A 57671-nucleotide genomic window follows, 5' to 3' on the forward strand; every position below is an offset into this window, starting at 1 on the left:
TGCGTAGCCAACTGCCGAATCGTGATCTGATCCTTGCCGTTGCTTCCGAACTCGGGAATGTACTTCGCGACAGGATCGTTCAGGCGAACTTGCCCAAGCTCAACCATCCGCATCACCGACATCGCGGTAACCACACACTTCGTCAGTGACGCAACATCGAATACGGTGTCCAGCGTCATCGCTTCTCTGCGAGGCTCCAGCGATCGCATCCCGAATGCCCGGCGATACACCACCCGCCCGCCGTGCCCGACGACCAGCACCGCGCCCGGAATCTGCCCGTGTGCAATGGCCGAAAGCACAACCGACTCAACGGCTGCGAAGCGATCGGATGCAGTGTTCAACCGCGAGAGATGCGCCGCCGGCTTCGGACGTGCGCCCGCAACAGCGTTGGACTTTCTCTTTTCCTGCGCAGGCGCAATGCCGCACAGTATCGTGAGGAACAGAAATATCGCGAAGACTCTTTTGCCAGGTTTCACGTTTTTTAGGAGTGCCAAAAGTTTTGCCGAATCTACCACGCCGGGAGCGGGGTGCGTGAGAGTTTATGATAGGTGGCGTTAACGCACCGCTCCGCGATGACTGAGCCAGCCAAACCCGCTGCCGCAATGCAGTCGCTCCTGCCAGCTTTTCAGGAACAGGATGCCCGGTTTGCGAGCGCCTTTGACCTGGTGACCGAAGCGATTGCGAACCACGCTTTCCCAAGTGCCGTGCTTGCCGTGACGCACCGCGGCCAGCTCATCATCTGGCGCGCGTTCGGACGCTTCACCTACGATGCCGGCTCGCCGCACGTGAGCCCCACGACTGTTTACGACCTCGCCTCGCTCACGAAAGTCGTCGCGACAACATCGATGGCAATGCTCCTGTTTGAGCGCGGCCTGCTCGACATCGAGGCACCCGTTGTCGCCATCGCACCCGAGTTCGCCGCCGGCAGTTCTGATCCGCGCCGGAAGAGCATTACCGTGCGCATGCTTCTCGCGCACTCGTCTGGCTTGCCGGCATACGAGCAACTGTACAATCGCGCATCCACGCGGGACACGCTCATAGCGTCCGCCATGACGATGCCGCTCAAAGCCGATCCCATGACGCACGCCGAATACAGCGACATAGGATTCATCATCCTGGGCGAACTCTTGTCACGGGTTGCGAACGAGTCAATCGACCGCTTCTGTTCGCGTGAAGTTTTCGCTCCACTCGAAATATCATCGGCCGCCTTCTGCCCGCCCGCAGAGTGGCGGCGGCACATCCCCCCAACGGTGGATGATCGAGACTTTCGAATGCGCGTCGTCCAGGGCGAGGTTCATGACGAGAACGCCAGCGTAATGGGCGGCGTCAGTGGACACGCGGGCCTTTTCGCATCCGCATACGACGTCGCCCTCTTCGCACATTGCATGCTCGCTGGCGGCGCGCCTGTCGTGCGCCCAGCAACGGTCAACATGTTTACCCGGCGAGAGTCGCTGCCACCGGGCACATCCCACGCCCTCGGATGGGACACTCCTTCGCAACCGTCGCAATCCGGACGCCACTTCTCGCCACGTTCATACGGGCACCTTGGCTATACCGGAACCTCTCTCTGGTGCGACGCCGAGCGCCAGCTTTCGGTGACGTTGTTGACGAATCGCGTTTGGCCCGATCGCAGTTCTCAGGCAATCAAGCAGGTTCGGCCTTCGGTCCATGATGCCATCGTCGAAGCGCTCTCGCAGGAGTCTTGAGCCCAGCCCCCGTCAACACTCGTCAATCATTTGTGTCTCGACAGCAATGGCGAGAGTAGAAATGGTTGCATGGCGTTTCCGTTACACTGTACTGCGCTGGCTCCGAACGCTAACGCCTGGAACTTATATTGATGGACGTTCTCAAACAACTTTTCGAGCAGCACTTCCGCTCACCCGCCGAGCGCGTTCAACCGCTGCAGGGACAGCTTGGCGGCTCCGGGCGCAAAATAGTCCGTCTTGCTGGCGAAAAAGTCAGCGCGATAGGCGTTCTTCATGACGTACGAGAAGAGAACGTCGCGTTCCTTGAGTTCTCGCGGCACTTCCGTCGTCACGGGCTGCCAGTGCCGGAAATCTACGCTGAGGATCTGAGCCAGAGCGCGTATCTCGAAGAAGACCTCGGCGACATGACGCTCTTCGAGTTTCTCTCGGGCAATCGCGTCGGCGACGACATCGCTCCCGAGGTCGTCACAGCGTATCGAAAGGTTGTCGCCCTGCTTCCGCGTTTCCAGGTAGAAGCCGGACGCGATCTGAATTACAAAGTCGCTTACCCGCGCGCCAGCTTCGATCGCCAGTCGATCGCATGGGACCTGAACTACTTCAAGTACTACTTCCTTCGCCTCGCCGGAATCGCGTTCAGCGAGCAGGCGATTGAAGACGACTTCAGCCGCCTCAAGAAATTCCTCTTGAGCGCGCCACGCGACTACTTCCTCTACCGCGATTTCCAGTCGCGCAACATCATGCTTCGCGACGGCCAGCCATTCTTCGTCGACTACCAGGGCGGACGCCGAGGCGCGCTGCAATACGACATCGCTTCCCTGCTCTACGACGCCAAGGCAGACCTGCCGCCCTCGTTCCGCCAGCAACTGCTCGATGATTATCTCGAGTCACTCGCAGGGTTCATCGAGCTCGACCGCGCGGCCTTCATGCAGCACTACTACGCGTTTGTCTATGTGCGCATCATGCAGGCGCTGGGCGCTTATGGATTCCGCGGCTTCTACGAACGCAAGCCGCACTTCCTGCAAAGTGTGCCTTATGCGCTCAAGAACCTGCGCTGGCTCCTGCACAATGTCGAGCTGCCAATCAAGCTGCCGACGTTGATGGACGCCTTCAAGAACATGCTTGCTTCGGAGACGCTACAGGGGCTCTCGCCGGAGGCCTCCCCTAACAAACTCACCGTGCTCATCTCCAGCTTCTCATTCCACCGTGGCTGGCCGAAGGACGAGAGTGGGAATGGCGGAGGATTCGTCTTCGACGCCCGCGCAATCCCGAATCCCGGACGCGAAGAGCGATTCAAGGCGCTCACCGGGAAAGACGCGCCGGTCATCGACTACCTCAACCAGCAGCAAACAGCGCATCAGTTCCTCGCCAGCGTCATGTCGCTGGTGGACGCGAGCGTCACGGAATATCAGCGTCGCGGGTTCAAGAACCTGATGGTTTCGTTCGGTTGCACCGGAGGCCAGCATCGCTCCGTGTACTTTGCCGAGCAATTGGCAAAGCGCCTTCGCGAGAAAAATGGCTTGGAAGTAGTCGTGCATCATCGTGAGCTGGAGGCGATGGGCAAATGAAAGCGATGATCCTCGCCGCCGGCCTGGGCACGCGCCTGCGTCCTCTCACGAACAACCGCCCCAAGGCGCTGGTGGAAGTCGCCGGACGCACGCTGCTGGAGATTACGCTTTCGCGCCTGCGCTCGTTCGGCGTGCGCGACGTCATCATCAATGTCCACCACTTCGCAGATCTCGTCATCGACTACTTAAAGGCGCACGACAACTTCGGCATGAACATCGCGATTTCGTGCGAAGACGTTCTGCTCGACACCGGAGGCGGGCTTAAGAAAGCAGCGCACTTTTTTCTCTGCAACTTCCTTGAAGACGCAAGTGGCGAGCCCTTCATTCTGCACAACGTCGATGTCATCAGCACTATCGACCTCCGGCGCATGTTGCAGTTCCACACCGAACGTCAGGCCCTGGCGACACTCGCCGTGCAGGACCGCGTGACCTCGCGCTACCTGCTCTTCGACAAAGAACTCCATCTCTGCGGCCGACGCGCTGGACGCGATGGCGCTCCGGAGATCGTTCGAGAGCCAACATCAGATGGGCACCCAACGCTGAGCACCGCGCAAAGTGGGAGCGCGCCTCTCATGCAACGGCTGCACGCCCTGGCGTTCTCCGGCATACACGTCATCTCGCCGCGCCTGCTCCGTATGCTGACGGAAGAGGGCGTATTTCCTATCATTCCCACGTATCTGCGCCTCGCCGCCGCAGGTGAGAAGATCCTCGCCTTCCGCGCCGACGAATACTACTGGCGCGACCTCGGCAAGCCCGAACAACTCGAGCAGGCGGCGGAGGACGTTAAACAGAACAGGCTCGCCCTCTTCTAAGGCAGACTTCCCGCAGAATTCAGTCACTCACTCCTGCTTCTCAGTATGGTTTGCACTTAGAATGGGATTTACTTCGGCTGCAAGGAATCATAGATGGACAAGTTCGTAATTCGCGGTGGAAATCCTCTGCTCGGCACAGTTCGCATCAGCGGCGCGAAGAATGCCGCGCTGCCCGCCATGGCCGCCGCCCTGTTGACCGACGAACCGGTCATTCTGGAGAACATCCCGCAAGTCCGCGACATAGAAACCGAACGCAGGCTGCTCGCCGCCATGGGCGCTGAGGTCGAGCTTGGCTACGGACGCGCGCACCACCGCACCACGATCTGCTGCCGAGGCCTCAGCCGAAATCCCGAAGCCAGCTATGAACTGGTCAAAACCATGCGCGCATCTACACTCGTGCTCGGCCCGCTGGTGGCTCGTATGGGTTTCGCGCGCGTGTCGATGCCGGGTGGCTGCGCCATTGGAGCGCGCCCAATCGATCTGCACATCAAGGGATTGGAGCGACTCGGCGCGACGATCAAACAGGAACACGGATACGTTGAAGCCCGCTGTGAACGCCTGAAGGGCAACAAGATCGTCTTCGACAAAATCACCGTAACAGGCACCGAAGACCTGCTGATGGCCGCCGTCCTCGCCGAGGGCGAGACGGTGATGGAGAATTGCGCGCGCGAGCCGGAAGTCGCAGATCTTGCAGCGTTGCTCACCAAGATGGGCGCCAGGATCGAAGGCGCTGGCACCTCGACCATTCGCATACAAGGGGTCGAAAAGCTAGGCGGCGCCCGTCATCGCATCATTCCCGACCGCATAGAAGCCGCAACATTCATCATCGCCGGCGCACTTACCGGCGGAGACCTTCTGGTTAGCGGCTGCGATCCTGCGCACCAAACGGCGCTGCTGCAAAAGCTGGAAGAAGCAGGCGTAAAGTTCACAACCGGCACAGACACCGTCCGCGTGATGGGCGATGGCGCACTCAAAGGCGCGGACATTACGACCGAGGAATATCCAGGCTTCCCGACCGACGTTCAGGCGCAGTACATGGTGCTGGCGACACAGGCCGAAGGCACGTCGATCATCACCGAGAACATTTTCGAGAACCGCTTCATGCACGCCCAGGAACTGACTCGCATGGGTGGGAACATCAAGATCGAAGGACGTCGCGCGGTTGTCCGCGGCAAGACGCAGTTGAGCGGCGCAGCCGTGCTCGCCAGCGACCTTCGTGCTTCCGCCTCACTGGTCATAGCAGCGCTGGTGGCCGAGGGCGAGACGATCATCGACCGCGTTTACCACATCGACCGCGGCTATGAACGTCTCGAAGAAAAGCTGAAGGGCGTAGGAGCCCAAATGCGCCGCATCGGTGAAATGCTTCCGAAACGCGCAGGTGTCTAGGTAAATCCGAGAGCAGCGAAACTCGGGATTACAGGAAGATCGAGAATGCCTTCCGCCCTCATTGCCGGCGCTACTGGACTGGTTGGCTCGACGCTGCTCCATCAACTTCTGGCGACACCGGCTTACCACAGGGTCACTGCCCTGGTCCGGCGTCCGCTGAGTCTCAACCATCCCCGCCTCGACTCGCGCGTCGTGGACTTCGACGCTCTCTCCGACATCCCGCCCTGCGATGATGTTTTCTGCGTCCTGGGCACGACCATCAAGACAGCCGGTTCGCAGGCGGCCTTCCGTCGCGTGGATCTCGAATACCCCTTTGCGTTGGCCCTCGCCGCCCGCGCACAAGGCGCGCAGTTCCTGCTGGTTTCCTCCGTGGGCGCGGACGCGAACTCAAGAAACTTCTACCTGCGCACAAAGGGCGAACTCGAAAACGCACTGCGCGGACTCGGCTTCCCGGCCCTGCACATCTTCCGCCCAAGCCTGCTGCTGGGCCATCGTGCCGAGAACCGTCCCGGCGAACGCGTGGCGATGGCTATCGCTCCCGTCATCGCGCCTGCCCTGGTCGGCAGCCTGCGCCGCTATCGCCCAATTGCCGCGACCGCCGTCGCACGCGCAATGGTCGTCGCCGCGCAGAAGGCCGAGCCTGGCGTTCACATCTACCACTTCGACGAAATGCAGACGTCCGCTTTGTGATTCGCCAGAGCCCCGAGCCTGCGACCTTATCCCCCGTCAGACATCTAATCGTTAAGACTGACAATGTTGACTTCCATCTGGCTCCTGCTAAAGTGGAAGTAGTTCTTTGACAACGGCTGCTAAAGCCGTTGTAGCCGGCCCCGACTTTTTCTGAAAGTTTAGGGCAGCGCCAAATGGGGGCGTCACGGCTTCGACGGAAATGTTCGCGGCCAAGAGGCATACCGGGGTGCACGCACCCGTGATCGTGTGCAAAAACACAATTGCCAACACTGAACTGGCATACGCAGCTTAATTAGTTAAGTTGCCGTCCTCCGCGGCTTTGTCCGTGGGCTGCGGAAGGGCGTCGCACAGCGGACTGGCTTTGGATCCTACGTCTGGGGATTCGAGGCGAGATCAACAGGCTAGCCACTCGCGTTTCTTGTCCGTTCCTAGCGCGAAGGGCGAACGTTGTGGGGTAATGGCCCACGGCTTGAACGTGACTAAGTATGTAGTCTCTTGACCAGTGGCGTTTTCGGACAGGGGTTCAACTCCCCTCGCCTCCACCAATATCGTTTTCAGGTCTTCACTTATCTGGGTTCCGCAGCATCCCTACCAAGTAACCGATTGCTAACAAGGCTCCACCCACCATTGCCGTAATTCTCCAAATTCCACCATCACTCCACTGGCTATAGAGCGCCACCAGTAATGCAAGACTCAGGAGCACACCGGGCGCTTTTTGCTTGTGGAAGTGGGTGTATGTCTTCTTTTCACTCTTCATGTCACTGTTCATGGCACAAACCCTCACCCACATTCTGTACGGTGAAGCTACGGTATATGCTTTCTAACGACGATGCAGGTTTATTGCTGCTTCCAAACAGCCAGATAGCCACGTTTTACCAGCTGCGAACCTTCCTCGGGGTCAAGCACGGTGACCGTGGCCCTTCCCTTCTTCCAATCGCTGAGATAGTTCGCCTCAACATAGTAAGTCTTGTTCGGTTCCACGTTGAGCGTAAGGAATCCGGGGATTAGATTTGAATGCCCGATCGCTCCGTACGCACACAACTTGTATTGCCCGGGGTCAAGGAAAAGATAGAAAAAGTTCGGCTCGTCCTTCCGAGTGGCACCGACCCACTTGCCATCAATCGCCACGCCGATATTGAACAACATCGTGCGTTCCCTGACCACGATAACCATTCCCTTGTCGGGTGGAACCGATGGCAGTGGAAGGCTTCTCTCTGTCTTAACCTCGAACTTGGTGGCAGCCCCGCAAGGGTACGGCAGCTTCTCTTGCGCAAACATCAACATGGGGAACAGAACGAGTATTGCCGATAGTAAACGTTTCATATTTTGCCTCACCAATGGTATGCGAGACGGATTGTACTCGGTACCAACACAAAGCCCGGCGAAACATCAATCTCCACAACTCACCGTAGCGTAGAATTCCGGCCCGCAGGAGGTCACAATGTCAGATAAATGGAAAGATGTCGGGCCTGGTGGAAACATCCTTGAACGAGTGGTCGACAGTGCAACGGGTGGCTTATTGGGTGATAAGCGCACGGTGCAAAATACAGAGAATGGAGAATACCGGGAAGTCTGCAGGGGACATGGTCAAGGGACGGGAGAGGCCGTCGAGAAGGGCAATTCAACGACAAGAAAGGCTAGCCCTGCATTCGCCGAAGTTCATAACGCTTCCCTCTATCGCCTCATCGCTATATCGGGATGCTCCGGAATACAGCATCCCGATTCCTGTTCGCTGGTGCTCACCGTCTGGCCGTCGCAGAAGCCGCATCATGCACTGATACTCAGAAGAGAGCTCGTGCTTCAGATGCCGTCCGCAATGTCGGCTTACGTTATACTGCGGGCGGATCGTAGTTCGTCGAAATGAGTCTGAATCAGGGTTGAAGCTGCACTGAATTCTTTTATGCCTCCAGTCATCATTCCTCAAGTCATTATTCGTTCCTCCGATATCCATGCTGCCGGTTGTTTTGCGCTGGAGAAGATTCCTGCTGGCGTGCGCGTGCTCGAGTACACGGGCGACCGCATGGCCCACAAAGACGCCGACGAGCTTTACAAAGGGCGTCCGTACACGTACCTGTTCGGCGTGGGTGACGGCGAGACCGTCATCGACGGTTATGGCATGGCGATGTACGTGAACCACTCCTGCACGCCGAATTGCGAGACGGAAGAGGACGACGACAATCGCGTGTGGATCATGTCCATACGCGAGATACAGCCGGGCGAAGAGCTGGTTTACGACTACTTCCTGTATGACGGCGATGGCGACGCGCCCTGCACGTGCGGAACCCCGAACTGCCGCGGAACGATGTATTCGCCGAAGGAAATCGCGCGGCGCAAGAGAGCCGCAACGAAGCTAGCAAACGCCACCAAGAAGCAAAACGGCGCGGCGAGCAAGCGTTCCGGGCCCACCACGAGCAAGAGTTCCGGGCAAAAGAAGAAGCGGGTCCGCTAGGACCCGCTGCGATATTTCCACCTGAAGTGAACAATCTCTGAAGAACGGCGTCTCAAGCGAACGTTGTTTGAGGCAAACCACGCCTGAGGCAAACCACATCAGGACCGAGCCGGTTTAGACCTTGGCTGCCTGTCCGAATGCCTTGAGCGCCTGCTCCAGGGTTTCGTGAACGTCGAACACGGTGACGAGTTTCGTGACCTGTAGAAGCTGGCCGACGCGAGGCGTCAGGTTGGCAAGCTTGATGTCGCCCTTAGCGCTGCGCGCGGAGGTGAAAAGGCCTACGAGAGTTCCCAGCCCGCCGCTATCGATGTAACTAACTTCGTGAAGATTAAGAATGATGCGGTTCGCCTTCGAGAGCGTGGCCTTGACTGTGTCGCGCAGCAGGGCGGACTCTTCGCCGAAGACGATGCGGCCATGGCAGTCGATGACCGTAATGCCGTCGATGACGCGGGTATTCAGCTTGAGTTGCATGGTCGTGCCTTTCCATCTCGAACTTTCGTGACGGCACAGCGTATCGCGCTTGTAGCGTCTGCGCAAGTTCCCGTGACGAAAACGCGCTGACCACTGGACACGGGGCTAGGCTTGACTGAGGCGGCTCCTATCCTTTCGCCTGGTGCACAGCCGCGGCACAAGTGAGTCGTCGCGAAGAGCAAAAAGCTGTACGGCAGAGCGGGTCGGCAAAACGGTATAATCGACGCTTCCCATGAGCTACACGGTTCTGGCACGCAAGTATCGTCCGCAGCGGTTTGCCGATGTGATCGGACAAGATCACGTCACGCGCACGCTGAAGAATGCTATCGAGCAGCAACGCATCGCCCACGGCTACATCTTCAGTGGACATCGCGGCATCGGCAAGACGACGATTGCGCGCATCCTGGCAATGGCGCTCAATTGCCGCTCCGCGGAGCATCCAGTCAGCGAGCCTTGCGGCGTGTGCGATAGCTGTCGCGAGATTCGTGAGGGTTCGGTGGGCGCGATGGACGTCATCGAAATCGATGCTGCGACGAACCGTGGCATCGAAGAAGTTCGCGGACTCATCGCTACGGCAACGGCCGAACCGGCGCGCGACCGCTACCGTATTTTCATCCTCGACGAAGCTCACCAGGTGACCGACGCGGCGTTCAATGCGTTGCTCAAGACTCTGGAAGAGCCTCCGCCGTGGGTCATCTTCATGATGGCCACGACGCAGCCAGAAGATATCCCGCAGACCATTCGGTCACGCTGCCAGCACTTCAGCTTTCATGCCGTGCGCTTTGACGACATTGTGGGACAGCTGCGCTCGATTGCACAGCAGGAGAATCTGCAGGTCGATGACGACGCGCTCGCAATGCTGGCCGAAGCCGGCGACGGATCGATGCGCGACGCGCTCAGCATCATGGATCAGGCGATCGCCTGCTGCGGCACTTCCCTGTCGGCAGAGGTCGTGCGCGGACTGATTGGAACGGTTTCGTCCGATACCTTGGAACATGTGATGCAAGCGGTGCACGAAAACTCCGCTGAGCAGGCGCTGCGCATCGTGGACAAGCTGATCGTAGAAGGCCACAGCGTTGTGCACTTCGCGAAGCAAATGGTGCGCTTCCTGCGCAACGCAATCATGGCGAAGGTAGCAGGCGGCGACTCGCCCTTGCTGCAAATCTCTTCCGACGAGCGTGCGCGCGTGGTGCGCATTGCTGAGCTTTTCACGGAAGAAGACCTGACGCGTTTTCTACAAATCATTTTGCGCACGCACGGCGACGTGAGCTACAAGCAGGAACAGCGATTCCATTTGGAACTAGGCATTCTGAAGTTGGTACATGCGCAACGATTGCTGCCGCTGGAACAGTTGTTGAGCGATGCGGCACTGCCGCGTCCAGCAGCAACGGCGCGAAGCACCGGGGCTTCTCCTCAGCGAGCGGCAGGTTCGGCAGCGCCGGGCCGACCTGCGCAGCCAGCAACTCCGCCGCGCACTCCGTTCGAGCAAGAGCGCGGAGGATCGCCGTTCGGCTCAGAGACGCGTCCCTCTCGCCCGTCTCCATTCGACGCTGACAGGGCGCGCAAGGATAGTGGCCCCAAAGGCAGCATGAGTGCCGAATCGTCCGGACCGTTTGGCAGCACACCGATGACGTCGATGCCGCCCGTGAACTCGGCTCCTTCACACAGCGCACGGTCCATTCCGCCGCGTCCACACTCGCGCGTGGACGCCGCGCCAGCAATGATGACGAGCGGCGCTACAGCCGTGGCGTTGGCTGTGGAACCGGTCGCAACGCCTGAGCCGCAGCTTCCGCAGCCATCGGTCAACATAGGAGCGGCTTTCGACGTCAGTGTCGAGACGGTTCGCGACGCGGTGCTCGCTGCCTTGCAAGCGGCGGGGCAGAATATCTTGCTTTCATCGCTCGAAGAGGGCGACTGGGCGCTCGAGGGCGCGGAAGTAATCGTCAAAGCGGCGATGTCTCAGAAGCTGATCGATCTTGCGCTCGGGGCCGATCTGAAGAAGCAGGTCAATGCGGCTGCATCCAAGATCGCTGGGGGCGCGCTCAAGGTGCGCGTCGTGAGCGGCACGCCGACTTCCACCGGCAAACCGCTGGCGCGGAGCAAGTCCGCAGCAGGGCATGGGCGCGCCGCTGACGAGCCTCTGGTGAAGCGAATGATCGAGAAATTCGGCGCCGAAGTCCGTACGGTTATCGAAGACCGATAGGTGGGAATGATGAATCCGAAACAGCTCCAGGAAATGATGGCGCGAGCACAGGACATGCAGCGCGATCTGCAACAGAAGATGGCGGAAACGGTAGTGGAGGCGTCCTCCGGTGGCGGCACCGTGACCGTAAAGATGAACGGACAGAAGCACGTACTGTCCATCAAGATCGAGCCTGACGTTGTGCAGTCCGGCGACGTCGAGATGCTGCAAGACATGATTATGGCGGCCATCAACGAGGCGACTCGAAAGGTAGACGAAGCAATGCAATCCACCGTCGGCGGCATGCTGGGCGGGATGGGACTGCCGGGAATGTTTTGAAACAGTTGGCGATCGCGTGGAGTGGATCGCGGCGCGAATTGAAGCTAGCGCACGGATGTAGTGGAGAGACGAATTGTCGAGATTTGCCGAGCCGATGGCTCGATTGATAGAAGAGTTGAAAAAGCTGCCAGGCGTTGGCAGCAAGAGCGCACAGCGGCTTGCCTTTCATATCCTGCGGTCGAGCGAGCAGGATGCCGAGTTGTTGTCCGACGCGATTCGCGACGTGAAGGCGAATCTGCGCCTATGCTCGGTTTGCAACAACATCACAGACGTCGATCCCTGCGTCTATTGCAGCAATATGACTCGTAACCAGCGGCTGATCTGCGTAGTCGAGGAGCCGACGAACATCGCATCGATTGAGAAGACTCGACAGTACAACGGCGTCTATCATGTGCTGCACGGCGCACTGTCACCGATTCACGGCGTCGGACCGGAACAACTGAGGATTTCTAACCTTGTGCGCCGGGTAGAGGAAGGAAACGCCGATGAAATCATCCTGGCTACGAATCCGACCGTCGAGGGTGAAGCAACAGCCGTGTATCTTTCAAGGCTGCTGAAACATGCAGCGGTGAAGGTCACGCGCATTGCAACCGGCATTCCGGCAGGCAGCGACATCGAGTATGCAGACGAAGTAACGATGCAGAAAGCTATGGAAGGCCGGCGGGACATGTAACGTTGGCAGTCGGCGAAGCCGTTCAACTTACAAAAATAAAAAGGGGCTGCGGCCCCTTTTCTGCTGGTTTGGGCTCGTAAGAAAGCCAGTGGATTCAGGACCTTGCTATTCGCGGAGCTTCGCGAGCAAGTCCTGCGGGTGAACCGGCTTAGCCAGTATTTCGAACTCGTGTCCCTGGGCTCGTGCGGTTTCCAGAAGATCCGCCGTGGCGGCCTGGCCTGAGAACAAAAGAATTTTGCAGCCGGGCAGGAAGTTGCGGATGTTGATCGCTGCCTCGATGCCGTTCATGTCAGGCATGATCACGTCGCTGATGATGAGATCGGGGCGAACTTCGCGGGCAGTTTGGACAGCGCTCGTGCCGGTATAAACAGCAGAGGCATTGAATCCATGCTGGTTGAGAATAATGGCCAGCGTGTCGGCGATCACTCGTTCGTCGTCAACGACCAGAACTCTCGGTTTTGTTTTTGATGTCCCGTTCATTCCAGATCCCAAGCCTTTGATGCAGAGAGGTCGACCAGCGATGCTGGATTGATTATAAGTGATTCCCCAACACCGGGCGAAAGTCATGAGAACTTCAACAGACCACCTGAACGTGCAGCCTAGCTTCCTGAAATCAGTCCAGGCTTCCCTGAGAGGAACCCAGACGTAGGCAAGCAAGATGAACTCCCTCCAGCACAAGCTTTCCAGTTATGGTTCGGCGGTTGTGGCGAACTCCATCGCCTTGACTACAACTACGAGCTTCAGGGCCGCAAGAGCGCCAGTCTTTCGCTGCTTTGAAGATATGCTTGCGGCCGCCCCAAGTTTATCAAAAAGTCTCATTTGGCAGCACTGAGGTGTTTCTGCAAGAAGGCAGTAGTCTTCTGCCATGCTTCTTTCGTGTCCGCTTCTCGGTATCCGGCTTTATTGTTCTCGTTTTCGAAGGCGTGACCGGCATCGGGATAAATGTGAATTTCGACGGTCTTCCCCATCTGCTTCAACTGCTGCTCGAATTTTCGAACACTATCGACAGGAATGCCGCGATCCTGTCCGCCGAAAATCCCGAGAATGGAGGCATTGATCTTCTTGAGTTCGTCGGGTTCAGTTGCGAGGCGTCCGTAGTTGATGACAGAGGCTGCGAGTCGAGGCTCGTTGAGCGCGAGCATGAGCGAATATCCGCCTCCCATGCACCATCCGATGGAACCGATCTTCTTTGGGTCCACGTTCTTCTGCGAGGCAAGATAGTTGAAGGCGGCCAGGAGATCGCGGCGTACGCGATCTTCCGGGAGACCTCGCATAATTTCGTGCGCCTCGTCCGGAGAGGTGGCAACTTTGCCGCGGTACAGGTCGATGGCGAGTGAAGCGTATCCCTGATCAGCCAGCTTGGATGCCTGTTCCTTGACCCAGTCGTTGAGCCCCCACCACTCGTGAATGACGACGAGTGCGGGAAACGGGCCTTTGCCTGCGGGGGTGTATAGCATCGCCGTGACGGTATCATCGCCACTCTTGTACGTGACCTGCTTGCTCTCCGCGGCGAGAGCGGTGAGCGAAAGCACAAATGCGAACACAATCGAGAGCAACACTTTCATGGCGCCTCCAGGTGCATTTAGAGATGCGCAGCGGAGTCGCGGTTGCAAAAAGATAAGGCACCGTTCACGGTCTTGCAGCCAGTTCAGCGCCTCGGGCTCGGCGATATCAACTTAGTGAAACCTCGCTGTCCTGTTTTTTGTAAGATGTGTAGACATGCACAAACGCATACGTGCGCTCTTCCCTGTCCTGCTGGTGGCAATGTTCGCGCTGCAATCGCTGGCGCAGACGGCCACTCCGGCGCAACCACTTCGCTTCAGCATCACGCTTGCAGATTCAGCTTCCGCAACACCGGTCTCGGGGCGGCTAATCGTATTCATGTCCACGCAGAAACCTAGAGGCAGTGCGATGGAGCCCGGGTTTGGCGGAAACACGCGCAACACGTGGATTGCTGCGCAGGAAGTGACGAACTGGAAGCCCGGCACGGCGGTCGAACTCGATCCGGACAGGCTTGCCTATCCCGCTCCGTTCTCCAAGGCTCCTGCTGGCGATTACTACGTCATGTCGTTCCTCGACGTAAATCACAACGCTGCGTATCGCACGTACGACGCGGGAGACATCATCGGCGATCGGATCATTGTCGAAAAGCTGAACCCGGCAATGTCGCAACCGATAGCGCTGAGGATTGAGCGAAAGGTTCCGGTGCGCGATGCGAAACCGTCGGAAGGCTCGGAGTTGTTCGATTTCGTCAGCCCTTCGCTGAGCGCGTTCTGGGGTCGTCCGATCCATATGCGTGGCGTGATCGTTCTGCCGCCCAGCTACAAGAAGAGTAGACAGCGGTATCCGACGGTGTACATGACGCACGGTTACGGCGCGACCCTCAACGTTCTTGCAGGACCTTACGCCCATGGATACGCCGACAAAATGGCGGGCGGCGCTCCACAGATGATCTACGTGCTGCTGGATGAAAGTTGCCCTGGCGGCACACACGAGTTTGCCGATTCCGTAAACAACGGTCCCTGGGGACACGCACTTACGGCTGAGTTGATTCCGCATTTGGAAAAGAAATACCGGATGGACGCCAAGCCGAGCGGAAGATTTCTTACCGGGCATTCGTCTGGCGGATGGGCAACACTGTGGCTACAGGTGAACTACCCGAAGATATTTGGCGGCACTTGGTCCACCTCTCCTGACCCCACCGACTTCCGCGACTTCATCGGGCCGGATCTCACGAAGGCCAACACGAATATGTATCGCAAGCCCGACGGCTCGCCATGGATGCTGGTCCGCATGGACGGGAAAGACGTGGAGGCGTTCGAAGACTTCGCCCGGCAGGAACGCGTGATGGGCGAATACGGCGGGCAGATCGCTTCCTTCGAATGGGTTTTCAGTCCGCGGGGACCGGATGGCCGGCCGATGCAACTGTTCGATCGTGACACCGGCGTTGTGCATCCCGCGGTGGCCAAATACTGGGTGGAACACTACGACATTTCAAGCGTTGTGCGGAAACGCTGGAAAGAGATTGGTCCGAGCCTGAAGGGCAAAATTAACGTGATTGTTGGTACGGCGGACACCTTTCATCTCGAAGGTCCCGCGCGGTTGCTTGACGGCGTTCTGAAGGATTTGGGTGCGGACGCGAAGGTCACGTATCTCGAAGGCCGCACGCACTTCGACCTTTTCAAGGATGGCCTCGACGAAACCATTGCGAAGGAGATGTACTCGGTGGCCCGTCCGAAGACGAAGGTGAAGTCTGCTGCTGGCGGCAAATAGCGTTGATGATCTCAGGCTGAAGCGCTAGATGCCCAGAACATGGTGGTTGATGAAAGTGAAGCCCGTGGCGCATCATAACCTCGCGATCCTACACGCAACGGAGACAAGAATTGAAGCGACGCACTGTCCTCGCAACATTGCTGATTTGTGCCCTGCTGGCGCCCTTTGCGCTTGCCGATGAAGGGCTTTGGCTTTTCAACGCGCCCCCTGCTGAAAAGATCAAGGCGAAGTATGGTTTCACGCTTACCCAGCCATGGCTGGACCACGTACGCGAGTCGGCGGTGCGCTTCAACAACGGCGGTTCCGGATCGTTCGTCTCGCCCCATGGGCTGGCATTCACGAACCATCACGTGGCAGCCGATTGCCTCTCGAAGGTCGGCACAAGCGACAAGGACTACATCAAGCTGGGTTTCTACGCTAAGACCCAGGCCGAGGAGCTCAAGTGTCCGGATCTCGAATTGAACGTCCTGACGGGCATTGAAGATGTGACGCCGCAGGTGCAGGGAGCGGCGAAAGCGGGAATGAGCACGGCCGAAATCGGCGCGGCGCAACGCGCTGTGATGAGCCAACTGGAAGCGGACTGCGCGAAGGACGGCCAGCGTTGCGACGTAGTGACGCTCTACAGCGGCGGAGCCTATCACCTGTACAAGTACAAGCGATACATGGACGTGCGCCTTGTGTTTGCGCCGGAATATGGGATTGCGAGCTTCGGTGGCGACGCGGATAACTTCGAGTTTCCGCGATATGCGCTCGACGTGACGTTCTTCCGGATTTACGAAAACGACAAACCGGTGCAACTAAAGGACTACTACAAGTGGTCTACAACGGGCGTAAAGGCAAACGAGCTGGTTTTTATGGCCGGCAATCCTGGATCGACGGCGCGCCTGAACACAATGGCGCAGATGGAATTTAATCGCGACGTGCAGTATCCGCTGGCGCTGAAGTGGCGCGAGGCGGGAATCAAAGCGATGAAGGAGTTTGCCGCGAAATCGCCAGAGAGCGCTCGCATCACAGCTAGCCGCATGTTCTCTTTGGAAAACAGCCAGAAGTCGCAGAAGGGCTACTACGCCGCACTGCTGGACAAGCAGTTAATGACTCAAAAGGCAGCGAGTGAGAAAGAACTGCGAGCCAGCCTGGCAAAGATCGATCCGACAATCGACGCTGCGTGGCCGGCAATTGAACAAGCGATGGACGTACAGAAGAATATCTACGCCCCGTATGCTCTGCTGGAGCGGATGCAAGGGTTCGACTCCGGAATGGCGCAGCTTGCGCGAACCATCGTCCGTGCGGCTGCGGAGCGGCAGAAACCAAACAGCGAACGCATAAAGGAGTACCGGCAATCCGCGTTGCCGTCTCTGGAGCAAGCACTATTCTCGACGGCACCGGTATATGACTCGCTGGAAATCATGACGCTCACGCACTCTTTTATGCGGCTGCTTGATGAGCTGGGCGCGGAGAACGCAACGGTGAAACGCGTGCTCGGCGGCAAGACCCCGGCAGAGGCGGCTTTACGGTATGTGACTTCGACTAAGCTGAAGGAGGTTGCGTTCCGCAAAACTTTGTACGAGGGCGGAACGGACGCGGTCAGCAAGAGCGACGATCCCATGATCGTACTCATGCGCGACATTGACGCCGACGCTCGGGCGCTTCGGCGGAAGTATGAAGATGAGGTTGACGCCGTCGTCAGCCGCGAAGGTGGACGCATCGCACAGGCACGCTTCAAACTCGGCGGCATGGACCTTTATCCCGACGCGACGTTCACGTTACGGCTGAGCTATGGCGCGGTGAGAGGCTACACGGAAGATGGCCGAGGCAGCGTGGTGCCGAAAGGGACGGAAGTTCCTTACTTCACAGTTATGGGCGGAGCCTTCGATCGCGAGAGGAAGATGGGCGCTAACCCTCCCTACCAATTGCCTCCGACGTGGACAGCTGCGCACCCAAAGATGAAGCTCAACACACCGATGGATTTCGCTTCCACCGCGGATTCGATTGGCGGCAACTCGGGATCGCCAATCCTGAACGTGGCGGGAGAGGTCGTCGGTATCAACTTCGACCGGAACATGCAAGGGCTGGGCAGAAACTTCTACTACTCGGAAACCGGCATGCGCCACATTGCGGTGGATGCGCGTGGAATTCTGGAAGCTCTTCGCAGCATCTACGGCGCGCAGGCGCTGGCGGATGAACTGACGGGGAAAGCGGCACCAACAGCTAAGTAGTGAAACGAGGAGCGAAATGGGCGCTCAAGTGGCGCCCATTTTATTCATCCTGAGTCGCCGATCAACGCTGAGGGGCGCCGCGCAACCGGTTTGTCCAGTCGATCAAATTCTGGAGAAGCTCGCGGATCAATTGTTTCGACATATCGTCAGTGAGGTTTCCTTGCTGATCGAAGCGTTGCGCCGCCTGACTGATCATCACCTCGGGACGGTTGATCGGAAACATGTTGAGGAACACAAAGCACTGGCGGAGGTGATATTGCGCCCGCGCCGATCCTAGAGTGCCAATCGAAGCTCCCATCACGGCGACCGGCTTTCCCTCCCAACAGCTATCGCCGTATGGGCGCGAACCCCAATCGATTGCATTCTTCAACACGCCGGGAATCGAGTAGTTGTACTCCGGCGTGACAAAGAGAACCGCATCCGCGGCCCGTACACCGGTCTTTAAATCCGTCACCACAGCGGGTGGGGTCTTCTCGATGTCTTCGCTGAAAGGCGGAATTGCAGCGATATCGAAGCTTTCAAGCGTTGCACCCTGCGGCACAAGTTGCTGAGCGGCACGTAAAGCAGCGCGATTGTAGGAGCCCTTGCGGAGACTCCCCGCAATTCCAAAAATCTTCACGGGATTGGTCATTCTCCGTCTCTCTTCCGAGTTGATCGATGCAGTCTTTGTAGGAGATGCCCGGAAGTCGAATATCGATTTCAGCACCGCATGAAAGAAGTTGGTATTCCAGTCCACAATGAGCCATCACTCTGGGTTCGGCTCATCGCCTCAATGCGGCCCGTGGCATGTCCCGCATGAATCTCGTGGCCTGTCCCGCGCATCAGAGGCTCGCGAATCACCCATTTGGGAGCTTCGTTCGTTTTAGGGCTACAATTCGGGTTGCAGTATGGGCTTGCCAGGTATGTATTCGGATCACCGATTGCCAGAGAATCAGGACGGGCGTCTTGCTGCGCTCGCAAGGTACACCGTTCTGGATACCGATCCCGAACCAATCTTCGATAACATCACGCAACTCGCGGCCGTACTCTGCGGTACACAGATGTCCGCACTCACGCTTATCGATCATAAGCGCCAGTGGATCAAATCGACCCACGGCCTGCGCGTGACGGAGACAGCATGCGACATATCGTTGTTCGGTAGTTACACGATCCTGGGGAACGATGTTTTCGAGGTCAGTGACACCAAGGCCGATCCACGGTTCGCCAACAATCCCGTGGTTCTCTCCTCCCCGCACATCCGCTTCTACGCGGGCGTACCGCTGGTCACTACCGACGGATTTGCGATCGGTTCGCTCGCGGTTCTCGACCGCGATCCGCGCAAACTTGAACCTCACCGCGCAGACGCGCTGAAGCTTCTTGCGCGCCAAGCGATGACGCAACTCGAATTGCTTCGAGAGCGAACCGAATCCTGCGGGCAGGTTGGGCTTTTAGTACAAGCGTCACCGTTGCCGACCATGGTTGTGGATCTCGAAGGACGCGTAACCCAATGGAATCCGGCTGCAGAACAACTTTTCGGCTGGACGGCTCAGGAGGTTCTCGGCAGGGTAAACCCAATTGTGCCACGGGGCACGGGTGGACTTCATGGAGCCGTGCTGCACGACGTTCTGCACGGAAAGATCATTACCAGTGTCGAATCGACCCGGAAGCATAAAAACGGGAGCGCAGTCGATGTGAGCATCTCGGCCTCTCCCATTAAGTCGAACAATGGCCGGATCATCGGCGCATTCGTGCTCTACCAGGATATTCGCGAAACAAAACGAACTACGCGACAGCTTGAAGAGTCGCTCTCCGTACTGCGAGCGACGCTTGAATCGACCACGGACGGGATTCTCGTTGTGGATCGCGCCGGAATCATACAAGCCTTCAACAAAAAATTTCTCGATATTTGGAAAATGCCGGCCCCCGCGATTGGCAGCGGCATGAACGCTGAGGCCTTGCGAAGCGCGATGGACCAGATTTCTGAACCGCAGCCGTTCGCGGCACGAGTCAAGGAGTTGCATAAAGCCCCCGAGCGGGAGAGCTTTGACGTGGTCGAGCTAAAGGATGGAAGAGTGTTGGAGCGCTATTCTGCGCCGCAGCGCAGAGGCGAAGAGATTGTCGGGCGCGTTTGGAGCTTCCGTGACGTCACTGGGCGCGTTCACCTGGAAGCGCAACTTCGTCAATCGCAGAAGATGGAAGCAGTAGGGTCATTGGCAGGTGGCATCGCGCACGATTTCAACAATCTTCTCAGCATCATCATTGGACACACGGCGCTGCTGCAGTCGGAGTTGCCGCCGACCAGCGAGAGCCTACGCCGCGTTGAAGAGGTGAGAGACGCCGCGGATAGAGCCTCAACTCTGGTCCGCCAGCTACTCACATTCAGTCGCAAGCAAAGCGCTCATTCCGAGGTTCTCGAACTCAATACCGTTGTGAGAAATATCTTCAACCTCATCAAACGGTTGCTCGGAGAAGATATCGAGCTGAGTCTACAACTGGCGCATGTTGCTCTACCTATCAAAGCCGATCACGCAAAAATAGAGCAGATCCTGATGAACCTGGTGGTCAATGCTCGTGATGCCATGACTCACGGGGGCCGCCTGATTATCACAACGGACGTCCACGTCGCGAATGTGCCATTTTCGGACGCTTCTAATATTCGAGGCGATTCTGCCGAACTTCGAGTAGCGGATACTGGGCCGGGGATTGATGCGACCGTCTTGCCTCGGATCTTCGAGCCGTTCTTCACAACCAAGGAGGTCGGCAAAGGAACGGGCTTGGGCCTCTCTACTGTTTACGCAATCGTCCGGCAACTTGGTGGAGACATCTCTGTGACGAGTCAGCTAGGCGAGGGCACGGAATTCAGGGTACTGTTGCCGATCGTCAGTGAACTGGCCGGAGTGCCGCAACCGAAGGACATCACAGACGTGAGTTCCTCCAGCGGACACGAGACCATCCTGGTGGTGGAGGATGAGCCAGAGCTGAGGATATTGGTCGGCGAAGTGCTTCGGCAACAGGGCTACCGGGTGCTGGAGGCGAAATCTCCGCAGGATGCGTTGCGGATCGCGCGAGCTTACGACGACGAGATTCATCTGTTACTTACGGATGTGGTAATGCCAATCATGCGAGGCGGCGAACTCGCACTGCATATCCGGGAACAGAGGCCCTCAATCCGGCTGCTGTTCATGTCAGGATATGCTGAGCAGGATAGCGATCACATCTACAGATCAGGTTCTCTGATCGAAAAACCATTCCCTCCACAGGCATTGACGGCGAAAGTTCGCCAAATACTTGATCGTACAGAAGTAAACGACAACGAAGATGAAGCTCAGTAAATACAGTGGCTGTCTGCTGGCACTACTCAAGTAGCAGATTGAACCTTCTTTTCCGCTACGCACACATTCAACCCTTCGAACAATCCCAAGAAACTGCACGAGGACGCTATGCACCCTGAGTTGGGCAAACTTACTCGGGAAACTTTGCGTCGGATTTCTTACGCCTAGAGGAAGAGGTGCGGTACCGATATCCGTCACCGAGGCCGATACTCCGTCAACAAGAAGGTGGCACGATGAGAATGGTTCAAAAGCGTCATCGGTACTGGAATTACGTTGTAATAGTTCTCCTATGTGTGGCCCTCGGGTTACCGCCGCTCGCGCTATCGCAATCTTCTGCCGCGCGGCCATCGCGAGACGTGCGCAGCGGCACATCTACATTTGGCGATTTTCGCCAACAGCGCCCCGGGGCTGCGGTCAAGATCACGGTCGCCGATCTTCCCGAGCCATATGTGCCACCAAGTCTGTAGACAACGGGCCTGACGTGGTTCCGCGCCCACGCGACGCGTGGCCTCAAGCCCCTGGCGGATTCAAAGTCGAGCTATACGCGAGCGGCCTCGAAAATCCGCGACTCATCCGGACGGCTCCAAACGGAGACTATTTCCTGGCGGAGAGCTATGCGGGAGAAATCAAATTGCTACGCGGAGTCGAAAAGGACGGTAGGGCGCAGCAGACCCAGGTATTCGCCTCCGAGCTGAACAAGCCATTTGGCATCGCATTCTATCCGCCGGGACCCAACCCACAGTGGGTGTACGTGGCCAACACGGATGCGGTCGTTCGCTTCCCCTATCAGAACGGTGACACGAAGGCTCGCGGAACGATGCAGAAGATTGCGGACCTGCCGGGTAGCGGCCGCCTGCGAGGCGGCGGGCACTGGACGCGCGATATCGCGTCCTCACCCGACGGCAAGAGGATGTGGGTATCGGTCGGCTCACACTCCAACGCAGACGACACTGACAACAACCAGATCGAGCATCACCGCGCCAATATCCTCGAGTTCAATCCTGATGGTTCAGGTCTGCGCGTCTATGCATCGGGGATTCGGAATGCCGTGGGCATTTCCGTAGATCCGAGGACGGGACAGTTGTGGGCATCAGTAAACGAGCGAGACGGACTGGGTGACAACCTTGTTCCGGACTACATCACCCATGTGCAACAGGGCGGGTTCTATGGATGGCCCTGGTACTACATGGGCGGAACGCAGGATCCAAGGCTGAAGGGTAAGCATCCTGAGCTGCGGAACAAGGTCATCACACCCGATGTGTTGGTTCAACCGCACAGCGCGTCTATGCAGATGACCTTCTACGACGGCAAGCAGTTTCCGGCAGAATACCGAGGCGACATCTTCGCGGCACAACATGGCTCCTGGAACCGCAATTCGCCAACCGGATACGAGGTCCTGCGCGTGCCGTTGCACAAGGCCGGCAAAGCTGGCGGAGAATACGAACACTTCATTACCGGCTTTGTGACGGCGGACGGGCGGGCATGGGGACGTCCTGTGGGAGTTACGGTCGGCAACGACGGCTCGTTGCTTATCAGCGATGACGGTTCAAACTCAATTTGGCGCATTACGTACACGAAAAAGTGAACGCCAAAAGTTTGCGCGGATGACAAGTGGTCATCCGCGCGAACTTACGTGACTTCGGTTGAGACTACACTTGGATTGAGGCTAGCCACGACGGTAATATCCGCGATTGTAGCCTTCCTGGTACGCCAGCCTGTATTGCTGCTCGTAGTATCGCTTGTCTCCGTAGCGGGAGACGTAGCCACGATCGGGATGCTTGTATCCCGGGCCATACTTAAACTTCCGCCCTAAGCTCCTGTCCCGCTGGCCGTCGGTGATTCCGTCCTGGAAGCCCATTTGGTAACCAGGGTGGTTGTTGCCCCTGTTACGAATGCGGTCGCGGTCGTTGTCCCGGCGCCCATCCCGGTCACGATCGCGGTAACGATCATGGTCGTCTCGATCATGCCCACGGTCCTGGTAGTACGCATCCCGATAGTAGCCGTCGCGACGATCGTCGTGGCCGCCCCAACTTCCCTGTGCCGCTGCTGGGATCGCCAAAGCCGCAGTGAGTGCCACACTTGCTACCGCTAATTGAATCTTCATAAAATTCCTCCCTGTGGCACAGCAAGACCGTGTTCCTATCAGCAGGAATTCGGCCCTATGCCTGGTCTGACGAAAGTGCGCGCTTGCTTGTGAGTAGGAACACAGCTCTCTAAAGAATGTTTCTGTTCCTCAAAACGAAAGGCTCCCAAATCTGAGAGCCCCGAATCATCGGCGAGCGCGCATGAAGTTATTGATCATTCTTCAACTGTTCTGAAAGATAATTTGAAATTCCGATTTCCTGGATAGAGTGGAGCTGCGCCTGGAGGAAGTCAGCGTGCCGCTCTTCGTCCTGGATCATGTGCTCGAAGAGCTGCCGCGAACCGTTGTCCCCTGCGCCGGCGCAAATCTTTACGGAGTTGTTGTACTGCACCCCTGCGTCCAATTCGTCCTTCAGATCAATTTCAAGATGCTCCTGGACGTTGGCGCCGATTTTGGGCTGAAGCGCAACGCTCACGACCGGTGTCCCGTCGAGAAACAAGATGCGCTCGATAAGACCTTCTGCATGGCGCATCTCTTCGATGGCTCGCGTCCGGGTGAGATCACCAAGTCGCTTGTAACCCCAGTTGTGGCACATTTCGGCCTGAACCATGTACTGAGCAATCGCGCTCAATTCCGAACTAAGCGCCGCGTTCAACTGCTCGATAACTGCATCATTGCCACGCATCAAACTATCTCCCGGCTCGAAAGGTTCGTTGCACATCTCACGTTAAGTGGTTCGCGCTATTTTTTCAATATCGGTTCCGGGGCGGAACGCGATTTTGGAGAGATAAGTGAAAACACGTGCCAACAGGCCGACTGTTCAGGTTCCAGTGTTCCCTGCAGAGTGTTCCCTGCAGAAAGCGGGTATAGTACCGGCGCGGCACCCCCCTGCCGAGCCGGTTTTGGAAGTCCCCCAATCTGAACTGCTCGATATGTGAGGGAGAGAATTCCAGCGCCAGCACAAAGGTTCGTGAAAGCATCTTAAGGTTCGAGTTCATCTGTTTGTCGGAGCAGGTTTATGAACACGTTTCCGATAATGCTGGGCGCGCTCTGCATCTACGCTCTTGCGTATCGCTACTACAGCGCGTTTGTTGCCGCAAAGGCACTGTCGCTCGATGACCGCCGCACTACGCCAGCGCACACCTTCGAGGATGGGCATAACTATGTTCCCTCGCCGCGCTGGGTTTTATTTGGACACCACTTCGCTGCGATCGCTGGCGCAGGTCCGTTGGTCGGACCCACCCTGGCTGCGCAATTCGGATTCGCTCCGGGCTTCCTATGGCTGCTGATTGGCGCGGTCCTGGCCGGATGCGTACAGGACTTCACGGTGCTCATAGCATCCGTTCGGCATCGAGGCCGCTCACTGGCCGACGTTGCACGCACGGAGATTAGTCCCTTCTCCGGCCTTGTCACGATGGTCGCCGTGCTCTTCATCCTGTTGGTGACCCTTGCGGGACTTGGAATCGTGGTGGTAAACGCGCTTTCGAACAGTCCGTGGGGAGTATTCACCATCGGGATGACGATCCCGATTGCGCTCGTTATGGGGTGGTGGATGTTCAAGAGCCATCCGGGAACGATCATGGTCACGGGCCCCAGCATCTTCGGAGTCGTGCTGCTGATTGCGAGTGTGATGGCCGGGCGGTGGGTGGCGGGGTCAGCCGCCGCGGGGACACTTACGTTCAACGCTCATCAGATCACGATTCTGATGGCGATCTATGGCTTCGTCGCATCCGTGCTGCCGGTCTGGCTGTTGCTTGAGCCTCGCGATTATCTCTCCACGTACGTGAAGCTGGGAACGATTGCAGTTCTTATCCTCGGGGTGTTTATCGTCCATCCCGATATCAGGTTCCCCGCTTTCACCCAGTTCGTCCACGGCGGCGGCCCCATCATCAAAGGTCACCTGTTCCCGTTCCTATTCGTGACCATTGCATGTGGAGCCATATCAGGCTTCCATTCCCTTGTCGGGTCCGGCACCACGCCCAAGATGCTGGATAAGGAGAGTGACGGCCGTTTTATCGGTTACGGAGCGATGCTTGCCGAATCCCTTGTTGGCGTGCTGGCGCTGATCGCAGCCTGCTCAATGCATCCGGGTGATTACTTCGCGATCAATACCACGCCGGAAGTCTTTAGCAAACTGGGCCTGTCTACCGTCAACCTGGACATGTTCTCGCGGGAGGTTGGGGAGAACCTTGCCGGACGCACCGGAGGCGCAGTCTCGCTGGCAGTCGGCATGGCACAGATCTTCAGGGGGCTGCCGGGCATGGATCGCTTGATGGGCTACTGGTATCACTACGCGATCATGTTCGAGGCGCTGTTTATCCTGACGACGATTGACACTGGCACGCGCGTTGCCCGTTATGTCGTGCAAGAACTGGTGGGCAAGATCTACAAGCCATTCGGCAACAGTGCCTGGCTACCGGGAAATCTGATAACCACGTTCGTGGTGGTTCTTGCCTGGGGCTACCTGATCTACACAGGTAGCATCTCGACGCTCTGGCCGCTGTTCGGAACTGGCAACCAGCTGCTTGCGACCATAGCGCTGGCCGTCACAACTACTTTCCTCATCAACATGGGACGGGCGAAGTACGCCTGGATCACGGCGCTTCCAATGTGCTTCGTTGGCGTTACGACGGTAACGGCAGGAGTTCTGTCCATCAAGAATATATTCTGGCCGCTGACGTCCAAACCGGGACAGGTATTCACAGGTTACTTGGATTCCATTCTGATGAGCATCTTCATTATCGGCGTGGTACTGGTCGTTGCTGACGCTGTACGCAGGTGGTTCAAGGTGCTGAGAGGCGCTCCCATACCGGAAGAAGCGTTTGGCACTCCAGTTACCGAAACGGGCGAGGTGAAAATGGGCTGCTGCTGAGCCAACATAACGCAGAGAACAGTTTCTTACTTGTGTGTAAGTGGCGCCGCGTCTCGCCTCCATGTCCGGGCCAATACGAGGAGGAATCTCGATGAAATCGCAAAAGTGGTTATGTTTTCTGCTATTGGCTTCCAGCTTTGTGCTAGCCCAGGCTGGCGCACCCAACACCAATTCCCCCGGTGATATGTCCGCGATCCTCACCGAACTGAAGCAATTGCATCAGGCAATCGCCGATCAGCAAAAGCAGATATCGCAACAACAACAGGAGATAGAAAAACTACGGCAACAGCAATCCGTGGCCCCGCGCGAAGTCTCTGGCAACTCCGCAGCTTCGCCACGTTTGATCAACGCCGTTTCACATCCCCCAATTGCATCCAGTACGGTCAGCGCATCTGTTTCTACCGCAACTCCACAGACGACGGGACCGAGCGCGCCCGCTGCAAGTCCTGTCGCGGCCGTGGCACCTGTCCGTGTGTTTCCGGTCGATCCGCCGAAGAAAGAGGGGTTCCTTCCGGACATCACGATCGGCAACAAAATTCGCATCAAGCCGTATGGATTTCTCAAGGCGAGTGCGATTTATGACACCGCTTCACCTTATGGAAATGACTTCCCGCTGCCTGGGTTCATCGGCGATGCGAACGGTCCAGACAAGCAGCCCGAGTTTCATATCAAGGCAAGAAGCCTTCGCCTCGGCGCCAACTTCGAGTGGCCGGACTTGTCACCGAATGTCATCGTCACCGGCAAGTTCGAGATGGACTTCGAAGGCAATTTCACCCGCGTTAATAATCGCAACATCAGCGCTATTCGTTCCAGCATGCCCTCCATTCGCCTTGGGTATGGACGCGTTGACTGGGCGACTACCGACAAAACAACCTTGTTCGCGTTGTTCGGACAGGATTGGACTCCGTTCGGATCCTCTACGCTGCCGAACCTGCTCGAATCGACGGGTTTGGGCATAGGCTTCGGAACTCTTTATGAGCGAGCGCCACAAGTGCGCGTTGGGGTGAACCGGAAGCTTGGCGGCGAAAGAAAATGGGCTATACAACCGGAGTTCGCTGTTGTGCTGCCCGTCTTCGCAAACCTGCCCGCCAATCTCGCGGATCAACTTGGATACGGCGAGCGCCAAGGAACTGATGCGGGACGTCCCGAAATCCAAGGCCGGCTCGTGACCCAGTTCCAACTCGACAAAGCTAAAGGCGTGCCACCGGCGCAGATTATTGTGAGCGGCATGCAGGGCGAGCGCACCGCGATTGTGCTCGCGTCGGGAGTTCCGTTGCCATTCACGGCCGCATTCCCGGCTGGCGCTCGTGTCACGACGACCCGATACGGTTACACCGGCGAGGTTCAGCTCCCGACTCGTTTCTTCACCCTCACCGCGAAGTACTACAACGGGACAGATCTTCGTTTCTACTTTGCCGGTCAGCTTTATACTCAGTTCAACGACACCACTGGGATGATCGCTCTCGCGCCGGCATTGTCGGTAGACGGCGCGTCCACGCTTGCTTTCGGATTGCTGAATGGCGTGCCGGTGGTCGCACCACAACGGCCTGCGCGCTCGCAGGGCGGGTTCGTCAACCTTGGGCTTCCGCTATCGCGTTGGGCTAACGCTGCCGCCGAAGGGCGGAATGCAGGCTGGACCATGTACCTGCATTATGGTTTCGACCAGGTGCTCGCCCGCGATGTCCGCCGTTTCGGTGGAGGTCGCGCCAAGAGTGATTTGGGTTCGGCACAGCTTCAGTACAAGCTGAACAACTGGGTAACGTTTGCCGTCGAGGAATCGCTTTACCGCACGCGCGCGATTCCGCTAGTAACAACTGGGACTTTCCCCCTTTTCCAGGGCCGCCCCATGCGAGAGATCAACAACATTCGTAGCGAATTTGGGACAATCTTCAATTTCTAGACCGGCAGCTTTCAGATCATCAGAGCTCTGCCGGTCATCTCAAGCGATTGGCAGACGAGAAGTCGCTGAGCCACTGAGCTAAGCCAAACCGTGTCTTCCTGTCTATAACGACGCTCGGGTTGTCAAGACAGACCTCTTAGTAGCTCAGCAGCTCAACTTGTCTCGCCTGCTAACATTGAGGTAATGAAAGCGGACTTGGAGCAGGCGCTAACCGCCTTGAAATCCGGTGATGTCGAAGGGGGCCTGAGGCTGCTCGAACGCACAGTGCTGTCTTTTGGCATGAAGGTCTGCGGCCATCGAGAGGACGCCGAGGACACTGCCCAGGAGGTCCTGCTAAAGCTCCTGCCATACATCACGCGCTTCGACAATCCGAGTGCTTTCGCCGTGTGGCTGTACACGGTCGCGCGCAATCGATGCCTGATGAGCCGACGGCGCAGCAAATTTGCTCCCCGCGAACATCTCCGGCTCGAAGACCTGATGCCGGATGGTCAGGAACTCGCGGCCCTTGCCTCGCCAAAAGAGGCTACGCCCGAGTCGTTGTTGCTCCGCGCAGAGCACTCGGAGCATGTGCGCTCGGCGCTGCAGAACATCCCGGCACAATACCGGCTTGTCCTGGTGCTGCACGACATGGAAGGACTCGGAACTGCTGAGATTGCCAAGATCATGGCAATACGTGAGGGCACGGTGAGAGTGCGCCTTCATCGCGCACGACTCGCGCTTCGACAGGAACTTTCATCACGCGAGCGGAGTGTTTCGCACCTGAAGAAGCAGCCAGTTCAGAAGCCTCGACAGTGTCGCGAGATTTTCGCCGCACTCTCCGACTACCTCGACCAAACGCTTGATCCTGGCATGTGTGACAAGCTTGAAAAGCACTTGGACGGGTGTCAGCCCTGCGAAGCGTTTCTCGCCGATCTGGAGCGCACCGTCGAGCGTTGCCGCGCGTATGACGCCGGGTGCAAGTCCAAGCAGACAAGTAAGTTCCGCGACAGAGTTTTGCAAGATTACAAACGCGTACTGTCTTCCATCCAGAAGAAGGCTGCCGCACGCTAACGCCTTTCCCGTTTTGGCACTCCGACTCCAATCAATTCTTCTTACTTGAACTGTAACGATTCACCTGTCCTTAGCATTTAGTGGATGTCGGCGCAGGTAGCCGAATCACACAGTCCGGAATTCCGGACGCGAGGGGACAATGATTCTGGGATCCGTAACACTTCAGCAGCCAACAGGAACAGGGCGACAGTTCGTCGCGACGAGCGGCACTGGCCATAACCTGGTTATCGACGATGCAGCGGGCGGCACCGGAGCCAAACCAATCGAACTCGTGGCGATTGCGCTCGCAGGTTGCACGGCTTTCGACGTCATCAACATTCTTCGCAAGAAGCGCCAAACCGTGACTGGATACGAAGTCCGGTGCGAGGCCGACCAGGCCAGCGAACCACCGCAGGTGTTTACGAACGTCCGCATTCATCATGTGATCACCGGTGAAAACGTTTCTCCCCAAGCAGTCGAGGAGGCCATTCGCCTCTCGGAGGAGAAGTACTGCTCAGTGGGCGCCATGATCAAGCAGAGCGCACCCCTGCATACGACATACGAACTCTTCTCTTCTGCAAACGCACTAGCGACGAAGTAAGGCGGAGATGATGAAAGTGTCCCACAAAGCCGCGCTAGCGCTTGCATTGGCGTTCCTGCCGACGCTCATGGCCGCACAGCGCCCTGAACCACTGACGCTCTCCGAGGCCGTGCAGATCGCATTGGAGAAGAACCCTCTGCGCAAGGCCGCCATCGCAGACACGCGTGCCGCGCGCGCCGGCGTGCGCGAGGCGAGAGCGGCGTTCTATCCGAGGCTGATGTTCTCGGAGGCCGCCATCCGCGGAAACGACCCAGTATTTGTTTTCGGCACGAAGCTTCGACAGCAACGATTCGGGACGGGCGACTTCGCTCTGAACCAACTCAATACGCCCACGCCGCTCGGCGACTTCACGTCACGTTTGAGTGGTCAGTGGCGGATATTCGACTCGTTCCAGAACTCCCGCTCGGTGAAGCGCGCGCGCCACCTGAATGGAGCCTCGGCCAGCCAGCTTGAACGCACAGACCAGGAGTTGATCGCGAGGGTGGTGCAGGCGTACTACGGCGTACTTCTCGCTGCGAAACGCGTGACCGTTGCGGACGAGGCGCTTAAGACCTCGCAGGCAATAGAAGAACACAGCCGCCGACGTGTCGAAAGCGGGCTAGCCGTTGAGGCCGACCTCTTGAGCGCCAAGGTGCTGACAGCCTCTCGCCAGCAGGAACTGATTCGCGCACGGAACGACCTCTCATTCGCTGGTGTCAAGCTGGCGATTGCACTGGGAGTTTCGGCTGACGATGTCTTTGAGCCCGCTGATGTGCTCGTTGAGCGCACCCTTGCGGAGCCCTCGATTGCGGACCTGGAGCGCGGCGCACTCGATCGCCGGCCGGACCTTCGCCGCGTCCGCAGTGAACAGTCAGCACAGCAGCAATCCGTATCGATTGCGAAATCAGCATTCGGGCCGCGCCTGGAAGCTTTCGGTTCATGGCAGACGGACAGCCACTCGCTCGGTTGGAACGGTGGAAACAACTGGACCGCCGGCCTGGAACTCCAGTTCGACCTGTTCTCGGGCGGCGCAAAGCTCGCGCAATTGCAGCGCGAAAAGGCGACGGCAGAACGCGTCGCTGCGCTGCGAGCGGCTTTCGAAAACAACATACGCCTGGAAGTCCGTGGTGCCTACTACGACTATGATGCCGCGCGTCAGCAGGTGGCCGTAGCGAAGGCCGCCACATCGCACGCGACGGAAAGCCTGCGCATCCTGCAGAACCGGTATAACGCCGGTCTCGCGACCGTGACCGATCTATTGCGCGTTGAAGAGGCAGCACACCGCGCGCAGACCGATTATTGGGATGCGATCTATCGCGTACACACCAGTTACGCCAACCTCGAACTCGCGTCGGGGACGCTCACAGTGAATTCTCCCGTGGTGTTGCCATGAAAGTTATGAAGACAACTGTTCTTTCAATTGCGCTACTCCCGCTTGCTTTGACATTCGCAGGTTGCAGCCATGAAAAGACTGCGGTCAGTGCCGCACCGGAAACCGTTCGGGGAGTGCAAACAATCACCGTACAGCGAGCAAGCTTGCTTGCTTACTATGACGCCGTCGGCACTGTTCGCTCCGTGCAGACTGCACAGCTCGCAAGCCAGGCGACGGGCGTTGTTGTGCGGGTGAATGCCCGTGAGGGTGACCGCGTGCGTCGAGGCCAGGTGCTCGCGGTCATCGACGACTCGCAAACGCGCGCCGGGCTCAATCGCGCCAGTGCGGCGCTGGGATCGACTCAGCAAGATATTGCCGTCGCCGAGGCCGAGCTGACGTTGGCAGCATCGACCCTGAAACGTTACCAGGGTCTCTACGAAAGCAAATCGGTCAGCCCACACGAGTTTGATGAGATCAAGACGCGCTACGAGGCCGCGAAAGCGCGTCGCGAAGCCGCTCTTGCGGGACGCACGCAGGCCGACGCCGCGGTGGCACAGGCTCGGACGATGCAGGGCTTTACGCAGATTCGCGCGCCGTTCGATGGCGTGGTCACCGCGAAGCTCACCGAAACCGGCAACCTTGCCAGCCCCGGCACGCCGATTTTCGTCGTTGAGGATTCAAGCCGATTCCGGCTTGAAGCCAACGTCGACGAGCGCGCAGTGAGTACCGTTCGCCTGGGGCAAACAGTTCCAGTGATTCTCGACGCAGTTGGGGAAGACAGCCTTGCGGGCAAAGTCGTGCAGATCCTTCCCGCTGTCGATCCTGCCAGCCACACATTCCTCATCAAGATAGAGCTTCCGCGTGACCAGCGTATTCGCTCCGGGCTCTTCGGCCGCGCGCGTTTCCCGCTGGGTAATCGCGAATCGCTGGCAGCGCCACAAACGGCCGTCGTGCAGCGCGGAACGATGCAGGCGGTGTACGTCGTCGGCGCCGACCAGGTGGCCAGCCTGCGTTACGTATCGCTCGGCCGTGCCGACGCCAACGGCGTCGAAGTGCTGTCCGGCCTCCAGAGCGGAGAGCGTATCGTCGCCAAGCCCGGCTCTGACGAACTGAACGGCAAGAAGATAGAGGTGCGGTGATGTCCAATTCTCCGACCCTTCGTGCCGCTGGCAAACTCGCCCGCAGCTTCATCGACTCAAAGCTAACGCCGCTGGTGATCGTCGCTTCCCTCCTGCTTGGCGCATTCGCCACCTTGCGGACTCCGCGCGAAGAAGAGCCGCAGATCGTCGTGCCCATGCTCGACGTATTGGTGCAGATGCCAGGCGCGAGTGCCGCTGAAGTGCAGGAGCGCGTTAGCGTGCCCATGGAACGCCTTCTGCGCGAGATACCCGGAGTCGAATACATCTACACAATCTCGCATCCCGAAGCATCGATGCTCGTCGTTCGCTTCGAGGTGGGCACAAAGGAAGAAGATGCGATCGTCAAGACGTATAACAAGCTCTATTCGAACTTCGACCGCATTCCACCCGGTGTTTCGCATCCGCTCATAAAGCCGCGTTCGATCGACGACGTCCCGATCCTGGCGCTCACCCTTTGGGGTAAAGGACACGATGGGTACGAATTGCGACGTATCGCCGCCGAGGTCGAGAGTGCGATCAAGCAGGTAGATGATGTCTCCGAGACGCACATCATCGGCGGACAGCGGCGTCAGGTCCGCGTCGTGCTCGATTCTCAGCGGCTCGCCGCCTATGGCATGACCCCCGCTGCTGTCGCCATCCAACTTGAGCGCGCAAACATGCGAGCACAGGCCGGGAGCTTCGCATCGGATAATCGCGAATTCCAGGTGGAGGCGGGCCGGTTCCTCAGCTCCGCAAACGACCTACGGCAGATCGTCGTTGGAGTGAACGGCGGCAGGCCTATCTACCTTCGCGATGTCGTCCAGGAAATCGTGGACGGTCCCGAGGAGCCGAATAGCTACGTCTCTTTTGCCAATGCTGCAGGCGCAGGATCGAACGCCCAGAAAGGCGACTTCCCTGCCGTCACGATCACGGTCGCCAAGCGCAAGAGCACCAACGCCACCGTGATCGCCCAAAGCGTGCTTCGCCGTGTCGAAGACATGAAGCACAATCTTCTGCCTTCTGACGTGAACGTCACGGTAACGCGCAACTACGGCCAGACGGCGAAAGAGAAGTCCGACGAGTTGCTTCAGCATTTGCTGATTGCAACGTTCTCGGTGGCGTTGCTGATCGCGCTCGCCCTGGGATGGCGCGAGTCAGGCGTCGTGCTCGTTGCAATCCCGGTCACGCTCGCGCTCACGCTTGCCATCTTCTATTTCTTTGGATACACGCTGAACCGCGTCACTCTTTTCGCGCTTATCTTCTCGATCGGCATTCTTGTGGACGATGCAATTGTCGTGGTCGAGAACATCGTGCGCCATTTCCGGCTGCCAAAGAACGGCGGGCGCTCGCTCACGCAGGTTGCGATCGAAGCGGTCGATGAGGTCGGCAACCCGACCATTCTCGCGACCTTTGCGGTAATCGCCGCGATTATGCCGATGGCGCTTGTCCGCGGGCTCATGGGCCCCTACATGCGTCCGATTCCTGTTGGTGCATCGGCTGCCATGATCTTCTCGCTCCTGGTCGCGTTCGTGGTTTCGCCCTGGGCCGCACTTCGTCTGCTCAGGCACTATGCCGACCGCCCAGGAGAGGAACACGAGAAAGAAGGATGGACCACGCGACTCTATCGCCGTGTCATGACGCCGCTGATCAGCAACTCCGCCCGGCGCTGGCAATTTCTCGGCGTGGTAGTCGTACTCCTGTTGCTCGCGTGTTCGCTGGTCGCGTTCAAACTCGTCCGCGTCAAAATGCTTCCGTTCGACAACAAAAGCGAGTTCCAGGTCATCATCGACATGCCGAACGGCACCACGCTCGAACAGACGACGCGTGTCGCGCAGGAACTCGGACGTGCGCTGTCGCTTGAGCCCGAAGTTTCCAATTACCAAATCCACTCGGGAACTGCCGGCCCGCATAATTTCAATGGACTCGTGCGGCACTACTTCCTGCGCAGCGGTGCGAATGTGGCCGACATCCAGGTCAACCTGCTCGATCGTCACGAACGCAAGGAACAGAGTCATGATATTGCAAAGCGGCTGCGGCCCAAGTTGGTCGAGATCGGCAATCAGTTTGGAGCGAAGATCAAGGTCGCAGAGGTACCACCCGGACCGCCAGTCCTGCAGACGCTCGTCGCTGAAGTCTATGGACCTGACTACCGGCAGCAGATAGAAGTCGCAAAGCAGATCAAGGGGATATTTCAGCAGACTCCAGGCGTCGTCGATGTTGATTGGTACGTCGAAGATCCGCAGGCAAAGTACGACATGGTGGTGGATCTCGACAAAGCCGCGCTGCACGGCGTCTCTGCCGCCGACGTCACCCGCACGGTCCAAATAGGGCTTGGCGGTAGCACGGCAGGGCTGCTGCACACGACGGACTCACGGGAAGACGTACCGATTCGCGTGCAGCTCGCAAGGCCGGTACGTTCCGGAGTCGATGCGCTTGCGGCGCTCCGCCTCCCCACCGCTACGGGCGCGCAGGTTTCTCTGGCCGAGGTAACGAACACTCACCAAACCACGATCGACACGAGCCTGTATCGGAAAAACCTGCGGCCAGTGGTCTACGTGACCGGAGACATTTCGGGCGCGGAAGAGAGCCCTGTCTACGCCATCATGAAAATGAACAGGGCGATCGACGAGCTGAAGTTTCCGGGCGGCTACACCATAAAGCGATACACGGCGACGCTTCCCGATGAACACGATCGCGTGGCGATGAAGTGGGACGGCGAATGGCACATCACCTACGAAGTGTTCCGCGATCTCGGAATTGCCTTCGCCGCTGTGCTCGTGCTGATCTATGTCCTCGTCGTTGGCTGGTTCCGTTCGTTCATCACGCCGCTGGTCATCATGGCGCCGATCCCGCTGACGCTCGTCGGCATTCTGCCCGCGCACGCCGCCCTTGGCGCTTTCTTCACCGCAACCTCGATGATTGGCTTCATTGCAGGGGCCGGCATCATCGTACGGAATTCCATTATCCTGGTGGACTTCATTGAGCTTCGCCGTTCGGAGGGCATGCCGCTGGAGCAGGCAGTCATCGATGCAGGGGCAGTGCGTTTCCGCCCAATGCTGCTGACGGCGGCTGCGGTCGTCGTCGGCGCCAGCGTCATTCTTTTCGATCCGATCTTTCAGGGACTCGCGCTTTCACTCATGGCGGGCGAGGTGGCATCCACGCTGCTTTCACGCATGGCCGTGCCGGTCTTGTACTACATGTCACAACGGCGGAGAACTCCGCCGGATTCGGTCCTGGAGTGCGCACCAGAACAAAATTCTACGGAGGTACACGCATGACAGTCGAACGCGCTCTGCGCCTGATGGCCGGAGCATTCGTGCTGCTTTCACTGGCATTGGGCTACTGGGTCAACCCGTGGTGGTTCCTGTTCACAGCCTTCGTCGGCTTGAACCTATTCCAATCAGGAATCTCAAACTGGTGTCCGGCGATGATGTTTCTGAAGAAATTGGGACTACGCTGAAAGCGCTCTACTCGGTGTGTGTGTGCACACACACACCGAGGCGTTGCGCTCCCCCCAGGAGCGAGCGATTGTATGAGGTCGCTAATGGTGGACGGTGCGTTAGCTCAGTAGCGGCGCCGATTGTGTTCATAAGCTGTGATGTCAGCTTCATGAGCAAGAGTCAGGTCAATGTCATCCAATCCTTCCAGTAGGCACCGTTGCCGGAACGGGTCAATCCAGAAGGGCGTCCGCATTCCGCTGTCATCTGTTACCTCGAGGTTTTCAAGATCTACAGTGAGCTGATATCCGTTTGCTGCGCACGCCGCAAACAGTCTGTCGACTTCGGAATCGCTGAGCGTCACCGTAAGCAGTCCGTTCTTGGACGCATTGGAATGGAAGATGTCTGCAAAGGAGGGTGCGATCACCACCCGGAAACCGTAGTCGAGCAGCGCCCACGCCGCGTGCTCGCGCGAAGAACCGCATCCGAAGTTGCGCCTGGCCAGCAGGATCGTACCTTGCGTGTAAGAATCGAGATTCAGCACGAAGTTCCTCTCTGCCGAACCGTCGCCCTGAAAGCGCCAGTTGTAGAACAGGAAGTTTCCGTAGCCGGTGCGTTCAATGCGCTTCAGGAACTGCTTCGGAATTATCTGATCGGTATCGACGTTGGTTCGGTCAAGAGGGACGACCACGCCCTTGTGCTTTCTCAATGGTTTCATAGACTCACGCCTTGCAATGGCCAGTCGCGCACGTCAACGAAATGACCTGCTACTGCTGCAGCGGCCGCCATCGCTGGGCTGACCAGATGGGTGCGGCCGCCCCGACCTTGCCGCCCCTCGAAATTTCGATTGCTGGTGGATGCACAGCGTTCGCCCGGGGCCAGCGTGTCAGGATTCATGCCAAGACACATCGAACATCCTGGTTCGCGCCACTCTGCTCCGGCCTCGATGAAAATCTTATGCAGGCCTTCGTTTTCAGCCTGCATCTTCACAATGCCCGATCCGGGTACGACGATTGCGCGAACACGCCGGTTGATCTTGTAGCCATGTAGCACTCGCGCCGCTTCACGAAGGTCTTCAAGGCGGCCGTTCGTGCAGGACCCAATAAAGACGCAATCCACGGGAATACTGCTGATCGAGCAACCTGGCTGCAAACCCATGTACTCAAGTGCGCTGATTGTTGCGTTCCGCTCGGCGTGATCCATTGCGTCCGTGATTCCGGGGACTACACCACTTACCGGAGAAGACATTCCCGGCGATGTTCCCCAAGTGATGAATGGTTCGAGCTTGTCGCAATCGAATTCAACGGTGTGATCGAAATGAGCGCCTTCGTCGCTGACGAGCGTCCGCCAATACTCGACAGTGCGGTCCCACTCCGCGGTGGATGGAGCACTCGGCCTATTCTTCAGATACGCGAACGTGATGTCGTCCGGAGCAACCATTCCAGCGCGTGCTCCGCTTTCGATGCTCATGTTGCAGAGCGTCATTCGACCTTCCATCGACAATCGCCTGACGGCATCCCCCCGGTACTCGATGACGTAACCGGTGGCTCCATCGGTCCCGATCTGATGGATTATGGCAAGCGCAAGATCCTTCGCCGTAGTGCCAGCCGCCATCTCGCCGCGCACGCGGATCTGCATCGTGCGCGGACGTTGCTGGGGGAGGCATTGCGTAGCGAGGACGTGCTCAACCTCGGATGTCCCGATGCCGAAAGCGAGGGCGCCGAATGCTCCATGTGTGCTGGTGTGGCTGTCTCCGCAAACGATAGTCATGCCGGGCTGGGTATATCCCTGCTCGGGACCGATCACATGGACAATTCCCTGACGCTGGTCGCCAACATCGAAGAGCTGAATCCCGCTCTCACGGCAGTTCTGCCTGAGGGTTTCAATCTGCTGCAACGCAATCGGATCCTGGATGTTCAGTCTTTCGGCGGCGGTCGTGGGGACATTGTGGTCAACCGTCGAAATGGTTCTGTCCGGGCGGCGAACACTTCTTCCATTCAGCCGCAGTCCCTGAAATGCCTGCGGCGAAGTGACCTCGTGAACAAGGTGCAGGTCGATATAAATAAGTGCCGGTTCGCCATTGGCCTCGCGAACGATGTGCGATGACCAAACTTTGTCGAATAGGGTCTGAGGTCTGGACATATCTCCTACACCGCATGAGAGGCGTGATTGCTGCTGAGCCGGTCAGCCACCCGCATTTTCACTTGCGCACCAATCTCTTCCGTGGAACTCGCCAGTTTCTTCGCCACTGGATCCACGATCAGGTCAGCCGAACGGTAGCCAGCGTCGAGCGTGTCCACTATCGAGAACTCGATTGCATCGGCTTCGGTCGACAGTTTCGCGCTGTAACGAAGCAACATGGCAGCAGAGGCGATCGCTCCTATCGGATTGGCGATGTGTTTGCCAGCTATGTCAGGGGCGGAGCCGTGAATCGGCTCGTAAAGATCGACCGCCCCGCCGATGCTGGCAGAAGGCAACAGGCCCAAGGACCCAGTAATGACCGCCGCTTCATCGGAAAGGATGTCTCCAAAGAGATTCTCAGTGATGATCACGTCGAAACGGGCGGGAGTCGTCACGAGTTGCATCGCGAAGGAATCCACTAGCGCGTGTTCAAGTGTCACATCCGGGTAGTCTTCTGCCACCCGCGTCACGACGGAACGCCAGAGCCGGGAGGTTTCGAGGACATTGGCCTTGTCAACCGAGATTACTTTCCGGCGGCGCTCGCGAGCCTTCTCAAACGCGACAATGGCAACACGTTCGATTTCGCCCTCGGTGTAGCTCATGGTGTTGAATGCAAGCTTACGTTCCGGGTCGTGTCCTCGGGGCTCACCGAAATAAAGCCCCCCAAGCAGTTCGCGAACCACAAGAATGTCCGCCCCCCTTCGCACCTCTGAGCGCAGAGGAGAGCAGTCAGACACCGATTCGTACGCGATTGCGGGGCGCAGATTTGCAAAGCATCCGAGCGCGCGGCGCAGGTTCAGCAGCCCTGTCTCTGGACGAAGGTGCGCCTCGAACGAGTCGAATGCCGGCCCGCCCACGGCGCCAAGCAACACCGCGTCGCTTTCCAGGCAACTGTCAAGCGTCTGCTGCGGCAGCGGACTGCCGCACTCCAGCACAGCGCCGCCGCCGATTGGTCGCTCGACAAATGTGAACGTATAACCGCCCGCATCGGCGATTGTGCTAAGAATGTTTACTGCCTGCCGCGTAACCTCAGGTCCGATGCCATCGCCGGGGAGGACCGTGATACGGAAGTTCATGACTGAATCCTTGTGGAAGGTTGTATTGCCGTGACTGGCGCCCGCTGCGTCAACAAGAGAGAGATAAGGTCTTGATCGTAAATCTTCTTCTTGCGATCGGACAACTGCGTAAACCTTCGATAGACCTGATTCAGTTCTTCACCCTCGAGTTCAAACCCCAGCTCCTTGTACTTGAAGAGCAGCGCATGACGTCCGGAGTGTTTGCCGAGAACGATACGCGCCGGAGCCATGCCCACTGATTCAGGCGTCATGATTTCGTAGCACAGCGGGTTCTTGAGAACTCCGTGCTGATGGATACCGGCCTCGTGGGCGAAAGCGTTTCTACCCACGATTGCCTTATTGGGTTGCACCGCAAAGCCGACGGTTTCAGATAACAGCTGGCTCGCGCTGTACAGCTTCTCGTGACAAATGCCGGTCACGACTGAATGCAAATCTGGCCGGACATAAAGCGCCATCGCCAGTTCTTCGAGAGCCGCGTTGCCTGCGCGCTCGCCGATCCCGTTGATCGTACACTCCACCTGCCGTGCTCCTGCAGCAACCGCTGCAAGCGAGTTAGCCACTGCAAGGCCGAGATCATTGTGGCAGTGGGCCGAAATAACGACGTCGTCGGCTCGCTTCAGGCGCTCCCGGATTGTGCCGATCAGGTTCCCGTACTCCACTGGCGTCGTGTATCCAACAGTGTCGGGAATGTTCAGCGTCGTGGCACCTGCGTCCACAACTGTCTGCAGGACCTCGCAGAGGAAGTTCACATCTGAGCGCGTCGCGTCTTCGGGAGAGAATTCGACATCTTCACACAGCGACCGGGCGTAAGCCACGCACTCGCCTGCCTGTCGCAAGGCATCGCCACGCGTCATCTTTAACTTGAAACTCAAGTGAATATCCGAGGTAGCGAGAAATGTGTGAATCCGGGGACGAGCGGCTGCACGAATAGCCTCCCACGCGGTTTGAATGTCCTGCTGAACGCATCTCGCCAGTGCCGCTACACGTGCTCCGCGTATTGCATTCGCGATCCGTTGCACCGCGTCGAAATCGCCGGAGGAAGCGATCGGGAACCCCGCCTCGATAACATCGACGCCGAGTTCTTCCAGCTTGTGCGCAAGGCGCAGCTTCTCGGGGGTGTTCATGCTGCAGCCTGGAGCTTGTTCACCATCACGTAGCGAAGTATCGAAGATCAGCAACCGGTCGGACTGTTGAGGAACATTACTCATCTTACGAATGTCGGCCGGTCGGCCTCATAAGTCAAACTAATAATACTTCACCTATAATTAGTATATGTGATTTAATAACCGCACCTTATATCCAAATTGCCGTGGAGTGATACATGGATTTGTATCAGCTTGAAACGTTTCTTGCGGTATCAGAGGAGAAGAGCTTTTCGCGTGCCGCTCAACGCCTGCACCGGACGCAATCCGCTATCAGCCAGACCATCAGCCGGCTGGAAGAGGAGCTTGGCGAACTCCTATTCGACCGTTCTTCGCGCGACGGAAGCCTGACAGACGCGGGCAGGTTACTGATCAAATACGCAGAGAAACTGCTGAATCTGCGTACGGAAGCCAGTGATGCCCTGGTGGAACTCCGGCAGCTCCATCACGGAAAGCTGGTCATCGGGGCGAACGAGTTTACGGCGCTGTGCCTGCTCCCCATTTTGGACGAGTTCCATCGCTTGCACCCGACCATCAAAATCCAGGTGCAGCGGTCGCTGGCTAGCCAGATCCCCAACCAAGTCATTAATCACAACGTGGAATTCGGAATAGTTTCATTCCGGCCGGACGATCCCGCACTTGCTTCGACTGTGTTTTACCGCGATGAACTCGTCTTCGTCGTCTACCCACAGCATCCGCTCGCAACTGCGAAAAAGGTAGGTATTCGCGATCTGGGTGCAGAATCGTTTGTTGCACACAACGTCTTTTCGCCGTACAGAGTGAAAGTAATCGAAGCGTTCAAGAGTCACAAGACGACACTGCACATGAACCTTGAGCTGCCAACGCTGGAGTCGATAACGCAGTTCGTGGCTATGGGGAATGGCGTGGCGCTACTTCCGCGCATCTCGGTGGATGCGGAGCTTAAACGTGGTGAACTGATTGAGGTTCCGGTACGGGAGCTAAGCTTTGTACGCAAGATGAGGATTGTGTCTAGATTGGGAGGTGTTCCTTCCCACGCCGGGCGTGCGTTTCTCGCCGTGTGCCAGTCTTTTGCAGCATTATCGGGAGGGCGATACCTCTACAAGGCAGATCACACCTCAAAACCTATGTCGACGAAACACCGCCGCGCCGCGTCGACCTAAAGCTGTGTCTTGGATATCGGAGCGGGCGTTACTGGGGCTATTTCGCAACAAACTGATCAACTGGACCACGCCACCTTTCAACGTGGGAACCTGACACGTGCGAAACGGTTACATATCTCGCATCGTGGTATGGCGCGCCATTTTGTATACCCAACAACAATTCAGCAAACTATACTCATATCGCTTTCATGTAAGTTCATTGTTGTTTTGCCGTGACTTTCCAAAGCCTAAGCGGAAGTGCCCGGTGAACTCTTCGTCGCCGGAAGAGCTCGCTCCCGTCTCATCGCTTTTCGAAGTCTGACGGCGGAGAGATCACAGCACGGAGTCTCGGGTTTTTCCTACTACAAAGGACTGACTATACCTGGCGACATGTAGTCTATTTTGGAAAGGCTGTGACTATCGTGAAACGGACAGCTCTATTACTCATCGCCAGTCTTATAGCAAGTTTCGCTATCGGCGCGTACGCTGCCGACAACCAAGTTAATCGCCCTAAGATCATTGGCGTGGCGCATATTGCGATTTACGTTAGCGACTTGCAGAAGGCGCGTGCGTTTTACAAAGACTTTCTCGGATACGAAGAGCCCTACGCAATCAAGCGCGATGACGGAACCGATCGCATCGCTGTCATCAAGATCAACGAAGATCAATACATTGAGCTGTTCGCGGACCCTCCGAAACAGGATGGCCAACTCAACCACGTTTCCATCCTCACCGATTCCGCTGAACAGATGCGGCTCTATCTGGATTCCAAAGGCATTAACGTCCCGGAGAAGGTTGGAAAAGGACGAATCGGGAATTCGAATTTCAACATTGTGGACCCGGACGGCCACACGCTAGAAATCGTCCAGTACGAGCCCGCTAGCTGGACCCGGCGCGAAACCGGCAAGCATATTCCGCCGACACGGATCTCGACCCACATGCCCCATTTAGGCTTCACAGTCCGTGACCTGAATGTCTCCCTCAAGTTCTATGGCGATGTCCTTGATTTTCGCGAAGTGTGGCGCGGAAGTCCCTCCCCGCAAGTGCTGAGCTGGGTCCACATGCAAGTTCCGGATGGAAAAGAATTTTTCGAGCTCATGCTCTATTCCAGACCGCTGACGAGCGAACAGTTGGGCGGAAAGAACCATCTTTGTCTGATAGTCCCCGACATTCAGAATGCGGTTGCAGACTTAAATGCTCGTCCGGCTCGAAAGGGCTACACTCGCCCGATCGAAATCCGAACAGGAGTTAACGGGAAGCGCCAGGCGAACCTCTTCGATCCGGATGGCACGCGCGTTGAGTTGATGGAGGCCGACACTGTGGACGGAAAGGTGGTTGCTCCCTCGAAAGCACCCGCCCCAAGATTCGATCCAGGCGCTACGCCAGTCGCGACCAGCGCTACGCGCCCAAGCACCGTGGCTAACATTCACCGACATTCAACGGGCTCCATCGCGATGATGTTCTTGGATCGTCTCGCGGAGTTTCGGATGTACTGGAACAACGGATCCGAGACGAATGTGCCTAGGTCGTCGTTGTGAGTTTCCGCTTGACAGCGTTACCGTTCTCTATGTAACGATACGCCGTGCCACATTCTGAGACACACATCGAGAGTCCATACCGAGTGCAAGTTCTCGATCGCGCACTCGCAATCCTCAACGTCCTCAGCGACCAAAAGGTCGGCCTCAGCTTGGCGGAATTATCCGAGAAGCTACAATTGCACAAGAGCACTGTGCACCGGCTTGTCATGGTTTTGGAGCGACACCGGCTTGTAGATAAGCATCCCCAGACGGCTCGTTATCGGCTAGGGATGAGATTGTTCGAACTTGGATCCAAGGCAATCGACAACATTGATCTTCGCGAACGGTGCCGTCCTCACTTGACCCGCATCGTTTACGAAATCAATGAGACCGTACATTGCAGCGTTCTCGACCACGGCGAAGTGCTGTACATCGAAAAGATGGAACCTCAACGAGGCTTACGCATGGCGTCGAGCGTAGGCTATCGCGCGCCTGCATACTGCACCGCCATGGGCAAGGCGATGTTGGCGTTACTGCCGGAAGTCGAGGTGGACGAAATTGTCCGGCAATCAGGCTTGAAGCAAGTGACCCGGAAGACAATCGTTACCCCTGCCGACCTCAGAGCTGAACTTAAACTAATCCGTTTACGCCATTACGCAATGGACGATGAGGAGAAAGAAGAAGGCGTGCGCTGCGTCGGCGCTGCGGTGGTTGGCTACTCAGGGCGTCCAGTTGCGGCCATCAGTGTTTCAGGGCCTTCGTTTAGAATCACCAAGGACAAGCTACCCAACATCGCAAAAGCTGTGATCGACGTGGCTAGGGCGCTCTCGGCTGAACTCGGGCACAAACCGCAAGATCTTAGTTAGCCTGACAAAGAGGACGATGACTTAACATCGTCGCCAAACGCCGCCGCAATCCGGACAGAGTTTCCACTACTGCTTCGGGTGATACGTCCAAGTCACTTGGCGCGCAATTTACGCGGCAAATTGACGGCAGCAGTCGGCAAGAGACCAGCTGCGCGACACTGGCCGGACTAAACGTGTACCTCCCAACCCTTCTGGTATTCCCTGCTCCAGGACCGCATCGCCTCTGGATCATTCTGGATATGCGCGTTCTTTGAATCGAGGTGTAACACCCGGTTCAGCTTCCATGCGATGTTCGAAAGGTGCAGCATCGTCACGGAGACGTTCCCTGTTTGGATCGGCGCATGCAGCTGTTCGCCTGCTCGAACTCCGTCGATCAGGTTTCGGAAATGATCGTTCGTCATCCCATCCTGTCCGCGAAGATCGCGAGTCGTGGTCTTTTCGTTCGTGTGAAATTCTTCGATTTTCTTGTCATCGAGGCTGAATACTTCATAACTGGTCCGATCGATAAGAACAGTTCCCTCGGTTCCGTGGATGGTGACGCCGCGACCACGGCCGTAGTACTCCTTGCCTTGGCAGCTCATGCCTTCCCACGTGATCATCTTGTCGTCGTATTCGAAATTTGTTACGAGCGTGTCGTAGAACTCCCAATCGTCCTTAAAGTGGTATCGGCCGCCGGAAGCGGTTACGCGCTTGGGATAGCGGACTCCGAGTGCCCAACGGCAGAGATCAACCTCATGTGATCCGTTGTTCAGACTTTCACCCGTACCGTAGTGCCACAACCAGTGCCAGTTATACGGGTGAAGGTTGTCCTTGTACTGTCTTCGCGGTGCTGGTCCCTGCCAAAGGTCCCAATCAAGGTTCTGCGGAACAGGAACTGCTTTGCCCGTTCCGATTGGCTTGCGGGTGTTGCAGTACCAAGCCTTGGCAAAGTAAGGCCGACCGATAAGCCCCTCGTGAATCCGCTTGATGATTTTGATGGTGTGCTCGGAGGAGCGCTGCTGGCTGCCCAACTGAACGAGCTTGCCGTACCTGCGCTGCGCCTCGACCAGCATCTCGCCTTCACGCGGGTTGTGACTGCTAGGCTTTTCGACGTATACATGCTTACCAGCCTGTAGTCCCTTGATCGCCATCGGCGCCTGCCAGTGTTCGGGGGTAGCGACCGTAATTACGTCAACATCCTTCGACTCCAGCACTTTGCGAAAGTCTCTTTCGGCCGCCGGAGCATTGCCGAATTCGTTCTGTGCGCGAGCAACGAATTTTTCAAGAATTTTGCTGTCGACATCACATGCGTAAACCAGGTTTGCCACATCCTTATTGGCTTTCAACGCCGAAAGGTGTGCGTAGCCTCGGCCATTCAACCCAATGATTGCGAAATTGACGCGGTCGTTTGCGCCGAGTATGCGTTCATAGCTCTTCGCCGTGGGCGCCAGCGCCAACCCCGCGGCACCAACTGCCAGAGAATTCAGAAATTCACGCCGGGATACCATCGATTCTCCTCTGTTATAGCGACGCCAGTACGCCGCGCACGTATCCCACCGACTCGGCCAATCCGGGTAGTGGATCTTTCGCATCCTTCTCGAATTCAAAATGCAACGTGTGGGAGTAGTTCAGCTTTATCACTTGCTTAAGAAGCTTTGGAATGTCGATGACGCCTCGCCCAATCTCCACAGTGGTGCCGCTCGCCTGCGCTGCGGAAACATCTTTAATATGAATGTCGAATACGCGATCGAAGCATTTTGTGAGCTGATCGGTAGGATCCAAACCGATGCGCTGAGTGTGCGAAACGTCAATGCACACGCCCATGCGCTTGTCCATGTTCGCGACGGCTTTATAGGCGTCCTCAGGACTGGGATAGTTTTTGTCTGTGGGGCCGTGATTATGAATGGCCAGGATGATGTCGGTTTCCTTTACCACGCGTTCACACAAGGGCAGCATTGCCTTGTCTGGGCCGCCGACTATCATCTTCATCCCTGCCTTCTTTGCATATGCAAACGCCTGACGGACTTCGTCTTCTGACCGCATGTACACCACGCCACAGGATTCCGGCTCCAACCCCGCCTGCTTCATCTTTTCGATAGCGGCGACAAGCTCCGCGTCTGAGCTCTTTAGCGGCAGGTGCATATCCTTCAACGTAATTTTCTTCATCCCAAGCCGCTTGGTCATGTCGATCACCTGATCGAGCGTGAACTGACGGAAGGTGTACGAGGCCATTCCAAGATCAAATAGTCGCGCCGCCTTCTTCGTCTTCGAGCCAGACGATTCCTTAGCAAACGCCTTCTGCACTATCTCCGGCGAGAATGGAATTGAGCCCGCCGCAGCAGCAACGCCAATGGTCTTCAAGAAAACACGTCTCGAAGCTTCATTCATTTACTTATTTCTCCTGTCTTTGGTGATGATGGAAGCATACGGATTTTCACATTCCGGTAGAACACCTCGCTTCCGTGCTCCTGCAACAAAATGTGCCCCTGCGTTGCTTCCCCGAATCCCGTACGGTCTTTGAACTTGCTCATGGCCTTACGCTCTAGAAAGTCCTTGCCCCCACGTTCGTACTCAACCACCTTCACTCCGTTCAGCCAATGCTCAACATGACTTCCTTGTACGACGATGCGGGCGTGGTTCCACTCGCCAATCGGATTTGGCATTTTGGTCGCTGCCGGAATAAGGTCGTAAAGGGATGCAAGTGTGCGATTGCCGTCTTTGCCCAGCTTTGCGTCCGGGTGCTTCGCGTCATCAAGAACCTGGTATTCCAGCCCTATGGCGGAACCAGGAGTTCGCGGCAGTTGCTCAGTTACGAAATACTTTATGCCGCTGTTGGCGCCATCCGTCAGCTTGAAGTCCACCATCAAATCGAAATTGCTATATTCGTCAACGGTTACGATATCGCCGCCTTGCGCCGCCTCCCCGCCACCGAACGACTGCACGATCATCATGCCGTCCCGCACATCCCAAGCCTTTGCCGGAAATGAATCGAGATAGGCTCCTCGCCATCCCTTCGTCGTCTTGCCATCGAACAATAACTTCCAGCCTTCTTTCTTCTCTTTCGGGGACAGCGTATTGGGCTTTGCTCCACCGCTTGCGGATCGCCTAGCATCGGCTGTCTGCGCCACGGAGAGGCCGAGCCCAATAAAAATTAGTGCCAGTACCGCCTTGTATAAAAGCCTACGATTTCTTCTCATAGAGGCCCTCTAAACCACACTTCTCAGTCGACGATTTTCGCGCTGAGTCTGGGCGCCATCAGATGAACTAAAGGGCACCATGCTAGATTCCGAATCCGGCAGCATTGGATTGCCAAAGATGTACTCTCACCTATACCGCCGGGAACGTGCGGAGAAGGTTGTGAACGGTTAAGTTCAAGCGAAACCATCCTCATAAGGAAAAGCAGATGGCTGGAAAGTCCAGCCATCTGCAGTCGAGGAGGCAGACTTAGAACAACAAGCGAAGTCCAAGTTGGATTTCGCGCATCGAGCGCGCGCCTGAAATTTTCCCGAACGTGTTTAGGTTCGACATATTCGCGCTAGGATCGTTCAGGTTAACTATGTTAAGTGCGTTTGTTGCCTCGCCACGGAACTCCAACTTGTAGCGCTCCGTGAACTTGAAGGTTCTGGAAAGCGCCAAGTCCAGGTATTTTGCTCCAGGACCATACAGGAAATTACGCGGTGAGTTGCCATCCACTGGCGCCCCGTTTATGAGCTTGGTGGGGTTGCTGGGATCCTTCACAGCCTCTACAGGCACGTTTTGCACGAAGGCGGCCGTGTTGAACCATTGGTCTTTCGATCGATCCGACAAGAATGGATCGCCGATGAGCTGTGCGCGGTCGTTCCCGTAGCCGTCCATGTTTGCGTCAAGACCGTTCAAAACCGAGAACGGGGAGCCGCTGCGAACACGGAAAATCGGCGAGATCTGCCATCCGTTTAGGATGTGACCCAGCACTTTGCTGTCACCGTGGTAGTAATCCGGTTGGAATACGATCGCCAGGTTGAAAGCGTGACGGACATCAGAATCGCATGGGCCTCTGTCCTCCCACAGTTTGCCTAGGTTCTGCGCCACGCCTGTGCTGCCGCCCTGCAATTGTGCACTGCACAGTGTCTTGCTCCACACATACGAAGTGGTGACGTTGACGTTGTGCGACATGCGCTTATTGCCGGTAACCTGCAGCGAATTGTAGGACGATGTCTGGTTTGACATCGTTTGCGAGATAGACCCAAAGGCCTGATTCGGTCGCCGATTCTGAACACTCGTGCCGGACTTCTGCGAAGTTTGATCCAGCACAGGATAGTTCAGATCATAGCTGAACGGCAGGTTGTGACTCATTGAGCCGACGTACGCCACAGAAGTCGAAGTCGTGCTTGTGAGCTGCCGCTGCACCGACAAATTCAACTGATACGTGTATGGCCAATCGAAGCCCGGTGCTATGCCCAAGGTAGAGCCACCGTTGGTGAACTGGCCGTTGTAGGGAAACGGAGCGCCACCCGTGTAGTTCCGATAAGGATCGCTGAGAGTGGCGCCGTTAATGGTGCCCGTATTGGTGAATGTCAAGCGAGTCGAAAACGGCTGGAAATTTGAAGTCTGGTTCCATTCGTTGCCCGAGATGCTGCCCCAGAAAAGGCCTGCACCACCGCGGATCGACGTTTTGCCGTCATTCCAGGGATCGTAAGCAAAACCAAATCGCGGTGAGATGTGTCCCCAACGGACAGGAACTATGCCGCGCGACACTCCCTCATCACCAGGGAAGACCAGGCCCACCGGAGCGTTCGGATTAACAACGGACTTTTGTCCAGGGATAAACGTGGACATTCGGTCCATCGTGTCCGTCGGGGGCGTCTGGATGTCCCAGCGCAATCCTAAGTTCAGGGTCAAGTTGGGCAGAACGCGGAAATCGTCCTGGAAGAAAGTGGCGATGTTATAGGTGCTCGTGGACGGTTCAACCGGGGAATCCTGCGTGATCCTGGAGGGAATTCCAAGCAGGAAGTTGGCAAAGCCGTTCGTTGTAAGCGAAGTATCAAACGTAAATTGGCCGTAGTTGTTCAGAAGCGTTGCTTGGTCATCTTTCTCCAGCGATACCTCGCCGCCGAACCGCATATTGTGCCGGCCATGATTGAGGCTGAACACGTCCCGGAGAGAGTACATATTTGATCCCGCGACCGGTCCGGCAATTGCAGAGCCCAGAGTGAAGTACCCGTTCACGGTTATTTGCGGCAACGAAGGCGTGCCCTGAGGCAAGAATGTAGAGCCGAAATCGCGAAGCGACATGTCGCTCGACGCGCACGCGCCTTCAATTCCTGCGCAGACGTTCAGGCGGCCGCCCATCATTCGCGAGTACACCAGCCATGTCTGGTTCACCATGCTGGAGTTGATGATGTACGTGTCGCTTACATTGACGTTGGTCTGACGCCACTTATATTGCTGCTCTGACCACGGCACATTTGAACTGCCGCCATTGACGGAATTGTCTCCCGCATTGGTAAAGAAAGAGCCCGACAGTTGGTGTTTCGCCGTCAACTGATGGTCAATCTTGATCAGGTAATCGTCGCTGTTGTATGGGTTCACGTGGAACCCTTGATAGTTGTTTGTGCTCGTTATAGCGTTTGGCTGCGGGATGAAAGTATTCAGAATCTTGAGCGCCGCCGGATCCATTCGATTCTGGGGAATTACGTTGCCAGGGAAACAACCAGCTGTGTTGACGACGCCGTTGACAACATTGCCGCACTTCAGCCCCGCAGCAAGACGCACGGGATCGGCAATATACACAGGCTTTCCCTTCGAGAGAGTCTTCGAGAAGTCGCCCGCTCTCTCGAGTTCTGTGGGGACGATTGCAGAGTTCATAAAGCTTGACGTTACTTGACGAAGCCCGGCATAAGAACCGAAGAAGAAGGTCTTATTTTTCTTGATCGGGCCGCCTAATGTGAAACCGAATTGGTTCCGATGCAGCGGGCCGCTGCCCTGCTGAGAACCCCACGGCTTGGCGTTCAGCTTGTCGTTGCGCCAGAATTCGAACGCTGATCCGTGAAACTCGTTCGTGCCGGACTTCGTGACCACGTTCACGACGCCGTTTGCAAAGCGGCCGTATTCTGCGCTGTATGCATTCGTTTGAACGCGGAACTCCTGGATTGCATCCGGGTTCGGCAGCGGGTTGCCCGTATTGCGCAGCCCAGTCATATTGGTTCCGCCATCCAGGAAGTAGTTCACCGTGCCGGTGTAGTTGCCATCAGAGCCGCCATTAATGAGCGTCTTCTGCACAGGGAAGCCAAGCGCAATCTCGTTGACGTTCGACTGCACGCCGGGGGTGATGTCCAACAACTTGTATACGTTTCGATTGACTAGAGGCAAAGATTGGATTTCGACGTTCTGAATGGTTTGGCCGATTTCGGCGTTATTCGTATTCACCAGCGGCGCCGCGCCCGCTACCTCGACAAGTTCTTCCACTGCGCCGGGTTTGAGTATGGCATCAAAGCGCCCGCTCTGATTAATCTCGAGAACCATCCCCTTCTGCACATATTTGCTAAAACCCTGAGCTGCCACTTCGATGTTGTAAGAACCGATCGGTAGAAACTCGATCCGATATTCTCCACGATCGTTAGTCTTAGCGGTCCGAACCAGGTTGGTTCCGATGTTGGTAGCCGTAACAGCAGCACCCACAACCACCGCACCCGATGCATCTTTCACAGTTCCTGACAGCATTGCGGTCGTTAGCTGAGCCTGCGCTCCCGCAACGCAAAGAATGAACATCAGACAAACAACAATGAGCTTGTTTCTCATTCAGCCTATCCCCCTCACTATCCGTTACAGATAAAGACAAAGTTACGGCTGGGCCTGATTTCAGAAATGTACGCGGCCAAAAGGTATCGCATGGAAAACAGAGTTCCGCAATACAAAAGAGACGACGTCTCGCGATGTGGGACGGGCACTAACCAAACTGGGCGCGGGCTATGCGCGCCACTTGATACTCGGCTGACGCGGGCGTGATGTGCGGATCAAGTCCAGAGGCGTATGCGGTTGCGGAAACGATCGGGACCGGGTGGGATGCAACTTGCTCTGCCCTGACCGCCTGCGCAACACAATCGACCAACTTCTGGTTCGTTGGCGCAAAGCTCGAAGCTCCGGAGTTCGTCGCGTCGTAGCCTGTCCTGGCAGCGGAAGGTCCACGATCTGGCCGACATTGCGAGAGCCGACTGCGTAACCGGCTGCCACCAAGGAAAGTGACGATACGGAGATAGGTGCCCGAAGACAATGTGCACGATGCTGTGCATCCGAATCGCCCCTCGGAACTTGCCAAAGAACGATTAGAATGCCGCGAATTAGGAACTGGCTAAGGCGAACGTAAAGGGGAACGTAGAGGCTGGAATTAGTCTGAGATGGGTTCGCCCTCTGCAAGAAAGCGATAACCGATCCAGCGCTCCGTAACGATGTAGCGCCGGCGATCGACTTCGTTCTCCAACTTTTTGCGAAGCTGGCCAACAAAAACTCGCAGGTATTCAGATTGTTCGGAATGGTCTGAACCCCAGACGGCCGCGAGCAGCGCTCGATGCTGAACCACCTTGCCAGGGTGGCGCGAGAGATAGGCCAGCAGTTCAAATTCTTTGGGTGTCAGATGTATGTCGCGTCCGCGAACGCTTACACTGTGGCCGGCAAGATCGATCTTAAAATCGCCTACTTCGATTGTGCTGATATCTTCAGAAGCCGGAATACGTCGGAGGTTTGCGCGCACACGCGCGAGCAGCTCATTGAGGCTGAACGGCTTCGTGACGTAGTCGTCGGCGCCCAGATCGAGTGCCTTGATCTTCGTGCGCTCGTCTTCCCTAACAGATAAGACGATGATCGGCACTTGCGAGCGCGTCCGCAGCTCACGGCAGAGCGCCAGTCCGTCCATGTTCGGCATGGCCACATCGGTGATGACCAGATCCGGCGACCAATCTTTCACGATCTCCAGTGCAGTCTCTCCATCGTTCGCCACTCGCACGTCGTACGGCTGCGCGGAAAGAGTGGTGCGGAGCACGCGCGAGATCTGCAAATCGTCATCAACCACAAGAATCCGTGAGGGCGCCACTACTTCACCTCTAGTGTCACGACATGCACGTCCACGGCTGGCGCATCGCGAAGGAACGTGTGAATCGCGGAGAGGTAGAGATACTTCTGCAAGCCGCTCTGCGCCGATCGGCCAAAGATAACATTTTATTGTAAGCGTGCCATCCCATCACCAGGGGGTACAATTCCGGCGTGACCTCGGCATCCATGGTCCGCAGATACGTCGCTATCACTATCGCAGTCGTCGCTATTGTCTTTACCTACAAGCGGCTGCTGCCGGTCAATCCGACAACCGTTGCACTCACTCTCCTGGTAGCAGTTTTGCTCACTTCCACCTACTGGGGACTGCGGGTGGCGATCTTCCTGGCCGTCCTCGCAACAGCCGCGTTCAACTACTTTTTTCTGCCTCCCTTCGGAACGTTCACGATTGCCGGCGCCCAAAATTGGATCGCACTGATTGCCTTCCTGGTGACCGCCTTGACGGCGAGCAATCTCGCTGAACGTGCGCGCCGGGAAGCGGAAGATGCACGCAATCAGCGCAGGAGCCTGGAACACCTCTACATACTCAGTCAGCACCTTCTCACGGTTGAAAACGTTCCCGAGTTGATGAATGCCATTCCGAAGCTCGTGGCGGAGTCGTTCCGCACCAGGGGAGCCGCGCTCGTTACGATGACGAAGCCCACTATCTACAGGTCACACCCGGAGCTCGTATTTGACGCGGGCACGCTGAACGCGACGGTGGCTCGCGGCGAACTCAGCTCCAGTAATGGCGTGTCTTACATCCCACTTCGCCTGGGTGTTCGCACCGTCGGAGCACTTGCAATCAGCGGCGGATCGATCTCACGCGAGACGGCCGAAGCTATTGGGAGCCTGGTTGGGACAGCAATTGAACGAACACGCGCGGTCGATGAGCTTGCAACGACTCGAGCCGCGCAAGAGAATGAACGCCTGCGTTCTGCGTTGCTCGATTCCGTGACTCACGAATTCCGGACGCCGCTTACAAGCATCAAGGCCAGCATCACGGGACTGCTCGCCGCTTCCGGGCTGGATGAAGCTCAACGCACCGAACTGCTTACGATAGTGAATGAGGAAACCGATCGCCTGAATCGACTCGTCGGCGAAGCAGCCGAGATGGCGCAGTTGAACGCCCACACTGTCACCTTGGATCTTCACTCACAGTCCATGGCAGAGATTGTCGAGTCAGTATTGGAGGACGTCAGGCCTGCACTTAAGGAGCACCCCACTGAAATTGACATCCCTCCCGGCCTGCCGAACGTCGTGGCCGACTTTGAGCGCACTCGCGAAGTCGTGAGACACTTGGTGGAGAACGCCGCGAAGTACTCTCCCGCAGGAACGCACATTCGCATCACCGCCGAAAAGAAAGACGGCTATGTTATGACTAGCGTAGCCGACCACGGCCCCGGCATCGACTCCATGGAGCAGTCGCTCATCTTCGACAAGTTCTATAGGGGGCGACGGGAACGGTACGCCGCATATGGAACCGGAATGGGCTTAGCAATTGCCAAAGTCATCGTCGAAGCGCAAAAGGGGACGATCAGCGTTGTAAGCCAACTCGGACGCGGAGCCGTTTTTTCCTTCACGGTTCCCATTGCGCCTAGCGGCGACAACTGAGTTGGCCCCTATCTAATGTCTCCGGTTGTAAGTTATCGAATTTGAAAGTCAGGCGGACAACAGCCCCGAAAATCTACCAAATACAGGAACTCTCGTTTCGTCATCTACTGGAAAACATATTCGATAATCCCTTAATGCGAATATTCAGGAGCACTTTTGAGCCGCACTTGAGCAAGTGGAATTGTAAGTTCCTCATTCTACACACGCGGGTGTGACATTTCCACATACGAGCGATTTTAGGATCAATGCAGCTCTGGTTCGGCAACTTACGTGCGCCTAAGCGGTCACCGTTTCTCAAATTGAAGTTGCAGTGCTGAACTTGGAGGCAACATGTCCAACCACCCTAGACTGGGGTTTCTGTTCTTACTCGGACTGATTATTCTTACGATCACAGTTCCGGTATTCGGACAGACAAGCCGCGGCTCCGTTACTGGCGTCGTTACCGACTTCAGTAACGCAGTGGTGGCGCAATTCCGGCTGCCTCACTGGCAAATCTGCCTATCTCTGGGCAGAACTCGTTGAATCTAATGCTGAACCTGCCTGGTGTCGTCCGCTCGAATCAAGGCGGATCGCTCGATGGCGGCATTGGCGCCGTGAACGGTGCCCGTGCGCGTTCCAACAACTTCATGATCGACGGAACGCAGAATAACGACATTTCAATCGCGGGTCCTGCGCTCACGCTCACGAACAACGACGCGCTCCAGGAAGTTGCTGTCCAGACTTCCAATTTCACCGCAGAATTCGGTCGCTCAGGCGGCGCAATCGTTAACCAGGTGACTAAGTCTGGTACCAACAACCTTCATGGCACGGTTGCTACGGTTTATCGCAGTCAAGTATTGAATGCCACCACCCGTACCGGTCGTATCGCCTACAATAACTCAGTCGCAGCGAACGCTAATGATCCCCGCGTAAAGATCGTTGACGCGAAAAACAAGTTCAAAGAAAATATTCCAGCCTTCACCATCGGTGGCCCGGTAGTAATCCCCGGTTTGTACGATGGTCACAACAAGACGTTCTTTTTCGGTGCGGGCCAGTGGGATCGCTACTCTGCAAATGCCACGACCTCATTCACCCTGCCGACTGCAGCTGGCGTTGCCGTGTTGCAGCCGCTTGCGGCATCCTGCCCTAATGTTCAGAAATACCTGACCCAGCTTGGCTCGCTGCGTGGACTTCCGGGTCCTGGCGACGGGACGATCTCGATCGCGATTCCAACAACGCTTGGTGCAACCTCTTGTGGCGGCGGTCTCCGAACCGGCCAATCGGTTGGGTACGGTGTGTACGACCGCGTAGCTCCTCGCGTTTATCTCAACAACAATCACCTGATCCGCATCGACCACGTCGTGTCGGATAAGCAGAATGTGTCGTTCCGCTGGTTCATGGACAATACCTCGGATACGGACGGCAACATCGGCATTACACCGGAGTACGATATTCCTTTCAAGGGCCGCAGCATGAGCGGAGCCTTGAACCACGTTTACCTGCTCAAGAACAACCTGATCAACGAGTTCCGTTTCAGCTACTCCAGGAATAATCTTGGGTGGTTCTTCACGGATGCTGGTTCGCTAGGCGCCACACTCCCTGACATCAGCATCACCACGCTGAGTAACCTCGCTGTTTCGTCCGCCTACCCGCAAGGCCGGATTTCCAATAGCTGGCAGTACCAGGACGTAATGGGGTGGACGAAGGGCAAGCACGCGATCCGCTTCGGCGGCGAGGTTCTGCGCCAATTAGCAGCCCAAGTCGCTCCGTTCAACGGCCGCGGCACGGTGAACTATACGGCAACCAATTTTATCGATAAGAGCGTAACGCCGAACGTCACCTATGTTGCGAGCGGTCTGGCAAACTTCATCGATGATTACTCCGGCACCTCGACGAACCCTGCCTCAATCTTGTTCGGTAGCGGGAAGTATCGTCCGAACCTCTTCACGTATGCGATTTTCCTCCAGGATAGCTACAAACTTCGCTCGGACCTGACGATCAACGCCGGCCTGCGATATGAGAACTATGGGCAGCCCGCCAATCAGTTCAAGCACCCTGCCTTCGTCGGTTATTCCGATGCAGACATTCTCAGCACGGCAAAGGTCAATCCTGACAATAACAACTTTGCTCCTTCCGTGGGCTTCTCCTGGAACCCGCGTTGGACGAAAGGCATCGGTGGCTTCCTTTCGGGCGACGGCAAGACCGTTCTCCGCGGCGGTTACCAAATCAGCTACGACACTTGGTACAACAACCTGCTGTCGAACATGGCCGGCGCCTCGCCGAACGCGTTGGCGAGCGCGACCGTTACCGGTGGCACTCCTACTACGGCATCGCCGCGTGGACGCGCAAACCTCAGCGCGGTTCTGCCGACGTTGGCCCCGGTTGCTGTGAATGGGTACTCGGCTCAGCAGTCGGTTTTTGGTCAGAACATCCGCAACCCGTACTACCATCGCTTCTCGTTGGGCATCCAGCGCGAGCTGCCAGCCAGCATCGTAATGGATCTGTCGTATGTCGGCACGCTTGGGCGGCAGTTGCTCTACACGAACCCGCTGAATCCGGCGCTGCCGAATGCTGATGGCACCAAGGTCGACACTCAGGCGAATGGGCAGACTCTACGCGTTTACCCGAACCGCGGCACCATACAGATCCGCGATTCCGGGTTGACGTCCTCCTACAATGCAATGCAGCTCCTGGTCCGTCGCAAGTACATGCAGACCGCGATCGGCGGCATGGCGTTCTCGGGCGCTTACACGTGGTCGCGCAACATGGACGTGCTCTCCGAAACGTTCGCCAGCAACTCGTCCGGTCAGAACCCTTCGCGCTCGCCAGTGTTTGGCTCGATTAAGGCACTCGACTGGGGTCCGGCCGACAACGATCGCCGTCATGTAATGTCATCGCAAATGATTTGGGACATCCGCGGACCGAAGAGCGGCTTCCTGGGTCAAATTGCGGGTGGCTGGTCTATCGCTCCGATCCTGACGATCCAGAGTGGCACTCCATTCACGATCCTGAACGGTACCGATCGTGATATGGACGGCTCCTCGCTGGGAGATCGCCCGAACATCGGCAATACTGCAGCGCCGATCAACAGCCGTGCAAAGATGATAGCGGCAGGCACCTTGATCAACGGCTCGATCTGCGCTAGCAGGCTCCAGAACGTGGCGACGAATGCTTGCGTCACCAAGAACGACGTCTATTGGATTTTGGTGAACGTCACGAACCCTGGACCGGAGTTCGGTACGCCCGAAAGGCGCAACGCGAACTACACGAAGGGCTACATGATGCTTGACGCCAACATCAAGAAGGTCTTCAAGCTCAACGAGCAGTTCAAGCTCGAATACCGCGCGGAAATCTTCAACCTTCTGAACAAAGAAAACTTCGACACGCCTGTTTCGGCGACAAATCGTAACGTCACCGCTGGGGGAACTGCGAACTTCATGAATTACAGCATCCTTAGTGGAGGCAGCCGCACGATGCGGATGGGCCTCAAGGTGATGTTCTAAGCAGTTCGTACCAAACACTCGAGGGAGGGCTTCGGCCCTCCCTCCTTTTTTGCCTCGCCCGTAATCTCATGTCCCAGAACGAGACGGAGAGTCCACCGGTTGAGTCTTGTGGACGAATCAGAAAGCAGCTGCACCTGCTTCGGCCACCGCATGATCCTGATCGCCAGAGCCGCCGCTGACTCCTATGGCTCCCGTGACCTTCCCATCGCGCTTAAGGGGGATCCCGCCGGCGAAGATCATGACTCTGCCACCGTTCGATACATGAATTCCAAAGAACTGGCGATCGGGCTGGCTATGCCCCGCTAGCTCCTTCGTAGATATGTCGAAGGCGCGAGACGTGAACGCTTTGTTGATCGCAATATCGATGCTGCCGAGCCAGGCACCGTCCATACGCACGTGCGATACGAGATTGCCACCCTCATCGACAACCGCGATATTCATCGGTTGCTTGATCTCCAGCGCCTTCTTTTCCGCCGCCGCTATGACGCGTCGCGCGTCAGCCAGGTTAACCATGACGACCTCCCACGATAAATGGAACTGATCTTCTTGGACTAGCTTGCGTTTGATGTGGTTGCACGTAAGACACTGCTCAATCCGTCACGTGCCCAAGATAAGAGATGGCGACCACTACGTTGGGTCGATCTTGACCGGTTTCGCGTCCCTGCGTTACGCGCGGTGGCTCAAGGTTGTGGTCTCAGCAACAACTGGTCTGCTGGGCTGAATGCGTGCTGGCGGATCAGCGTTGTACTTATTAACGATGTGAGGCTTGACGCTGCGAAGATCATGGCGAGGACAACGAATTGATAGATTGCGGAGTAGAGCGGAGGTGCTCCCGACAAGATCATGCCAGCCATCAGGCCCGGAATCCAGACGATGCCAAGCGACCTAAGCGAGTCGATGGCGGGTATGAGACTGGCTCGGAAAGATGCTTCTACATACGGAATGACGGTCTGCTCCGCGCCTGCGCCAAGCGCCAGCGCAGACTCGATTTGGCCGACATGGGACTGCACATCGGCCTTAAACCGGTTCAATGCCAAACTATTCGTATTCATGGCGTTCGCTACCAGCATGCTGCCAACCGGTACGAGCGACGTGATCGCACTGTCGATTACGCGTGCGAGGGTCATCAGCGCAATCACGGAACCGGCCCCGGCAAAAATGGCGTACA

Annotated in this window: 46 protein-coding genes and 1 other RNA gene (1 of these 47 running past the window's edge); 27 read left to right on the forward strand and 20 right to left on the reverse strand. The window is 57.1% G+C overall.

The annotated features are described in order from the left end of the window. A partial coding sequence (locus VN622_00310) for a serine hydrolase domain-containing protein (GenBank protein HWR34295.1) occupies window positions 1-494 on the reverse strand: 494 nt, incomplete at its 3' end. A 54-nt stretch (window positions 495-548) separates the two neighbouring features. On the opposite strand from VN622_00310, the gene VN622_00315 reads away from it, so the two are divergent. The 6 genes from VN622_00315 (at window position 549) to ssrA (ending at window position 6704) form a co-directional block, all read left to right on the forward strand. Further along, on the forward strand, window positions 549-1706 hold the full coding sequence (locus VN622_00315) for a serine hydrolase domain-containing protein (GenBank protein HWR34296.1): 1158 nt from the start codon (window positions 549-551) through the stop codon (window positions 1704-1706). A gap of 131 nt (window positions 1707-1837) precedes the next feature. Next, entirely contained in the window at window positions 1838-3271 is a 1434-nt protein-coding gene (locus VN622_00320) for an RNase adapter RapZ (protein HWR34297.1), read from the forward strand. Beyond that, the gene (locus VN622_00325; GenBank protein ID HWR34298.1) at window positions 3268-4083 is read left to right on the forward strand and encodes a nucleotidyltransferase family protein; all 816 of its coding nucleotides are present in this window, start codon (window positions 3268-3270) and stop codon (window positions 4081-4083) included. Before VN622_00320 ends, VN622_00325 begins: the two co-directional genes overlap by 4 nt. Before the next feature lie 93 nt (window positions 4084-4176). Continuing rightward, window positions 4177-5469 (forward strand): UDP-N-acetylglucosamine 1-carboxyvinyltransferase, encoded by a 1293-nt coding sequence (murA, locus tag VN622_00330; protein HWR34299.1) that lies wholly within the window; start codon window positions 4177-4179, stop codon window positions 5467-5469. A 45-nt stretch (window positions 5470-5514) separates the two neighbouring features. Further along, window positions 5515-6159 carry an NAD(P)H-binding protein gene (locus VN622_00335; GenBank protein HWR34300.1) on the forward strand — a complete coding sequence of 215 codons (645 nt, stop codon included), beginning with the start codon at window positions 5515-5517 and terminating at the stop codon, window positions 6157-6159. A 175-nt stretch (window positions 6160-6334) separates the two neighbouring features. After that, window positions 6335-6704: a transfer-messenger RNA gene (ssrA, locus tag VN622_00340) on the forward strand. Between the two features lie 292 nt (window positions 6705-6996). Here ssrA and VN622_00345 read toward each other — a convergent pair. Then, the gene (locus VN622_00345) at window positions 6997-7482 is read right to left on the reverse strand and encodes a hypothetical protein (protein HWR34301.1); all 486 of its coding nucleotides are present in this window, start codon (window positions 7480-7482) and stop codon (window positions 6997-6999) included. Between the two features lie 577 nt (window positions 7483-8059). Between VN622_00345 and VN622_00350 the strand changes: the two genes are divergently transcribed. Continuing rightward, on the forward strand, window positions 8060-8608 hold the full coding sequence (locus VN622_00350) for an SET domain-containing protein-lysine N-methyltransferase (GenBank protein ID HWR34302.1): 549 nt from the start codon (window positions 8060-8062) through the stop codon (window positions 8606-8608). A 114-nt stretch (window positions 8609-8722) separates the two neighbouring features. On the opposite strand, the gene VN622_00355 is transcribed toward VN622_00350, so the two are convergent. Continuing rightward, on the reverse strand, window positions 8723-9079 hold the full coding sequence (locus VN622_00355; protein ID HWR34303.1) for an STAS domain-containing protein: 357 nt from the start codon (window positions 9077-9079) through the stop codon (window positions 8723-8725). Window positions 9080-9311: 232 nt separating this feature from the next. On the opposite strand from VN622_00355, the gene dnaX reads away from it, so the two are divergent. From dnaX to recR, 3 genes are all read left to right on the forward strand, one after another. After that, window positions 9312-11282 carry a DNA polymerase III subunit gamma/tau gene (gene dnaX, locus VN622_00360; protein HWR34304.1) on the forward strand — a complete coding sequence of 657 codons (1971 nt, stop codon included), beginning with the start codon at window positions 9312-9314 and terminating at the stop codon, window positions 11280-11282. A gap of 9 nt (window positions 11283-11291) precedes the next feature. Next, the gene (locus VN622_00365; protein HWR34305.1) at window positions 11292-11600 is read left to right on the forward strand and encodes a YbaB/EbfC family nucleoid-associated protein; all 309 of its coding nucleotides are present in this window, start codon (window positions 11292-11294) and stop codon (window positions 11598-11600) included. A gap of 73 nt (window positions 11601-11673) precedes the next feature. Beyond that, window positions 11674-12273: a recombination mediator RecR gene (recR, locus tag VN622_00370; GenBank protein HWR34306.1), complete on the forward strand. Its 600-nt coding sequence runs from the start codon at window positions 11674-11676 to the stop codon at window positions 12271-12273. A gap of 105 nt (window positions 12274-12378) precedes the next feature. Here the strand turns inward: recR and VN622_00375 are convergent, their stop codons facing one another. Beyond that, window positions 12379-12753 carry a response regulator gene (locus VN622_00375; protein ID HWR34307.1) on the reverse strand — a complete coding sequence of 125 codons (375 nt, stop codon included), beginning with the start codon at window positions 12751-12753 and terminating at the stop codon, window positions 12379-12381. 335 nt (window positions 12754-13088) lie between these two features. Then, window positions 13089-13838 (reverse strand): dienelactone hydrolase family protein, encoded by a 750-nt coding sequence (locus VN622_00380; protein ID HWR34308.1) that lies wholly within the window; start codon window positions 13836-13838, stop codon window positions 13089-13091. A gap of 154 nt (window positions 13839-13992) precedes the next feature. On the opposite strand from VN622_00380, the gene VN622_00385 reads away from it, so the two are divergent. Both VN622_00385 and VN622_00390 read left to right on the forward strand, forming a co-directional pair. After that, entirely contained in the window at window positions 13993-15546 is a 1554-nt protein-coding gene (locus VN622_00385; protein ID HWR34309.1) for an alpha/beta hydrolase-fold protein, read from the forward strand. A 110-nt stretch (window positions 15547-15656) separates the two neighbouring features. After that, complete coding sequence (locus VN622_00390) at window positions 15657-17762, forward strand: S46 family peptidase (protein HWR34310.1); 2106 nt, start codon at window positions 15657-15659, stop codon at window positions 17760-17762. 61 nt (window positions 17763-17823) lie between these two features. Here VN622_00390 and VN622_00395 read toward each other — a convergent pair whose 3' ends face one another. Next, complete coding sequence (locus tag VN622_00395; protein HWR34311.1) at window positions 17824-18393, reverse strand: NAD(P)H-dependent oxidoreductase; 570 nt, start codon at window positions 18391-18393, stop codon at window positions 17824-17826. 289 nt (window positions 18394-18682) lie between these two features. Between VN622_00395 and VN622_00400 the strand changes: the two genes are divergently transcribed. Both VN622_00400 and VN622_00405 read left to right on the forward strand, forming a co-directional pair. After that, on the forward strand, window positions 18683-21073 hold the full coding sequence (locus VN622_00400) for a PAS domain S-box protein (GenBank protein ID HWR34312.1): 2391 nt from the start codon (window positions 18683-18685) through the stop codon (window positions 21071-21073). A gap of 481 nt (window positions 21074-21554) precedes the next feature. Continuing rightward, a complete protein-coding gene (locus tag VN622_00405; GenBank protein HWR34313.1) occupies window positions 21555-22658 on the forward strand; it encodes a sorbosone dehydrogenase family protein in 1104 nt (367 codons plus the stop codon). An 81-nt stretch (window positions 22659-22739) separates the two neighbouring features. On the opposite strand, the gene VN622_00410 is transcribed toward VN622_00405, so the two are convergent. Together VN622_00410 and bfr are read right to left on the reverse strand one after the other, a co-directional pair. Then, window positions 22740-23177: a hypothetical protein gene (locus VN622_00410; protein HWR34314.1), complete on the reverse strand. Its 438-nt coding sequence runs from the start codon at window positions 23175-23177 to the stop codon at window positions 22740-22742. Window positions 23178-23364: 187 nt separating this feature from the next. Continuing rightward, window positions 23365-23841: a bacterioferritin gene (gene bfr / locus VN622_00415; protein ID HWR34315.1), complete on the reverse strand. Its 477-nt coding sequence runs from the start codon at window positions 23839-23841 to the stop codon at window positions 23365-23367. A gap of 333 nt (window positions 23842-24174) precedes the next feature. On the opposite strand from bfr, the gene VN622_00420 reads away from it, so the two are divergent. From VN622_00420 to VN622_00455, 8 genes are all read left to right on the forward strand, one after another. Beyond that, window positions 24175-26028: a carbon starvation protein A gene (locus VN622_00420; protein ID HWR34316.1), complete on the forward strand. Its 1854-nt coding sequence runs from the start codon at window positions 24175-24177 to the stop codon at window positions 26026-26028. 91 nt (window positions 26029-26119) lie between these two features. Then, window positions 26120-27928: a hypothetical protein gene (locus VN622_00425; GenBank protein HWR34317.1), complete on the forward strand. Its 1809-nt coding sequence runs from the start codon at window positions 26120-26122 to the stop codon at window positions 27926-27928. Between the two features lie 183 nt (window positions 27929-28111). Beyond that, window positions 28112-28978 (forward strand): sigma-70 family RNA polymerase sigma factor, encoded by an 867-nt coding sequence (locus VN622_00430; protein HWR34318.1) that lies wholly within the window; start codon window positions 28112-28114, stop codon window positions 28976-28978. Window positions 28979-29117: 139 nt separating this feature from the next. Then, window positions 29118-29558, forward strand: a complete 441-nt coding sequence (locus VN622_00435) for an OsmC family protein (protein HWR34319.1) — start codon at window positions 29118-29120, stop codon at window positions 29556-29558. Between the two features lie 7 nt (window positions 29559-29565). Further along, the gene (locus VN622_00440) at window positions 29566-30930 is read left to right on the forward strand and encodes a TolC family protein (protein ID HWR34320.1); all 1365 of its coding nucleotides are present in this window, start codon (window positions 29566-29568) and stop codon (window positions 30928-30930) included. A gap of 5 nt (window positions 30931-30935) precedes the next feature. Beyond that, the gene (locus VN622_00445; protein HWR34321.1) at window positions 30936-32048 is read left to right on the forward strand and encodes an efflux RND transporter periplasmic adaptor subunit; all 1113 of its coding nucleotides are present in this window, start codon (window positions 30936-30938) and stop codon (window positions 32046-32048) included. Beyond that, window positions 32048-35305, forward strand: coding sequence for an efflux RND transporter permease subunit (locus VN622_00450; GenBank protein ID HWR34322.1), 3258 nt, complete (start codon window positions 32048-32050; stop codon window positions 35303-35305). Before VN622_00445 ends, VN622_00450 begins: the two co-directional genes overlap by 1 nt. Then, window positions 35302-35487, forward strand: coding sequence for a DUF2892 domain-containing protein (locus VN622_00455; GenBank protein ID HWR34323.1), 186 nt, complete (start codon window positions 35302-35304; stop codon window positions 35485-35487). The genes VN622_00450 and VN622_00455 overlap by 4 nt, the downstream gene beginning before the upstream one ends. A gap of 104 nt (window positions 35488-35591) precedes the next feature. Here VN622_00455 and leuD read toward each other — a convergent pair whose 3' ends face one another. Genes leuD through VN622_00475 form a run of 4 tightly spaced genes read right to left on the reverse strand, consistent with a single transcriptional unit; the run spans window position 35592 to window position 39929 of the window. Continuing rightward, window positions 35592-36182, reverse strand: a complete 591-nt coding sequence (gene leuD, locus VN622_00460) for a 3-isopropylmalate dehydratase small subunit (protein ID HWR34324.1) — start codon at window positions 36180-36182, stop codon at window positions 35592-35594. Next, window positions 36179-37606 carry a 3-isopropylmalate dehydratase large subunit gene (gene leuC, locus VN622_00465; GenBank protein HWR34325.1) on the reverse strand — a complete coding sequence of 476 codons (1428 nt, stop codon included), beginning with the start codon at window positions 37604-37606 and terminating at the stop codon, window positions 36179-36181. Before leuC ends, leuD begins: the two co-directional genes overlap by 4 nt. Window positions 37607-37611: 5 nt before the next feature. Further along, a complete protein-coding gene (gene leuB / locus VN622_00470; GenBank protein ID HWR34326.1) occupies window positions 37612-38721 on the reverse strand; it encodes a 3-isopropylmalate dehydrogenase in 1110 nt (369 codons plus the stop codon). Beyond that, window positions 38718-39929, reverse strand: coding sequence for a 2-isopropylmalate synthase (locus VN622_00475; GenBank protein HWR34327.1), 1212 nt, complete (start codon window positions 39927-39929; stop codon window positions 38718-38720). Before VN622_00475 ends, leuB begins: the two co-directional genes overlap by 4 nt. A gap of 113 nt (window positions 39930-40042) precedes the next feature. Here VN622_00475 and VN622_00480 point away from each other — a divergent pair, with 113 nt between their 5' ends. The 3 genes from VN622_00480 to VN622_00490 all read left to right on the forward strand — a co-directional run bounded on the left by VN622_00480 (window position 40043) and on the right by VN622_00490 (window position 43367). Further along, window positions 40043-41005, forward strand: a complete 963-nt coding sequence (locus tag VN622_00480; GenBank protein ID HWR34328.1) for a LysR family transcriptional regulator — start codon at window positions 40043-40045, stop codon at window positions 41003-41005. A gap of 392 nt (window positions 41006-41397) precedes the next feature. Next, window positions 41398-42522, forward strand: coding sequence for a VOC family protein (locus VN622_00485; GenBank protein HWR34329.1), 1125 nt, complete (start codon window positions 41398-41400; stop codon window positions 42520-42522). An 83-nt stretch (window positions 42523-42605) separates the two neighbouring features. Then, the gene (locus VN622_00490) at window positions 42606-43367 is read left to right on the forward strand and encodes an IclR family transcriptional regulator (protein ID HWR34330.1); all 762 of its coding nucleotides are present in this window, start codon (window positions 42606-42608) and stop codon (window positions 43365-43367) included. 167 nt (window positions 43368-43534) lie between these two features. Here VN622_00490 and VN622_00495 read toward each other — a convergent pair whose 3' ends face one another. From VN622_00495 to VN622_00520, 6 genes are all read right to left on the reverse strand, one after another. After that, a complete protein-coding gene (locus VN622_00495; protein HWR34331.1) occupies window positions 43535-44854 on the reverse strand; it encodes a Gfo/Idh/MocA family oxidoreductase in 1320 nt (439 codons plus the stop codon). A 13-nt stretch (window positions 44855-44867) separates the two neighbouring features. Continuing rightward, on the reverse strand, window positions 44868-45734 hold the full coding sequence (locus VN622_00500; protein ID HWR34332.1) for a sugar phosphate isomerase/epimerase: 867 nt from the start codon (window positions 45732-45734) through the stop codon (window positions 44868-44870). Next, window positions 45731-46543 (reverse strand): DUF1080 domain-containing protein, encoded by an 813-nt coding sequence (locus VN622_00505; GenBank protein ID HWR34333.1) that lies wholly within the window; start codon window positions 46541-46543, stop codon window positions 45731-45733. Before VN622_00505 ends, VN622_00500 begins: the two co-directional genes overlap by 4 nt. Window positions 46544-46790: 247 nt before the next feature. Next, the gene (locus VN622_00510; GenBank protein ID HWR34334.1) at window positions 46791-50123 is read right to left on the reverse strand and encodes a carboxypeptidase regulatory-like domain-containing protein; all 3333 of its coding nucleotides are present in this window, start codon (window positions 50121-50123) and stop codon (window positions 46791-46793) included. Window positions 50124-50271: 148 nt separating this feature from the next. Next, window positions 50272-50640, reverse strand: a complete 369-nt coding sequence (locus VN622_00515; GenBank protein HWR34335.1) for a potassium-transporting ATPase subunit C — start codon at window positions 50638-50640, stop codon at window positions 50272-50274. A 69-nt stretch (window positions 50641-50709) separates the two neighbouring features. Beyond that, window positions 50710-51411: a response regulator transcription factor gene (locus VN622_00520; GenBank protein ID HWR34336.1), complete on the reverse strand. Its 702-nt coding sequence runs from the start codon at window positions 51409-51411 to the stop codon at window positions 50710-50712. 170 nt (window positions 51412-51581) lie between these two features. Between VN622_00520 and VN622_00525 the strand changes: the two genes are divergently transcribed. Together VN622_00525 and VN622_00530 are read left to right on the forward strand one after the other, a co-directional pair. After that, window positions 51582-53021, forward strand: a complete 1440-nt coding sequence (locus VN622_00525; protein ID HWR34337.1) for a DUF4118 domain-containing protein — start codon at window positions 51582-51584, stop codon at window positions 53019-53021. A 527-nt stretch (window positions 53022-53548) separates the two neighbouring features. Further along, complete coding sequence (locus VN622_00530) at window positions 53549-56503, forward strand: hypothetical protein (protein HWR34338.1); 2955 nt, start codon at window positions 53549-53551, stop codon at window positions 56501-56503. Window positions 56504-56620: 117 nt separating this feature from the next. On the opposite strand, the gene VN622_00535 is transcribed toward VN622_00530, so the two are convergent. Together VN622_00535 and VN622_00540 are read right to left on the reverse strand one after the other, a co-directional pair. Continuing rightward, window positions 56621-57016 (reverse strand): heme-binding protein, encoded by a 396-nt coding sequence (locus VN622_00535; GenBank protein ID HWR34339.1) that lies wholly within the window; start codon window positions 57014-57016, stop codon window positions 56621-56623. 167 nt (window positions 57017-57183) lie between these two features. Beyond that, window positions 57184-57671: the 3' portion of an ABC transporter permease gene (locus VN622_00540; GenBank protein HWR34340.1), read on the reverse strand. It continues 295 nt past the right edge of the window; the window shows 488 of its 783 coding nt (coding positions 296-783); the start codon falls outside the window, past its right edge — the gene reads right to left on this strand; it ends in the stop codon at window positions 57184-57186.

The organism is Clostridia bacterium (assembly GCA_035561135.1).
GTDB lineage: Bacteria > Acidobacteriota > Terriglobia > Terriglobales > Acidobacteriaceae > DATMYA01.

What these genes read in the sequence shown, in the direction of transcription:
- VN622_00375 (HWR34307.1), bottom strand. Translation starts at nt 12,753, where the DNA reads ATGAACGGGACATCAAAAACAAAACCGAGAGTTCTGGTCGTTGACGAC.
- VN622_00425 (HWR34317.1), top strand. Translation starts at nt 26,120, where the DNA reads ATGAAATCGCAAAAGTGGTTATGTTTTCTGCTATTGGCTTCCAGCTTT.
- VN622_00410 (HWR34314.1), bottom strand. Translation starts at nt 23,177, where the DNA reads ATGAAGATTCAATTAGCGGTAGCAAGTGTGGCACTCACTGCGGCTTTG.
- VN622_00505 (HWR34333.1), bottom strand. Translation starts at nt 46,543, where the DNA reads ATGAGAAGAAATCGTAGGCTTTTATACAAGGCGGTACTGGCACTAATT.
- VN622_00435 (HWR34319.1), top strand. Translation starts at nt 29,118, where the DNA reads ATGATTCTGGGATCCGTAACACTTCAGCAGCCAACAGGAACAGGGCGA.
- VN622_00430 (HWR34318.1), top strand. Translation starts at nt 28,112, where the DNA reads ATGAAAGCGGACTTGGAGCAGGCGCTAACCGCCTTGAAATCCGGTGAT.
- VN622_00325 (HWR34298.1), top strand. Translation starts at nt 3,268, where the DNA reads ATGAAAGCGATGATCCTCGCCGCCGGCCTGGGCACGCGCCTGCGTCCT.
- VN622_00335 (HWR34300.1), top strand. Translation starts at nt 5,515, where the DNA reads ATGCCTTCCGCCCTCATTGCCGGCGCTACTGGACTGGTTGGCTCGACG.
- VN622_00450 (HWR34322.1), top strand. Translation starts at nt 32,048, where the DNA reads ATGTCCAATTCTCCGACCCTTCGTGCCGCTGGCAAACTCGCCCGCAGC.
- bfr (HWR34315.1), bottom strand. Translation starts at nt 23,841, where the DNA reads ATGCGTGGCAATGATGCAGTTATCGAGCAGTTGAACGCGGCGCTTAGT.
- VN622_00445 (HWR34321.1), top strand. Translation starts at nt 30,936, where the DNA reads ATGAAGACAACTGTTCTTTCAATTGCGCTACTCCCGCTTGCTTTGACA.
- leuB (HWR34326.1), bottom strand. Translation starts at nt 38,721, where the DNA reads ATGAACTTCCGTATCACGGTCCTCCCCGGCGATGGCATCGGACCTGAG.
- VN622_00475 (HWR34327.1), bottom strand. Translation starts at nt 39,929, where the DNA reads ATGAGTAATGTTCCTCAACAGTCCGACCGGTTGCTGATCTTCGATACT.
- VN622_00420 (HWR34316.1), top strand. Translation starts at nt 24,175, where the DNA reads ATGAACACGTTTCCGATAATGCTGGGCGCGCTCTGCATCTACGCTCTT.
- VN622_00345 (HWR34301.1), bottom strand. Translation starts at nt 7,482, where the DNA reads ATGAAACGTTTACTATCGGCAATACTCGTTCTGTTCCCCATGTTGATG.
- dnaX (HWR34304.1), top strand. Translation starts at nt 9,312, where the DNA reads ATGAGCTACACGGTTCTGGCACGCAAGTATCGTCCGCAGCGGTTTGCC.
- VN622_00350 (HWR34302.1), top strand. Translation starts at nt 8,060, where the DNA reads ATGCCTCCAGTCATCATTCCTCAAGTCATTATTCGTTCCTCCGATATC.
- VN622_00510 (HWR34334.1), bottom strand. Translation starts at nt 50,123, where the DNA reads ATGAGAAACAAGCTCATTGTTGTTTGTCTGATGTTCATTCTTTGCGTT.
- VN622_00530 (HWR34338.1), top strand. Translation starts at nt 53,549, where the DNA reads ATGCTGAACCTGCCTGGTGTCGTCCGCTCGAATCAAGGCGGATCGCTC.
- VN622_00380 (HWR34308.1), bottom strand. Translation starts at nt 13,838, where the DNA reads ATGAAAGTGTTGCTCTCGATTGTGTTCGCATTTGTGCTTTCGCTCACC.
- VN622_00320 (HWR34297.1), top strand. Translation starts at nt 1,838, where the DNA reads ATGGACGTTCTCAAACAACTTTTCGAGCAGCACTTCCGCTCACCCGCC.
- VN622_00365 (HWR34305.1), top strand. Translation starts at nt 11,292, where the DNA reads ATGAATCCGAAACAGCTCCAGGAAATGATGGCGCGAGCACAGGACATG.
- VN622_00385 (HWR34309.1), top strand. Translation starts at nt 13,993, where the DNA reads ATGCACAAACGCATACGTGCGCTCTTCCCTGTCCTGCTGGTGGCAATG.
- leuC (HWR34325.1), bottom strand. Translation starts at nt 37,606, where the DNA reads ATGTCCAGACCTCAGACCCTATTCGACAAAGTTTGGTCATCGCACATC.
- leuD (HWR34324.1), bottom strand. Translation starts at nt 36,182, where the DNA reads ATGAAACCATTGAGAAAGCACAAGGGCGTGGTCGTCCCTCTTGACCGA.
- VN622_00495 (HWR34331.1), bottom strand. Translation starts at nt 44,854, where the DNA reads ATGGTATCCCGGCGTGAATTTCTGAATTCTCTGGCAGTTGGTGCCGCG.
- VN622_00355 (HWR34303.1), bottom strand. Translation starts at nt 9,079, where the DNA reads ATGCAACTCAAGCTGAATACCCGCGTCATCGACGGCATTACGGTCATC.
- VN622_00480 (HWR34328.1), top strand. Translation starts at nt 40,043, where the DNA reads ATGGATTTGTATCAGCTTGAAACGTTTCTTGCGGTATCAGAGGAGAAG.
- VN622_00395 (HWR34311.1), bottom strand. Translation starts at nt 18,393, where the DNA reads ATGACCAATCCCGTGAAGATTTTTGGAATTGCGGGGAGTCTCCGCAAG.
- VN622_00455 (HWR34323.1), top strand. Translation starts at nt 35,302, where the DNA reads ATGACAGTCGAACGCGCTCTGCGCCTGATGGCCGGAGCATTCGTGCTG.
- VN622_00500 (HWR34332.1), bottom strand. Translation starts at nt 45,734, where the DNA reads ATGAATGAAGCTTCGAGACGTGTTTTCTTGAAGACCATTGGCGTTGCT.
- murA (HWR34299.1), top strand. Translation starts at nt 4,177, where the DNA reads ATGGACAAGTTCGTAATTCGCGGTGGAAATCCTCTGCTCGGCACAGTT.
- VN622_00440 (HWR34320.1), top strand. Translation starts at nt 29,566, where the DNA reads ATGATGAAAGTGTCCCACAAAGCCGCGCTAGCGCTTGCATTGGCGTTC.
- VN622_00535 (HWR34339.1), bottom strand. Translation starts at nt 57,016, where the DNA reads ATGGTTAACCTGGCTGACGCGCGACGCGTCATAGCGGCGGCGGAAAAG.